The following is a 57,671-nucleotide window of genomic DNA, read 5'->3' as shown; positions in this document are numbered from 1 at the left end:
GATCGAACCAGTAAAAGTATCTGATGATATTTATGATCTTGTCAAACAAGCATACGATTATAGCGTGAAATCTGATGGTGGATTCAATCTCGTAATTGGAGCAATCACGCAATTATGGCGTATTGGTTTTGATGATGCACGCAAACCTGCGCAATCTGAGATCGATCAAGCACTAAAATTAGTTGATTACCACAAAGTAAAATTAAATGATCAAGATAAGACGGTCTATCTAGAAGAAAAAGGAATGATCATGGATCTTGGTGCAATCGCTAAAGGGTATATTACAGATGAAGTCGTAAAAGTATTAAAAGATAATGGTGTTACGACCGCAATTGTCGATTTAGGTGGAAATGTTTTCGTGCTAGGAAATAGTCCTAGAGGAGAAGACGAGCCTTGGACGATCGGTATCCAAGATCCTAATACGGCACGTGGTAATGTCTTAGGAACAGTAAAAGAATCAAACAAGACGGTAGTCACTTCAGGAATTTATGAACGCTACTTGGATGTAGATGGTCAACGTTACCACCATATTTTTGATACTAAAACGGGTTATCCTTATGATAATGACGTAGCTAGTGTGTCGGTAATCACGGATAAATCGATCGACGGCGATGGATTAACGACTGTAGCTTTTGATAAAGGTGTCAAAGAAGGATTGAAGTATATCGAAGAACAGACCCCGAAAGGTACTGACGCGATCTTCGTCACTAAAGAAGGTGTCGTCTATATTACAGATGGGATCAAAGGTAATTTTGAATTAGGCGGCGATTCTGGTTTTACGATGGGGAATCGAGCAGATCTAAAATAGGAGGAGAGAGATGCGACCGTTAACGTTACGCACCTTTTTAGAAGTCGTAGAAATCCAAACAAAAATCGCAAGTTTTTTCCCATTTATTATTGGTGTATTATTCGCTAGTACGTATTTCAAACAGTTCCATTTTGGATACACGTTATTCTTTTTTATTGGGATGTTGCTATTTGATATGACTACGACAGCAATCAACAATTACATGGATTATACGAAAGCGAAGTCTACTAGTTATAAATACGAACAAAATGTCATCGGCAAAGAGCAACTCGATCCGACTACGATTCGCCATTTGATTTTTTTTATGATGGGATTATCAGCGATTGTTGGGTTTAGTTTGAGTATTTTGACAGGATGGTTTGTGTTTGTTTTTGGTGGATTGATGTGCTTGGTAGGTATTTTTTATACATTCGGACCACTTCCCTTATCGCGAATGCCTTTAGGAGAACTATTTAGTGGAGTGACGATGGGGCTAGGGATTTTTGCCATCGTTGTGTATTTAAATACGTTTACAGACCAGGTCTTTTTCTTATCTTTTCAATTTTCAACAGGAATGTTCTTATTGAATGGAAATGTCTGGCAAATTTTAGCGATGATTTGGGCAGCGTTACCGTTGATGTTCACGATTGCCGATATCATGTTAGCTAATAACTTACGCGATTTTGAGACGGATATCGAAAACCAACGTTACACATTGGTCTATCATATCCAAAAAAAACCAGCGTTGCGCTTGTTTCAGCTTTTGATGTATAGCTGTTATCTAGTTATTTTGATCGGTTGGCCATTTGGCATTTTTTCATGGGAACAACTTTTGGTCTTTTTGACCTTGCCGATTGTACACAAGCATTTGATGAACCATAAAAAACAAGTTGATCAATCGCAAAGCTTTGGTTATGCTATCAAAAATATGATTTTATTCAATAGCGCATATGCATTAACGTTTGTACTAACATTGATCTTACGTTAAAAAAAGGCTGTGACAGAAGTGGGCAGCTCTAAGAAATAAGCCGTATCATTCCTATGATAGATTCATCTATTTGGGTCATGATGCGGCTTATTTTTCGAAGGAGCTACTTCTGGAACACCGTTTATTCGATCTTTAGAGGCTGTGACAGCATTTTGTCACAGCTTCTTTTTCTTTAAAAATATTTTTCAATATGGGTCAGACTGATCTCACCTGAAGACAACTTGAATTGTTTAGTCGGTGTATCGACTACTAATTCTCCCGTTTCAGTGATTTCTCTTGCAATACCTGTATATTGAGTTTGTTGTTTAGTAAATGAAACTTCGCGATTTAAAACCAGCGATTTTTGACGATAGATTTTCATGTAACTTTGATCTGAAAGACTATCAAGTAACTCGAAAAAGTTTTTCCAAACCAGTTGGATCAACTGATTACGAGTAGTTGTGGCTGTTTGATTGTTAAAGATTGAACGCGCTTTTTGCGCGATTTCTTTGGGAAAATCAGCTGGATCGATCGAAAAATTGATGCCGATCCCAATTGTGACACTACTGATTTGTCCAGTCTCAATGTCGCTAGTAGCTTCGGATAAAATCCCACAAATTTTTTTGCCATCTAGATAAATATCGTTGACCCACTTGATTTCACAAGACACTCCAGCTAATTCATCGATGGCCAGTGCTAAAGCTACAGCCGCAATTAACGTATACTGAGGCAATTCTTCAAATGTTTGATGCGGCTCGATTAATAGGCTCATATAAATTTGGCCTTCAGGAGAAAAGAAGGGACGATTAAAGCGTCCGTGACCACCATCTTGAGCTTCTGAAACAAATAGCGCTGGTGTTTGAACATGTGAAAGTAAGCCGTTTTTGGCATCGTTCATCGTGGAATCAGTCGATTTTTTCAAGTAGATTTGTGTACTAGGCAATGCCTCACAGCTCATTTCATTTGGCTCTAAAACATCCGACTGTCTATAAAGGTAGCCGGTTTTTAAATGTTCAAAGCGATAGCCTTCTTTTTCTAGCTCACGAATTGCTTTCCAAATCGAAGTGCGTGATAGATCAAGTAACTGGGCAAGCTTTTCTCCCGAAAAGACAGTATCGGGTGCTTGTTTCATCACTTCTAAGATTTTGGTTTTTGTACTCACATGACTCATCCTTTTTTGTATAGTTGTTTCATAGTATAAAGAAGTCTGGAGTGGCTGTCTATTGTAGGAAATAATCAAGATGAAAAGACAATAGTTTTTCCTTGACTTTTTCTGAAAATATCTGTATAGTTAATAGAGCAAAAACTATCGCAAGTGCAGGGAGCAGAAACGATCTATTGTCCGTTTCGGCCGTAGGATAAGGAGCAAAAGTAGAAAACTTCATTTAACGAAGGGAATCTATTTTTGGTTTTTTTTTGTCCTAAACCCGTAAAAAATGTTCTTTGTCACTAAATTTTAATTTTTGTAATAAAAATGTAAAATTTATGATAGCTATTTTGAAAGAAATTTTAGAGGGGTGAAGAGCTTGGCTGGACACGTAGTAAAATACGGAAAGCACCGCGAACGTAGAAGTTTCGCACGGATCAGTGAAGTATTGGAATTACCGAATTTGATTGAGATTCAAACTGACTCTTATCAATGGTTTTTAGATGAAGGATTAAGAGAAATGTTTGAAGACATTTTGCCGATTGATGATTTTAATGGAAACTTATCACTTGAATTTGTCGACTATGAATTGAAAACACCGAAATATACGGTGGAAGAAGCACGCGCACATGATGCAAACTACTCTGCACCTTTACACGTAACGTTACGTTTAACAAACCGTGAAACAGGCGAGATCAAAGCTCAAGAAGTATTCTTTGGCGATTTCCCATTAATGACAGAGCAAGGAACATTCATCATCAATGGTGCGGAACGTGTTATCGTTTCTCAATTGGTTCGTTCTCCGGGAGTTTATTTCCACGGAAAAGTAGATAAAAATGGTAAAGAAGGTTTTGGATCAACTGTGATCCCTAACCGTGGCGCATGGTTAGAGATGGAAACTGATGCCAAAGATATTTCATATGTACGTATCGACCGTACACGTAAAATTCCTTTGACGGTATTGGTTCGTGCATTAGGTTTTGGTTCTGACGATACGATTTTTGAGATTTTTGGTGAAAGTGAGTCTTTACGTAACACGATCGAAAAAGATTTACACAAAAATGCAAGTGATTCTCGTACTGAAGAAGGACTAAAAGATGTTTATGAACGTCTACGTCCAGGTGAGCCAAAAACTGCGGATAGTTCTCGTAACTTGCTAAATGCTCGTTTCTTTGACCCACGTCGTTATGATTTAGCAGCTGTTGGTCGTTATAAAGTGAACAAGAAACTAGATCTACGCACACGCTTGCTAAACTTAACTTTAGCAGAAACCTTAGTTGATCCTGAAACAGGTGAGATCTTAGTTGAAAAAGGAACTGTGATCACACATCAAATCATGGATGAATTTTTAGGTGAGCAATTAGTCAATGGTTTAAACTCAGTAACATACTATCCTTCAGAAGATGGTGTTGTGACTGATCCAATGACAGTTCAAGTCATCAAAGTCTTTTCACCACTAGATCCTGAGCGTGAAGTGACAGTGATCGGTAATGGTTATCCAACAGACGAAGTACGCACAGTACGTCCTGCAGATATCATTGCCTCAATGAGCTATTTCTTCAACTTAATGGAAAATATCGGAAACGTAGATGATATCGATCATCTAGGAAACCGTCGTATCCGTTCAGTTGGTGAATTATTGCAAAACCAATTTAGAATCGGTTTAGCCCGTATGGAACGTGTAGTACGTGAACGTATGTCGATCCAAGACACGGAAACACTAACACCACAACAATTGATCAATATTCGTCCAGTAGTGGCAAGTATCAAAGAATTCTTTGGTTCTTCTCAGTTGTCACAGTTCATGGATCAAACCAATCCGTTAGGTGAGCTGACACACAAACGTCGTCTATCAGCCTTAGGACCTGGTGGATTGACTCGTGACCGCGCTGGTTATGAAGTCCGAGACGTACATTATTCTCACTATGGGCGTATGTGTCCGATTGAAACACCTGAGGGACCAAATATCGGGTTAATCAATAGTTTGGCTTCATACGCGAAAGTTAATAAATACGGATTTATCGAAACACCTTACCGTCGTGTAGACCGTGAAACAGGTCGTGTAACTGATCAAATCGATTATTTAACAGCAGACATCGAGGATCATTATGTTGTAGCCCAAGCGAACAGTCTTTTAAATGAAGATGGTACGTTTACAAACGATGTCGTAATGGCTCGTGCAACAAGTGAAAACTTAGAGATCTCAATTGATAAAATCGATTATATGGACGTATCACCTAAACAAGTAGTTGCCGTTGCGACAGCATGTATTCCTTTCTTGGAAAACGATGACTCCAACCGTGCCCTGATGGGTGCCAACATGCAGCGTCAAGCTGTTCCATTGATCAATCCTAAATCTCCATGGGTCGGAACTGGTATGGAATACAAATCAGCGCATGACTCAGGTGCTGCTTTACTATGTAAACATGATGGAATCGTCGAATACGTGGATGCGAAAGAAATTCGTGTTCGTCGTGACAATGGTACTTTAGATACGTACTCAGTAACAAAATTCCGTCGTTCAAACTCAGGTACAAGTTATAACCAACGTCCACTTGTTTTTTTACATGAAAAAGTAGAAGCTGGGGATACATTAGCTGATGGACCATCGATGGAAAACGGTGAAATGGCATTAGGTCAAAACGTTCTTGTAGCCTTCATGACTTGGGAAGGGTATAACTACGAGGATGCGGTTATCATGAGTCGTCGTCTTGTGAAAGATGATGTCTATACTTCAGTCCACATTGAAGAATATGAATCAGAAGCACGTGATACAAAATTAGGACCTGAAGAAATCACTCGCGAGATTCCAAACGTTGGTGAAGACGCATTGAAACACTTAGACGAAATGGGGATTATCCGCATTGGTGCTGAAGTAAAAGATGGCGATTTATTAGTTGGGAAAGTCACTCCTAAAGGGGTAACTGAACTTTCAGCTGAAGAACGCTTGTTGCATGCGATCTTTGGTGAAAAAGCGCGTGAAGTACGCGATACATCATTACGTGTTCCTCACGGTGGTGGCGGGATCATCCATGATGTGAAGATCTTTACCCGTGAAGCTGGCGATGAATTATCACCAGGTGTCAATATGTTAGTTCGTGTTTATATCGTTCAAAAACGTAAAATTCACGAAGGAGATAAAATGGCCGGACGTCACGGAAATAAAGGGGTAGTTTCACGCATCATGCCTGAAGAAGATATGCCTTTCTTACCAGACGGTACACCAGTCGATATCATGTTGAACCCACTTGGGGTACCATCACGGATGAATATCGGACAAGTATTAGAATTGCATTTAGGAATGGCTGCCCGTCAATTAGGTATCCACGTAGCAACTCCAGTATTTGATGGTGCATCAGATGAGGACGTATGGGAAACTGTACGTGAAGCGGGTATGGCTCGTGACGCGAAAACAGTTCTTTATGATGGACGCTCAGGTGAACCATTCGATGGACGTATTTCAGTCGGCGTCATGTATATGATCAAATTGGCCCACATGGTTGATGACAAATTACATGCTCGTTCGATCGGACCTTACTCATTAGTAACGCAACAACCACTTGGAGGGAAAGCTCAATTTGGTGGACAACGTTTTGGTGAGATGGAGGTATGGGCACTTGAAGCTTACGGTGCGGCATATACTTTACAAGAAATCTTAACGTACAAATCCGATGACGTGGTTGGTCGTGTGAAAACATACGAAGCGATCGTTAAAGGTGAACCAATTCCAAAACCTGGTGTTCCAGAATCATTCCGCGTATTAGTAAAAGAATTACAATCATTAGGACTTGATATGCGTGTATTAGATATCGAAGATCAAGAAATCGAATTGCGTGACATGGACGATGAAGATGATGATTTACTAACTGTGGATGCGTTGACAAAATACGCTGAACAACAAAGTGCAAAAGATGCACAACATCAAAAACCAACTGTCTTACCTCGTGATGAAGAAGCAGTAAAAAACCCGTTAGATTAAAAAGTAGTCACTTTGCTTAGCAAAGTGACCTACTTGTTTGATTCAGCCGTGAAATGAAATGGAGGGAACCCCTTTTGATCGATGTAAATAAATTCGAAAGTATGCAAATCGGTTTAGCTTCTCCAGAAAAAATCAGAAGCTGGTCTTATGGTGAAGTAAAAAAACCTGAGACTATTAACTATCGTACTTTAAAACCTGAACGTGAAGGTCTATTCGACGAGCGTATTTTTGGTCCTACAAAAGATTGGGAATGTGCTTGTGGAAAATACAAACGTATCCGTTATAAAGGAATCGTTTGTGACCGTTGTGGCGTAGAAGTCACTCGTTCAAAAGTTCGTCGTGAACGTATGGGTCACATCGAACTAGCAGCACCTGTTTCACATATCTGGTACTTTAAAGGAATTCCTTCACGCATGGGTCTTGTATTAGACATGAGCCCTCGTGCCTTAGAAGAAGTCATTTATTTTGCCTCATATGTTGTAATCGATGCTGGAAATACTAGCTTAGAGAAAAAACAATTATTGACTGAACGCGAATACCGCGAAAAACGTGCACAATATGGTCAAGAATTCAATGCTGCGATGGGTGCTGAAGCAATCCGTCAATTGTTGGAAACTGTTGATCTTGATGGTGAAGTTGTTGAATTAAAAGAAGAATTGAAAACTGCTTCAGGTCAAAAACGGACACGTGCGATTCGTCGTCTAGATATTTTAGAAGCTTTCCGTGCTTCTGGCAACAAACCAAGTTGGATGGTAATGGATGTTATTCCTGTTATTCCTCCAGATCTACGTCCGATGGTTCAATTAGAAGGTGGTCGTTTTGCGACTTCTGATTTAAATGATCTATACCGTCGTGTGATCAACCGTAACAATCGTTTGAAACGTTTATTAGACTTAAACGCGCCAAATATCATTGTTCAAAATGAAAAACGCATGTTGCAAGAAGCTGTTGACGCGTTGATCGATAATGGTCGTCGTGGCCGTCCAGTGACTGGACCAGGTAACCGTCCATTGAAATCTCTTTCTCATATGTTGAAAGGGAAACAAGGTCGTTTCCGTCAAAACTTACTTGGTAAACGTGTCGATTACTCTGGTCGTTCAGTAATCGTAGTAGGACCATTCTTAAAAATGTATCAATGTGGATTACCTAAAGAAATGGCAATCGAGTTATTTAAACCATTTGTGATGCGCGAGTTAGTTCAACGCGAACTTGCATCAAACATCAAAAATGCAAAACGTAAGATCGAACGCCAAGAAGATGAAGTTTGGGACGTTTTAGAAGACGTCATCAGAGAGCATCCAGTACTGTTGAACCGGGCACCTACGCTTCACCGTTTAGGTATCCAAGCCTTTGAACCAGTTTTAGTTGAAGGTCGTGCGATCCGCTTGCATCCACTTGTTTGTGAAGCGTACAATGCCGATTTCGATGGAGACCAAATGGCTGTTCACGTACCATTAAATGAAGAAGCACAAGCAGAAGCGCGTATGTTGATGCTTGCGGCTCAAAATATCTTGAACCCTAAAGATGGTAAACCAGTTGTAACGCCTTCTCAGGATATGGTATTAGGAAACTATTACTTAACAATGGAAGAATCTGATCGCGAAGGCGAAGGCATGATCTTCCGTGATATGGATGAAGCAGTGACTGCATGGCGCAATGGCTACGTGCATTTACATTCACGTATTGCTGTAAATCCTAAAACTTTAGGTGACAAACCATTTACTGAAGAACAACGCAATAAATTAATGGTAACTACTGTTGGTAAGATTATCTTTAACTCAATCATGCCACCAGAATTCCCTTATTTAAATGAACCTACTGATTTCAACTTGACAGTTCAAACACCTGACAAATACTTTGTCGGTGCTGGAACAGATATCCCAACATTTATCAAAGAACAAGAACTTGTGGGACCATTCAAGAAGAAAAATCTAGGAAATATCATCGCTGAAGTCTTCAAACGTTTTAAAGTAACCGAAACGTCTCACATGCTTGACCGTATGAAAGACTTAGGGTACAAACATTCTACAACTGCTGGGATCACAGTAGGGATTGCGGATATCATGGTCTTACATGAGAAGCAAGAAATTATTGAAGAAGCCCATCATCAAGTAGAAGTGATTACGAAACAATTCCGTCGTGGTTTGATTACAGACGATGAACGTTATGAACGCGTAATTGCGGTTTGGAATGGCGCTAAAGATCAAATCCAACAAAAACTGATGGAATCTTTAGATGCGAAAAATCCAATCTTCATGATGTCAGATTCTGGAGCCCGTGGTAACATCTCCAACTTTACTCAGCTTGCTGGTATGCGTGGATTGATGGCCGCTCCGAATGGTCGAATCATGGAGTTACCGATCATCTCAAACTTCCGTGAAGGACTAACTGTTTTAGAGATGTTTATCTCTACCCATGGAGCACGTAAAGGAATGACCGATACTGCCTTAAAGACTGCCGATTCAGGTTACTTGACTCGTCGTCTAGTAGACGTTGCCCAAGATGTGATCATCCGTGAAGACGATTGTGGAACTGATCGTGGTTTAGATATTCGTGCGATTACTGAAGGTAACGAAATCATCGAATCACTAGAAGAGCGTTTAATTGGTCGTTACACACGTAAAGCTGTTTTAGATCCTGAAACAGGTGCGATTATCGTGGGTACAAACGAATTAATCACTGAAGATCTTGCAAAACAAATCATCGAAGCAGGAATCGAAATGGTATCGATCCGTTCGGTATTTACATGTAATACAAAACACGGTGTATGTAAACATTGCTATGGTCGTAACTTAGCGACTGGTGCTCAAGTTGAAGTTGGTGAAGCAGTTGGAACGATCGCTGCCCAATCAATCGGTGAACCTGGTACACAGTTAACAATGCGTACATTCCATACCGGTGGGGTTGCCGGGGACGATATTACTCAAGGGCTTCCTCGTGTCCAAGAAATCTTTGAAGCACGTAATCCTAAAGGGCAAGCGGTCATCACTGAAGTTACTGGTGACGTAATCGACATCTCTGAAGATTCTGCTACACGTACAAAAGAAGTAACGATCAAAGGTCAAACAGATACTCGTACGTATACTGTACCATTTACAGCACGTATGAAAGTAGTGGAAGGCGACATGATTCATCGTGGTGCACCACTTACTGAAGGTTCGATCGATCCAAAACAATTGTTACAAGTTCGTGATGTATTATCAGTTGAAAATTATCTATTGCGTGAAGTACAACGTGTATACCGTATGCAAGGGGTAGAAATCGGCGATAAACATATCGAAGTAATGGTTCGTCAAATGTTACGTAAAGTTCGCGTGATGGATCCAGGTGATACAGATATCTTACCAGGAACATTATTAGATATCGCTGACTTTAAAGATCGTAACTACGAAACATTAGTAGCAGGTGGCGTACCAGCCACTGCGCGTCCAGTGTTACTAGGAATTACCAAAGCATCATTAGAAACAAATAGTTTCTTATCTGCTGCGTCATTCCAAGAAACAACTCGTGTATTAACAGATGCTGCGATCCGTGGTAAAAAAGATCCATTACTTGGATTGAAAGAAAATGTTATCATCGGGAAAATTATTCCTGCTGGTACTGGTATGGCTCGTTACCGTAACATGGAGCCAAAAGAAGTATCAGTCGTAAGCGAAAATGTCTACAGTATCTCTGATATTGAAGCACAAATGGCTGTCGAAGATGCATTGGCAAACAATCAAGAAGTATAATCAAAAATGAAGCTGTGTCAGAAATGGACAGCTAAATGAAATAAGCCGAATAATTCCGATAATAGCTTTGTCTATTTCGGTTATTATTCGGCTTTTTTTGAAAATACTATTTCGGGAATGCTGTTTATTTGATTTTTCGGTGATGTGACAGATTTTTGTCACATCACCTTTTTTATGTGGAACGAGTCGTAGGGGATTGTTTTGCGATGCGTTTGATCAACGTTTCAAAAGAATCGATAGAGCCTTCAGGTTGATGTACACGTTTACGATAAGTAGTCGGAGCTTCATTAGTATAGCGATGAAAAGCACGACTAAATGAAACCAAACTAGAGAACCCGACAGCTTCACTGATGCTTTCAACACTTTGATCGGTATTGATTAGTAAAAAAGCAGCTTGATTGATCCGAATACTCATCAACCATTGTTGGATCGTCATATTCATCTCTTTTTTGAATTGACGTGAAAGATGACTACGATTGACAGCTAGAGTTGCAGCCAATTGTTGGATTGAGATCGTTTGATACTCTTCCTTGATCAATTGGATCACTTATAAGATCAGAGGAGATACTTTTTGAGCAATATTCGGCTCAGAATTGACCGCATCTTGTACAAAGAGAGCTAAAAAGCGATAGGTCAGTTCGGTGAGCTTCAATTCTTGGATCAAGTCACTATGATCTAATTCTAAACATGCTTGGATCGTACTGATATAGGGTGTGATATTTGTCGTTGAAGCGACATAGTAATCTCGTTCTAAACAGCTTTTCGTGATGATCTGATCTGCAGTCGCACCGCTAAAGGCTAGCCAAATATAGCTCCAAGGATCTTTGATCGAGGAACTGTAGAAAGTAGTGTCATAAGGTCGGATCAGAAAAAAATCGCCTTTTTTAAGACTATATTGTTTATTTTTGACGGTATACATTCCTTCACCATCTAACACTAAATGTAAAATATATAGATCACGTACAGCTGGACCAAATGAATGATGATCTAGTGTTTTGGAAAAACCACAAAATTCAAATTGCAAAGAAGCTTGGATCGTTCGTTGTGGTAAAACTGAAAAAATTGCTTGTTCCATAAAATCACCCCTCTGCTTACTTTAGCATAATATGCAACATTTTGTTAAATAAGTGCGACAAAAACATAAGGAAAACGTTTTATTAACTGCTATACTAGGTTTATGAAAGCGTTAAATATTTTTAAGAGGGATGATGGATTATGGGGAAAAAAGTTCGATGTTTGCCAATACAGATAAAGCTACAGCAGCAAAATTGATTGGGATCGTCACTACTTTGGTCGTGGGTATTCGTTTAGTCGAGATTTTATTTGATCCAATCATTGGAGGAGTCATCGACAATACGAGAACCAAATATGGTAAATTTAAACCATGGCTAGTTGTTGGTGGTGTGATGAGTTCATTATTATTGATTCCATTATTTACGAACTTTTTTGGTTTACCAGAAACGAACCCGGTATTATTTGTAATATTATTTGGTATTTGTTTTATCTTATTAGATTCATTTTATTCATTTAAAGATATCGCGTTTTGGTCAATGATCCCGGCTTTGAGTACAGAAACAAAAGAGCGTGAGAATTTGGCAACATTTGCTCGTTTTGGTTCATCGCTAGGTGCTAATGGAACGACTTTAGTAGTGGTACCGATTACAATTTTCTTTACGTATTTGATGACTGGCCAAAAAGGTGAGCAAGGGGCTTCTGGTTGGTTTTGGTTTGGAATCATCGTTGCCATCGTTGCTGCAGGAAGCGCGATCATTACAGTTTTAAACACTAAAGAAAATGATAGCGTTATCCGTCAACAAACTGAAAAAGTAACGATACGCACAGTATTTAAAGCGATTGCACAAAATGATCAGTTGATGTGGTTATCATTATCATACATTGCGTATGCGATCGCGAATGTCGCGACGACGGCTGTATTGTTATTGTACTTTAAATTTGTTTATGGTGATGCTTCAGCATTTTGGTTAGTAGGATTCGTAGCAGCAGCGCTTGGCATTATCGCAGTACCGCTATTTCCAACCTTAACTCGTTTGATTTCTAGACGATATGTGTATTTGATCGGACTTGCGGTGATGGCATCGTCTTATATTTTCTTTAGTATTGCAGGTCAACACTTAGGTTTGATTCTAGTCGGCTTGATTTTATTTTATTTTCCACAACAATTGATCTTTTTGTCCGCATTGATGACGATTACGGATGCTGTTGAATATGGTCAATGGAAAAATGGGGTACGTAATGAAGCTGTTACCTTATCGATTCGTCCATTATTAGACAAGATCGCTGGTGCATTATCTAACGGGATCGTAGGAATTGTAGCAATCGCAGCCGGTATGACAGGTAATGCTACGTTCCAAGAAATCACGACGAAAGATGTTACCGTATTTAAGATTTATGCGTTTTATTTACCCGCAGCTTTAATGATTCTTTCAGGCTTAGTGTTTGCATTTAAAGTAACGCTAACTGAGAAAAAACATAAAAAAATTGTAGCAGAGCTAGAAGCAGAGTTTACCGCTCAGCAAGTAGTTTCATCTGCAAGCTAAAAAAGAAAGTAGGTAGTGGAATGAATCCATCGATTGAATGGTTAGATCAACCAGAAATATTTCGTGTTGGACGTTTGGATGCACATAGTGATCATATAAACTACAGCTCAAAAGAAATGTATGAGCAAAAGCGATCACGTGTACAAAATTTAGATGGTATTTGGGATTTTTGTTATAGTCAAAATCCTCAAGTTCGTCCTAAAGATTTTTATCAGACGGACTTTGATGGTTCTAGTTTTGATACGATTCGTGTTCCGCAACATATCGAATTTTCTGACTACGATACGTTACACTATATCAATACGATGTATCCGTGGGAAGGGAAACGTTATCGTCGCCCAGATCAAACGCAAGGGATGTTTAGCCAAGATCCAGAAAATCCAGTGGGCTCGTATCGCTTGACCTTTGATCTAGAAGAAGCACTACTTGATCGTCCAGTAAGGATTCGATTTAACGGTGTAGAGCAAGCGATGTATATTTGGTTAAATGGGGAGTTTATTGGTTATGCAGAAGACAGTTTCACACCTTCAGAATTTGATTTGACACCATTTTTAAAAGCGAGTGATAATTTATTAGCTGTCGAAGTATATAAACGAAGCACAGCTGCTTTTTTAGAAGATCAAGATTTCTTTCGTTTTTTTGGGATCTTTCGTTCAGTCGAATTGATTGGTGAAAATCCTATTCATTTGGAAGATATCACAGTAAAGCCTAAGGTGAATAGTCAAGAAAAAACAGGAAAAGTAGCGATCGAATTAAAAGTATTACGCGATGAAGGAGCGTGTTATCGTTATACTGTACAAAAAGATGGGCACGAGTTGTTACAAAAGACGTCGAGTGAGAAAATGATTGAATTCGAACTTTCTGATATTTTATTATGGGATATTACTACACCAGAGTGTTATCAAGTGATTGTTGAGATCTTAAAAGACGATAAAGTCATTTCGTATACACCTGTAACGTTTGGTTTTCGTGAATTGGTCTTAGACGATAAGGTCATGTATTTAAATGGTCGACGTTTGAAATTAAATGGCGTCAATCGTCATGAATGGAATGCAAAAAGTGGTCGCGTCATTACAGATGAAGATGAACAGTTCGATATTGAGTTTATGAAGGAAAATGCTATTAATGCCGTCCGTACATCACACTATCCGAATCGTTTATCGTTTTACGATCGTTGTGATTATGCAGGAATCTATATGATGGCTGAAACTAACTTAGAAACCCATGGTTCTTGGCAAAAAATGGGTGCGATCGAACCTTCTTGGAATGTTCCTGGTGATTATCCAGTATGGCGTGAAGTGACGTTGGATCGAGCGATTTCCAATTATGAATGGTTTAAAAACCATCCATCGATCTTATTTTGGTCACTAGGAAATGAATCTTTCGTCGGCGAAACATTAAAAGAGATGAATGCATATTATAAAAAAGTCGACTCATCTCGTTTGGTTCATTATGAAGGCGTATTTTATGATGAGGCGATGAAACCTTTCATTTCAGATATGGAAAGTCGCATGTATGCTTCGCCTGAAGAAATCCGTACCTATTTTAAACAAGATGGACAAAAACCGTTTATCTTGTGTGAGTTTATGCATAATATGGGAAATTCTTTAGGTGGACTAAAAGAATATATGGAATTGTATGATGAATTTGAATCTTATCAAGGTGGTTTTATTTGGGACTATATCGATCAAGCAATTTTACGTAAAGATCCGTTGACTGGACAAGAAGTATTACGTTATGGTGGCGATTTTGATGATCGTCCATCAGATTATGAATTTTCTGGTAATGGATTATTGTTTGCCACACGTCAGGCTAAACCATCAATTCAGGAGGTAGCTTATTATTATGAAAAATACCGCTAAATTAGCTGTCGTTTATGGCGATGTCGTGTTAGGTGTTCATGGTGAAGAGTTTAGCTATTTATTTTCACATGTAGCCGGTGGATTAGAGTCAGTTAAGGTCAAGCAGCGCGAGTGGCTGTATCGTCCAATCAAGCCGACTTATTGGCGAGCATTAACGGACAACGATCGTGGAAGTCAATTTCATTTGAAATCTGGCATGTGGTTAAGTGCAGATCACTTTACTCAATGTACCGCAATTCATGTTGTTGTGGATCAACAAGATCAAACAGCAGTAGCGATCGCACCCGCGAACAATCAATTTCAAACGATTCAAAAAGCCGAAACAGTAGCAATCACGTATACGTATGAAACGATCACTGTACCAAAAACTACCACGGATATCACATATACTGTAGGCGTGGAAGGTACGATCAAAGTGACTGCGCGATACCACGGACAGGCTGAGCTTCCTGAATTACCTGTTTTTGGAATACGCATGATCATGCCTACTTTGGCTACTGGATTTACGTATGATGGACTTTCTGGTGAGACGTATCCAGATCGCAAACAAGGTGGAAAACCTGGGGAATACCATGTAGAAGGTCTGCTAGTAGCACCGTATCTTGTGCCTCAAGACTCAGGCATGCATATGGAGACCAACTGGGTCAAAGTAACGCGTGATACACAATTAGACAATCGTCACGTACCTTATCATGAAAGTCACTTGCGCGTAAATGCCTTAAATAAACCCTTTCACTTTTCGTGTGTACCTTATACACCGATGGAATTAGAAAGTGCGACCCATCAAGAGGAATTGCCGCTAGCTAGACGTACCGTATTATCTATTTATGGTGCGGTTCGTGGTGTTGGTGGTATCGATAGTTGGGGAAGCGATGTGTTACCGGATTATCGGGTATCCGCACAAGAAGATCATCTGTTAGAAGTCGAACTTTCATTTGAGTGAAGTAGCTTATCTAGACTTTTTAGAGTGTGCATGTTAGACTGGTTTGAGGATTATCCGTGTAAATCAGTGTGAGATGAATCAAATAGCGTCACGCTGTAGACATTTTGTCTACAGCGTTTTTGGTTCTGTACATGAGGAAGGGAAAGAAAAATGCTTAGTTTAATCGATATTACGCAACAATTTGGAGATAAAATTTTATATGAACAACTTAATTTGCAAGTCAATAAAGGAGAACATGTCGGGCTCATCGGACAAAATGGCGCTGGGAAATCGACGTTGATCAAAATCATTACAGGCGAATTATTACCAGATAATGGGCAAGTCACGATGCCTAAAAATTGTCACATGGGCTATTTAGATCAATACGTTGAAGTGGATGAAGCGTTAACGATTTTTGAATTTTTGAAAACAGCTTTTCAAAAAGAATTAGATATGGAAGCGCAAATCACTGCAGCCTATACTGAATATGCTGAAACGATGGAAGATAAATTACTAGAGCGTGCTGGAAAATTGCAAACACAGCTTGACCAAGGTGATTTTTACCAAATGGATACGTTGATCCAAGAGATGGCAAGTGGTTTAGGATTACAAGTTTTAGGACTAGATTCTGTCTTAAAAGATCTAAGTGGAGGTCAACGTTCGAAAGTAATCTTAGCTAAACTACTACTAGAAAAGCCAGATATGTTAGTATTGGATGAACCGACCAACCATTTAGACGATACACATGTAGAGTGGTTAAAAAACTTTTTACAAAACTTTGATGGTACGTTTTTAGTCATCTCACATGATCGGACCTTTTTAGATGAGATCACGACTCATATTGCCGATATCGAATTTGGTCAGTTGACGAAGTATACTGGAAATTTAACCAAAGCCTTAAAACAAAAAGAAGCCAATCGCGAATCTTATTTGCGACAATATGAATCACAAAAGAAACAAATCGAAAAGACAGAAGCGTATATTCGTAAGTATAAAGCTGGATCGCGTTCAACGATGGCGAAAAGTCGTGAGAAGCAATTAGCGAAAGTGGAACGATTAACACCGCCTTCTGATGCGCCAAAACCTAACTTCCAGTTTCCATACCAGCCTATCGTCAGCACGTTAGCCTTGACGACTGATCAATTAGTTATTGGTTATGAACGTCCGCTACTTGATCCAATCCAATTAACGATTCGCTATGGTGAATTGATTGCGATCAGAGGGTTCAATGGAATCGGGAAATCGACTTTGTTAAAAACATTGATTGGACAATTAGAGTCTTTAGGTGGAGATTTTCAATTTCCGGCCAATACTAAAGTCAACTATTTTTCACAAGATCTTGTGTGGGAAGCCCCTTTAGAAACGCCGATCCAATATTTAGGTCGTATGTTTGAAAAAGCGACAGTCAAAGAGATCCGTCGCCACCTATCCCAAGCAGGACTTGTGAGCCAACTTGCACAAGAACCGTTGAATCAGTTAAGTGGTGGAGAACAGACTAAAGTCAAATTGGCACAAATGACGATGACGCCAGGAAACTTCTTGATTTTAGACGAACCAACTAACCATATTGACCAAGAAACAAAAGAAAGTTTGCGAGACAGTCTACGTAACTATCCGGGAACGGTGATTGTCGTATCCCATGAACAAGAATTTTATGAAGATTTCGTTGACCGCATTGTGGATATTGCAGGATAGTAAAAAGAAGTGAGTGAGTAAGTAATCATGATTGAACGTTTTGAAGAGTTACAGTTATCAGTAGTTGAGTTGCCGATCGAGTTTGAAGGAGAGGTTCCGCTATATCGTGCTTATCTACGCGAATTGCCTTTTTTAGCCGGTGAAGGAAACTCGAAACAAGTGATGTATCGTCGCCTAATGGAAAAATATCAAATTTATGTAGAAACACAGCATGAAGCCCAAAAAGAAGAACAAGAAGAGATGACTTCAGCACTTCTTTCCGTTTCTGATTTGATGAAATACTACGATGGAGAAACTTTCGATGGTTTTTCGTATGATTTTAATCAAGATAAATAAGGTATTTGACAAATAAAAAAAGGTCTACTACACTGACACTGTAATCCAAGGTAACTAAAGGAGGAAAATACATGGCAGAAGTTGAAAGTTTTACATTAGATCACACAAAGGTAAAAGCACCGTATGTTCGTTTGATTGCAGAAGAAAACGGGCCTAAAGGTGATGTGATCGCAAACTATGATTTACGTTTCTTACAACCGAATGAAAAAGAAATGCCAACAGGCGCAATCCACACATTGGAGCATTTATTAGCTGATTTGATGCGTGATCGCTTAGATGGGATTATCGACATTTCTCCATTTGGCTGCCGTACTGGTTTCCACTTGATCACTTGGGGCGTACATAGTCCAGCAGAAGTGGCTAAAGCATTAACGGAAGTATTGACGATTATCGCCAACGAAACAGTTTGGGAAGATGTTCAAGGTGTTTCGATTGAAAGTTGTGGAAATTATCGCGATCATTCATTATTTGGAGCCAAAGAATATGCCAAATTAGTGATCGATGAAGGTATCAGTGAAGATGCTTTCGAGCGTCGTATTGTAAAATAAAAAAACGGGTGAGAATACTTTCTCATCCGTTTTTTTTATGCTAAAGCTGCTAAGGAAATCAATGAAATCCCAATGACTAATAACACTAAGCCAACTAATGTAACACATTTTTTCCAAGGGAAAGTCGAAGTTTTCTTTTTATTGCGTTTTTTTGGTAAAGCACTCAACGGATCAGTCTGTACTTCAGGTTTAGTGATAACATTTCTTGGTAAAATAAGTGCAATCAGTAAAAATAAAACGCCGTTTAATACTGCGCCAATACCATAAATCAAATTATAATTAATCGTAACTGTTGATAAAATATCTCGTCCAATATCTAAAATAGTGCCTACTTCTAATAGTTGAAATCCGATCGTATCTGCTGCTACAGGTTGAGTGCCTAAAGCATAGACTACGAAGAGCGCAACAACACTTAATGCAATTTGTCGAAATCGAGTCAAAATGATCGCTCCTTCAATGATTTAGTCAATGACTCAATCATTCTAGCATATTTGTTTCTTTTTCCACAAGTTCTGATCGATAACTGTAGTCTAATTGAAATATATTATGAGTTATTCTTAGGACTTTCTTCAATATTACGTTGAATTAATAATTCTACACGACGGTTTGCTTGGCGACCTTCGGATGTAGCATTACTTTTTTTAGGATGGGTATCAGCGTATGCTTGAATCGACACGTCATTTGGATCAAAAACACGGTTGCTAATAAAATAATTCATAACAGAAATCGCTCGCGATGAGCTTAGTTCCCAATTAGTAGGATAACGTGCATCTCCTGATTGTGGAACGTTGTCTGTATGTCCGGCGATGACAACTGGATGTTTATCAAGCTTTTTTAGAGTATTTGCTAAAATAGCTAAGGTTTGATCCATGTCCGCCGATAGTTCTGCTTTGCCAGAACGAAATAAAATGTTTCCATCTAAAGTAATATGGATACCGTCATTTTTTAATTCGACTTGGGCAGTGTCTTTTAAAGAAGTTTTTGATAATTCATTATTGAGTGTATCGCTTATTTTTTTTAACTGTTGCGTTTCCATTGAGGCTTTAAGCGCAGACTCACTTTTTTGTGCTTCAAATTTATCAGAAGTTTTTCGTTCGGTTCCTGTGTTTTTCATGTCTACAAAAGGAGCTAAAACAGATTGGCTTTGCCCTGCATGACTGGATAATAAAGAACCGAATTCATTTTTGATTTCTTCAAATTTCTTGTCGTCTACTTTGGCTGTAGCAAACATTACGATGAACAATGCTAAAAGTAATGTCAACATATCCGAATAAGGAAGTAGCCAAGCTTCATCGACATGTTCTTCTTTTTTTTTTTTACGTTTCACCTATTTCTCCTCCTGTTCTTTGTTTAAAAGTTTAGGATCTAATAGACTATAGAGTTTTGTTTCAATTGTTTTTGGAGAACCTCCTGATTGAATTGCAAGGACACCTTCCATGATAAGCATCATTTGTGTCACTTCAGCTTGCGATTTTAAAGATAGGCGATTGCTAAAGGGAATAAATAATACATAACCAAAAAAGATTCCATAAAGAGTTGCTACAAAAGCTGCTGAAATCATATGGCCTAAAGCTTCTACATCTTCTAAATTTCCTAAAGCGCCAATCAGACCAATAACAGCTCCTAAAACTCCTAGCGTAGGTGAGCTTGTTCCAGCGGTTTTAAATAAATTAATTCCAACAGCATGACGATCTTCTAAGCTTGCGATACGATTTTCCATAATCTCTTGGACTTGATCTGCAGGTAAACCATCGACAATCATTTCCAAACCAGATTTTAAAAAGGGATTATCTAAATCTTGGACAGGTCCCTCTAATGCTAATAGTCCTTTACTACGAGCGATACCAGCTAATTCTACTATTTTTTGAACAGTTTCTATGCTAGTATCAGATTTTTTTTTGAACAATATCCCAAATAATTTAGGTATTTTTTTTATCGCTTCACTAGGAAATGAATTTACAACAGCTGCAATGATTCCTACAAAAATAATAATAGCAGCTGCTGGATTAAGAAGTACGAGAACATTCGCACCTTTTACAATCATTCCGACAATTACAGAAACAAACCCCAACATGATTCCCAATAATAAAAAAATATCCATAATACGTTTTTCCTCCCAAAGTTGTTTCCCTTATATCATAATATCGGTTAGATCCTCAAATAGTTAATACAAAATCAATTTTGCATTCTACTAAGAATCTCTGTAATTAATTCTTCTTGTGCATCGATAATCCAGTCATATTGATATTTGAACTGACTGTAAATATATGATAACTCGGTACAACCAAGTATAACGATACAATCTGTATATTCTTGGTTGATTTCAGCTAAAATTTCTTTGAAAATTTTGAAATTCAAATAATTTTTTTCTTTGATGTCTTTATAAATCAAATGGGTGACCTTTTCTTGAATTACTTGAGTCGGAACAATATAGTCTAGCTTATTTTTTTTCAAAAGTCTTTGATAGATCTGCTGATTTAAAGTACCTTTTGTAGCTAAGATAATGATTTTTTTGTCGTTGACAGCTTGTGTTTTTTTCTTCAACGCTGAAACGGTAATTTCAGGCATATGAAGTATTGGGATTGAAGTAGATTGTTGTAACTGATTGAAAAAAACATGAGCAGTGTTACATGTCAATACAAAAAACATTGGATTTAACTTAGAAAATTGATGGATATCTTCTTGTAAGTAATCAAGAGGATTTTGTTTTGTAGAATCCAGTAAATAATCTGTTCGGTCTGGAATAGTTGCATGGTTGACTAACACATAGTCCAAGTACTCTTGGTCACAATTAGCATCAGTACGTAGATTTAATCGATGTACAAAATGTTCAGATGCAATAGTCCCCATTCCACCTAATATTGTAAAAAATTTTTGCATAAAATTGTCCTTTATTCTTCTTTAAAATGTTTTTTTAATTTCTTAGCGTACCGTAAAAAGCTATATGATTGGAGAATAAATCGTTTAATAGAAATATCACGACGATAAAACAAAGTCGTTCCTAGTTGTCGATGATAAAAATATTGTCTCATTTTTTTCCTGATACTTGGATCACTAACATAATGATAGACCAATGAGAACGGCGCACCTAACCAAAGTTTATTTTGATTGTTATAGACTATTTTAGAAAATGGTTTATTTAAAACTAAGTCTTCTGTAATATATTGAGCTAGATTGATTCCATTTAGTACTGAAAAAAAACTACTTCGTCCCTGTCTTAGATTCATTTCGAAGACTTTATAACATCCATCTCTTTTATCAAATTTAAAATCAAAGTTGGCAAATCCTTGATAATTGATAGCTTCTAAGAAAGTAGTAATTTGTTGATAGAGTAACTTATTCTCAGTAGGTAGTATAGCTAAATAATTTCCAATACTTTCAGGACTAGGATCTTCTAATAGTGGTTGACCAAATGCCATCGCACGTACTTTATGATGTTGATCGACATATACATTCATGACTCTCATATGGCTATCATCGCCTGGGATGTACTCTTGTAAAATTAAGGGTTTTACATAACTAGAAGCATAAATTGACTGAATTATTTCTTTTAATTCGTTTAGTGAATTTAATTTATACGCTTTTTTTTTATTTTTAATATTAGCTGCTACATAACTGATACTGTCACTCGCCTTTAGAACAATTGGAAATTGGATTTGTTTTTGATTAGTTACTAATGTATGTTCCCAAGTACTAGGTTCAAGATAGATTGTATTTGGATAAGCTAGTTGATGAAAATCACACTGCTTATAAAAATGTGCTTTCTCTTCAAAATTTGTATAATCAGAAAAAGGAATAGTTGCGAATAAAAACAAATCTTTTAAGTCTTCTTGGAATTTTGAAAGTAATTTAGCATAACGATCACCACATGCAATCAGTAAATAACGCGTATTGTTTTGTAATTGATTCTTATGAAATTCTTTCAATGTTTCTACAAACGTCGACTCCTTTTCAAGCTTACTTAGAGAGTAGACTGTTATGATTTTAGAATCTTTTGTAGGGGAGAGTTTTGATGAGCAAAGTGCAATTGACTTGATTCGATACTGTTCATAAAAAGATCTAGCCATACCATAAACGTTAATATCGCTCCCTAAAAGAATGGGTTGAAAATGAATTTTTGATGAGTGCAAATGATTATTCCTCCTTGATCAAATAAAAAAAAGCTTGTTTAAAACAAGTGAAAAAAGTGATAAAACGTAAGTTATATTGTATAAAATATATTATGTTCGTTATTTACATTTATTTATACGTTTTCTTTTTTTTCGTTGAAAAATATATGTAGCGGCTAATAAATAAAAAAATTAAGGAAAAAACGCAAAAAAATTCATTTTTTTCTCATAAAAAAGAAAAAATCAATATAATTTATGTTATAATTCGCTAGTTATTATAACTTTTTTTATATTTTAAATCAAAAAAATTCTTATTCATCGAATAAAAGGAGAATTATGGAAACGTATGATTTATTGAAGCAGACTATGAGAGTAGCTGATAAACGTTCGCAGCTGATTTCATCAAATATTGCGAACGTGAATACACCAAATTACAAAGCAAAACGCTTAGCATTTGAAAGTTTATTAGATAAAGCGGCATCATCTCAACAGTTAACCACTACGAATAAAAAGCACATCCAGATAAATCAAAATCAAATTGGAAAAGTTTATGAGAAAAATGGCTTAAGTATAGATGAGAATGGAAATAACGTTAATTTAGAGCTAGAACTTTTAGATCAGTCTGCTAATGGCTTGTACTACAGCGCATTGACTGCTCAATTAAATGGTCGTTTATCTATGTTTAATGCTGTCACTTCAACTTAATACAGAAAAGAGGTAGTTTATGTCAATTTTCAACGCATTAAATATTAATTCAAGCGGCTTATCTTTGGAGCGCTTTAAATTAGATACGATTTCATCCAATATTGCAAATGTGAATACGAATAAAACTGAGCAAGGTGGTCCATATAGACAAAAAACGGTATTATTTTCTGAAAATTTAAAACAGTCACTAGGAAATACTAGACCTTCAAAAACTTATGGTGTAAGAACAACTGGGATCAGAGAGAATACTGAAATAAAGCAAACTTATGATCCTAGAAATCCAGAAGCAGATGAAAATGGCTATGTTCAGCAATCTAATGTAAATATTGCTGACGAAATGATTGCGATGTTAAAGGCTTCAAGAACGTATGAAGCAAATGCTAGTGCAGCTGAGACCAATAAGATGATACTCAAACGAGCATTAGAAATTTCGAAAAACTAGGAGAACGAACTTATGCCAGAAATCTCAACAATCAATCAGAATTATCAATCAATCATCAATCAATTGAATAAACCAATGAACACGGATACATCAACATCATCTACTGATTCCTTTTCAACAATCCTTAGTCAGACAATGAATACGTTAAATCAAAATATCTCAGTTATTGATCAAGATACAAAAAATATTATTTCTGGAAAAGAAACAGATTTAGGAAGTGTTATGACACGAATGACTGAAGCGCAATTAACGGTTCAAACTGCTGTACAAATTCGCAATAAATGTTTAGAAGCATACAACGATCTAAAAAATATGCAATTTTAATAAAATGACGGGGAAACACTGGAGGAAATTAGAAACATGATGGAACAATTCGGTGAATGGGGAAGTCCACTGAAAGATCGCTGGAAAAACTGGGGAATAGTTAAGCGTATTACTTTAATTCTTGTGATTGCCAGTTTGATTGGTATTGGTGTATTTAGTTACTATGCTTTGAATGCCGTAGAATACAGTACACTATTTTCAAATATCAGTGAACAAGATGCGGGAACAATTACACAAGATTTACAAAAACAAGGAATCAAATACAAGTTAGAAGATAACGGTAAAACCATTTTGATTGAAAAAGAAAAAGTGGATGAATACCGGATCAATTTGGCAGTGGACAATAAACTACCAAATAGTACTCAAGGTTTTGAGTTGTTTGATAATGCTAGCATGATGACAACAGATGAAGATCGAAAAATAATGTATCAGCGTGCAGTAACAGGTGAGTTACAACGAGCAATTGAGACATTGAGTGGCGTTCAAAAAGCGAAAGTTCTTTTAGTGATGCCTGATAAAAGTGTTTTTCAAGATACTGCACAGCCAGCTACTGCTTCAGTGGTGCTTACCTTAAAAAATAATACAATGTCTACAAGTTCTGTTCAAGGAATTGTAAATTTAGTAGCTGGTGGTGTTGAAAATTTAAGTCCAGACAACGTGAAAATCGTAGACAGTAATGGACGTACATTAACAACAGAAACTGCTCAAGACGGAACAGCGGCAGGAATGAGTGATCGTTATGTCGAAATTCAGCAATCCTATGAACAAAGTTTAAAAGAAAAATTACAAAATCTTTTAGAGCCAGTATATGGTGCTGTAGGTTTTCAAACTTCAGTCAATCTAGATTTAAATTTTGATGCTACTGAAAGAACTACTGTAACATATGGCGATACAGCAATTCGTAGCGAAAATGTGCAAGCAAGTGGAACACAAGCAGATGTAGAAGAAGCACAAACCGGAACTTTAGATGATAATGTCTCAAACGTTACAGGTGAAGATGGAGAAGAGGGAACAAAGTCTTACGAACGAAGCGTGAATAATGAAATCGATTCTGAAACAACAAAAACCGTTACCGCTCCTTCAACTATCCGAAAAATGACTAGTTCGATTGTGGTAAATAAAAGTTTGAGTGCAATTGAACAACAAAATTTACAAGAATTAGTAGCCTCAGCTATTGGGTATGATGCGGCACGTGGAGATGTATTGTCGATTCAAGGGATGAATTTTGTAAAAGTACAAACTGAATCAGAAACAGAAAAACCAGTAGAAACTAAAACATTTCTTCAAAAATGGCTTATATACATAGTTATTCTAGGAATTGTGTTTTTAATTACCATCTTTGTAATTTCCGCATTTTTATTGTTTAGAAAACGTGCAGAACCTGAAGAAGAAGATGTTTTTGATTTTGATAATGAAAGTAGTCGTTTTGATATGTCCTTAGAAGCGAAATTAGCGGAACAAGGAAATATAAAAGAGGATACACAAAGCGAAGTGTTGAAAACGACAGTTCAAGATCAAGCGAAGAGTTTAGCCGAAGAGAATCCAGAACTTGCTGCAGATTTGATCAAAGCCTGGATGAAAGAAAAATAAGTGGGAGAAATAGAGATGGATTCATTAGAGGGGATAAAAAAAGCAGCAATTTTAATGATTTCTTTGGGTTCAGATACTTCAGCGAAAATCATGAAGTTGTTGCCTGAGAGCTATATTCAAAAAATTAGCTATGAAATCGCAAATACGGAGTTTGTTAGTTCTGATGAACGCGAAACGGTCTTGGAGGAATTTGCAACGATGGTCGTTGCTAGAGATTACGTCTTAGATGGTGGTTTAGATTATGCAAAAGGACTATTGAATCAGGCACTTGGTCCACAAAAAGCTAAAGAAGTCATCGATGTACTTACTCAAATTCAATTACGAGAACGTCCATTCAATATCGCTAGAAAAGCTGATGTTCAACAGTTAACCAGTGTTTTATTAAATGAGCATCCACAAACCGTTTCACTCGTATTGTGCTACATGCAACCAGATAAAGCAGCAAACGTTCTATCACAATTCCCAAGTGAATTACAAGTAGAAATTGCTGAGCGCATCGGAAAGATTTCAAGCACCTCACCTAGTGTAATCGAAAAAATCGAACAAGTAATCGAGAATAAATTCTCAAATTACGTGGAGAATGATTCGGAAAATGTAGGTGGGGTACATACGTTAGTTGAAATTTTGAATTCTGCAAGCCGTAGTACAGAGAAAAATATCTTATCCGATTTAGAAAAACGACAGCCGGAATTATCAAATGAAGTAAAAGCTAGTTTATTTACGTTTGAAGATATCATTACTTTGGATAATGTGGATGTCCAAAAAGTCTTACGCGATGTAGAGACACCTGTTTTAGTATTAGCACTTAAAGGTTCTGGAGATTCGATCAAAGAGTTTATCTTTTCTAATTTATCTAGTCGAGCGGTTGAAAACTTAAAAGAAGATATTGAATTTATGGGACCTACTCGATTATCAGCTGTAGAAGAAGCACAACAGTCGATCGTGGCGATTATTCGTCGCTTAGATGAATCGGGTGAAATCTTTATAGGTAGGGGCGATCAAGATGCAGTCATTAAATAGTCAGGTACTTAAAAAAAATGTGATATTAGCTAATGAACACCTTCGTAAAATCGTCACGAAAGTAGAAGAAAAGGCGCCGGAACAATACTTAGGTACTCATGATGAAGCGGAAAAATTAGCGAAATTAGCACGTAATATCACATTAAAAGCCGAAAAAGAACGAGAAGATATCATTAAGGATGCATTGCAATCAGCTGAATCAATTCAAGAAAAAGCCCGTCAAGATGGTTACGTAAAAGGTAAGGAACAAGGGCATGAAAGTGGCTTTTTAGCCGGTATGAAACAAGCAGAAATCGAAGCAGAAAAAATGAAGCGATCGATCGAAGAAGAAAGACAAAATGCTCGAACTGAAATTGAGTACTGGCAACAAGATGCCAAACGACAAATGATCAATTTTGGTATTCGATTTGCTGAGCAGTTAGTTCATCAACAAATTAATCAAGATGAATCGATCCTTGCTAAAATGATACATGATTCGGTTGAAACGCTTGAACTAATCTCTGAACGAGTTACTGTAAAAGTTCATCCTGACAACGTTGAAACACTTCAGACTTATTTTGCTGATAGTCAGATTTTTTCAAAACAAATCACATTGCAAGTGCTTCCAGATCAACAGCTAGAAAAATTCGATTATATCATTGATACTGAGAACCAAAAAATCGTCTTCGATCTAAAAAACGTATTAGAAAAATTGAAAAAAGCTTTACTCGAAGCAGAAAGAGTTAGTGCATGAACTGGATAGATTTTGATGAAAATTGGATTGAACGTTATCCTGAAAAATCATTGACTGAAATTTATGGGAAAGTGACAGAAGTTGTTGGACTGACAATTAGAGTGGAAGGATTAACGGTATCGATTGGCGAGATCTGCGTGATTTTTCTATCGGAAACCAAACAGACATTGGCTGAAGTAGTAGGATTCGTAAAAAACGAAATTCTTTTAATGCCACTCGATTATTTAGATGGTATTCGACCAGGATGTTTAGTTCAAGCAACAGGTAAGGCACTAACGATTGAAATCAGTGAAGAGCTATTTGGCCATACACTAGATGGATTAGGTCGACCATTAGATGGGTTGGTTTTAAGTGACAGTGAAACGTATCCAGTATTAAATTTACCTCCAGACCCTTTTAAACGTAGGAAAATTGAGAATATTTTAGAAACAGGTATTCGAGCCATTGATGGTATCAATACAGTAGGTAGAGGGCAAAGAATCGGCATTTTTGCAGGTAGCGGTGTTGGAAAAAGTACTTTACTAGGTATGATTGCGAGGCATAGTGAAGCTGATGTTATCGTGATTGGGTTAATAGGAGAACGTGGTCGAGAAGTCAAAGAATTTATTGAGAATGATTTAGGCGAAGGATACGGTAAATCAATAGTCGTCTGTGCGACTTCAGATATGCCGCCACTAGTTCGATTGAAAGGAGCACACGTTGCGACTGCAATCGCAGAGTATTTTCGTGATCAAGGAAAGAATGTAGTCTTGATGATGGACTCGATTACGCGTTTTGCGATGGCGCAACGTGAAATTGGTCTATCAATCGGAGAGCCTCCGACTACTAGAGGGTACACACCCTCTGTGTTTACAGCGCTACCATTATTGCTTGAACGCAGTGGTATGTCTGATAAAGGTTCGATTACAGCTTTTTATACCGTTTTAGTTGAAGGTGATGATATGAACGAACCGATTGCCGATGCAGTTCGTGGTATTTTAGATGGTCATCTGGTCTTATCGAGAAAAATCGCTTCCCAAAATCATTATCCTGCAATTGATATTCAAAATAGTTTAAGTCGCTTAATGAATCAACTAGTCGATGCCGAGCATAAACAAACAGCGAGCCAGTTAAAAGAAAATTTAGCGATTTATCAAGAAGTAAAAGATCTGATCGACATTGGGGCATATAAGTCTGGGAATAATCACCTCACTGATGAAGCCATCCGCATGCAACAGCCGATTAATCTATTCTTAAGGCAAGATGTGAATGAATCGAGTGATTACAAACGTACTCGTACTCAATTGATCGGATTGTTTCACTAGAGCGATAGATGAATGTCTATAGATTGTGATGTGACGTATGAAACCATTTAAATTCAGATTAGAAAATATTTATCAAATCAGAAAAAAAGAAGAGCAACTTGCACAACAATTGTATCTTTTTAAACAGCAACAGGTACTTGAAAAACAGCAAGAGATCCAAAAACTCGATTACGAGAAGCAACAGATCTTGGCAGAAAAAAATAGTTCTATCGAGTATATGAAATTATCGTATCAGTATGCAGCAAAAATAGAAGAAGTTATTTTTGAAGAATATGCACGTTTGTCCTTGCTCCAAGATGCTGTAGATGAAGCATTAGCAAGTCTTTCTCAAACTCGTAAAAAAGGTAAAATTTTAGAAAAGTTAAGAGAGAGACAAGAAAGTTCATTTTTAGAAGAAATGAAGAAACACGAGCAAAGAGAACTAGATGAATTTAAGTACTATCCTTTATTTATATCAAAGAAGGGAGATCACTAGATGAAAATCGATCAAGCTACTGTAAATGAAAGAAGTCAATTTACACTTAATGAATCAACTATCGAGCAACAATTTTTATTTAAAACGATAATCAGTGAAATGACGAACACAATGCAAAAACAAGAACCGATCGATTCTGTTCCTTCTCAAGTTTTAGAACCTATAGTACTGCTACCAAATGATTCATTAGACTTATCTAAAAAAACTAAAAAAGAAGAGTCTAGACAGTTTGACGGGAATTCATCTTTAACCCAATCAGTAGAGTATTCATTGATAGACGAAATGAGTCGTTATCAAGATGATCAAAATCCCGAATCAGTGATCCAGACAGAAGATAGACAAAATGACGATACTGATATAAATGCAAAGAAACCTATTGAAGGAAATTTATTACAGGAACCAGCATCTCAAATACAAATAACAAATAATCATTTGATAGTAACTAACAATCGCGATCCAGAATCACAGAAGACCCCTGAACTGGTTGCTCCTACAACTGACAGACCTTCTCAAAAAATACTTAACAGCAAAGAAGAGCCAGTTGTATCTTCACAGTTAATCAATCAAACGCATGTTTTATCCCCAGTCAATGAGCTAGATCAAGTAGTTCATGATCCAAGCGAGCAAGTAGGAAATGATTTAGTTAATCGACATCAAACAAATATTGCGAGTGAACAAGTGAGTGAAGCAACTGAACACACGCCACTCTTTTTTAAACATACAACTAAAGAACCAAATAGGATTGTCGCTCAAACGAACTTGAAAACAGAGGATATCGATTTTGATCAGGTTTCTCTCAAAGCTTCGCTAACTGAAGGAACTAAACAAGAAGAGCCTAAACAAAGAGATTCTGTTGTACCTTCACAACTAATCAATCAAACTCATGTTTTACTACCAGTCCGTGCGTCAAAACAAGTGGTTGAAAATGTGAGTGAACTTAGACAATCGTTAAATAGAGTAGCTGTTTATCCATATCAAAATCAAATTGAGCAAATAGCGGTGAATACTGCTGGAAATTTGATATCGATGCAAGAGAATATCAAGGATTATTCTATTGAACAGAATGTAACAAATACTTTATCAAAAGAACCACCATTAGCTGATAGTCAACAAGGTACCATAAAAGAAGTGGCTGGCTCAGACATCTTCGTAAAACAAAACGATTCATCCAAGAAGCAATTACCAGTAGAAGATGCAGAAATGAAACAAACGATCCCAACATCTTTACTAGTATCTAGTGATTTTTCGACTAAAAGGCTATCAAAAATCGACCGAGTAGTATCAGAAAAAAGTATAGTATCTAGTGTCGCAAATACAGTTTATGATGAAACAACAGATCAAAGATTGATGACTAATATCCAAACAATGGGTACCAGTCCATTAATCCCTACGCAATCAAGCGAAAATACTATAACGATACCGATAGTGACTAAAGATGGCTTATCAATGATGGATCAAAAAAGTGAGAAAGCTTTGTTTCAAACATTGAACGAAGGAATGCAAAAGTTAAAGCATAATGGTGATAAACAACAAATTACTATCCAGTTGTTTCCAGATTCTTTAGGTAAAGTAGAAGTGAAATTGAGTATGAAGCAAGATACGATCGATTTGCAGTTTAAAATGGATAACTTGCATACAAAAACGCTGTTTGAATCCGTGACGCATAAGTTTCAAGAAATTTTAACCAAAGTCGACCATGTAGAGCATATATCCAATCAACCTATTTCAAAGGTGGATTCTCAACTTGTGGTCCACGATCTCAATGATATTAAACCACAAGCACAACTAGATAGTGGAGGGGCATTTCAGCAAAATCAAGAAAAAACAGCTTATAAAAAAAGAACTTTTCAACCTAGTTCAGAAATCGGACAAAGTGATTTTGATGTGAAAGAGTCAATCAGAGAAGGGAATATCAGTATATTAGTATAAGGAGGGAGTAGGTATGGATACAAATTTAACTCAAGCAGTAGCAGCTGGTAGTCAACTTCAACAAGCAAATCAGATTAAAAAAACTTCCGACATTTCTATGGATGATTTTTTAAAGATTTTAGCAGCATCGATGAGCAATCCATCGATGGGAGGATCGGATAGTTCATCTAGTTCTAGCGGTACAGATTATATTTCACAACTTGTTCAGTTTACAACGCTAGAGCAGCTGAATACATTAGGTGATACGTTAAATTCTTCTACAATGATTGCGCAACAACAACAAGCTTTTGGTTTAATCGGTAAAGAAGTAAAAGTAATAGGAGACACTAGCGAAGTTACAGGAAAAGTTGAAAAAGTCCGCTTCGCAAATGGGTATGCTACTTTAGTCATACAAGGTAAAGAGTATGCTATGGGAGCATTACAAGAAGTAGCGGAATAAAAAGGAAACAATAAAAAATAGGGGGAATTATTTATGTTGAAATCACTTTACTCAGGCGTTAGCGGAATGAAAAATCTACAAGTTAAAATGGATGTTGTTTCAAATAATATTGCCAATGTCAATACAGCGGGATTTAAAGCAAGTCGAGTTGTTTTTGAAGATATGATCAATCAAACGACAGCAACAGCAACTGCTCCAGATGGAAATGCTGGTGGAGTAAATGGAAAACAAATTGGATTGGGAGTCCAAGTCGGTTCGATTGACACTATGACAGGTGCAGGTGCACCACAAACAACTGGAAGACTGCTGGATTTTTATATACAGGGTTCAGGTTATTTTATGGTTCAAGGTTCAGGTGCAAATCCTGAAACATATTATACACGTGATGGCGCTTTTTTACGCGATAGCAATGGCACGCTAACGAATAGTGCTGGAATGAAAGTATTAGGTCAAAAAGTAACTGCAGCAAATGGAGCAGTCGAATATACAGATGGATTTAAAGAAGATGGGAATCTAACTCCAGCAACAAGTACGGCTGATTTAGCGCCAATCGATATTCCAGCAACAATTCAAGTTGGGAACCAAACAGTATCTTTTAGCACAATGAATATTGATGCAAATGGATTGGTTACTGCTAAATATGGGGATAAAACCTACGTTATGGGGAAAATGAATATTGCAACGTTTAACAATCCTGAAGGTTTAGAACATGTAGGTGGAAATAATTATACTGCCTCTGCTAACTCAGGTACTGCTATTGTTTCTGGAGCAGGAAATAACGGCTCTGGTAAATTGCAGTCAGGTGCTTTAGAAATGTCGAATGTGGATCTATCAAATGAATTTACTGAAATGATTATCGCTAGTCGTGCCTATCAAGCAAACTCCAGAAGTATCACGACTTCAGATGAAATGTTACAAGAATTAATTAATTTGAAACGTTAATAGGGGAAATAGATGATAAAACTATCTGATTTAGCTCATCATTCTTTTTATCTCAATCCAGAATTGATTTATCGGATTGATGAGTTACCAGATACGATCATAACTATGACAACCGGTGAACGAGTAATTGTATCAGAGTCTGCTCGAGAAGTTGTCCATCGTATCTTGAATTACCGTCGTCATATCAGCTTTCCAATACTCAGTAAAGAAGAGGATGAACAACTTGAATAAAGAAAAGAATCGTATGCCTATTATTTGGATCGTGATCGTAGTTGTATTAGCTATTGTTGGAAGCGTAGGAGGCACTTATCTAACAAATAAATTTTTAGCACATCCGTCTGATAATAAAGCACAAGCAGCAGAAACAACTAGAGTATCCAAGGATGAAGTATTAGTTGCGATGGATGAATTTTTAGTTAATTTAGCTAAAAATGGAAAAGACGATCCACAATATATCCGGATAAAATTATCCTTATTGACAGAAGATAAAAGTTCTAGTGAAGAATTGACACAAAATATTGCTGTCGTACGCGACAGTGTAGTTAATCTTTTAAGACAAAAAAAGGCAGACGAAATTTTGAGTACTGCCGATAGTGTTGCAAATTTGAAAAAACAAATTTTAGATGCTGTTAATAAAGAATATGGTTCGCCAATCGTTAAAGAAGTTTTTGTAACTGATTTAGTCGTTCAATAAAGAAAGTAGCGTAAATATGAATACAGTCTTATCTATTATCAAAATGATTTTTTTCTTAGGTATTATTTTATATCTAATCAGTTTAGCAATGAAATTTTTAAATCGGTATACTACGCAACAGCATTCTGATTTTCAAGTAGTAAAAAAAATTGCCACTACTAAAAACTCAGCTATTGGTATCGTCAAAATTATCGATACTTTTTATGTGATGAGTTTTTCAGAACAACAAAATACAATTTTAAGAGAACTAACAGTAACAGAAGCGAAAAATTTAGAAGAAAATCTAGTAACATATACTGCTCAAAAAAATGAAGAATTAGAAAAATTAGTGTTTATTGCTAAGGAGCGATTTAAGAAAGGTTTTAAAAAATCATGAAAAAAAAACTTTCTAGAGTATATGGTCTACTCCTATTTATCAGTTGTTTCTTGCCACAACAAGTATCAGCTGTGACCGTAGATGAGGCTACACCAATTATCAAAAATTTATTTTCTTCAGATTTTAGTTCAAATCAAACGATCAGTACTTTTTTGATTTTAACTATTATTTCGATTGTTCCTATCTTGTTGATCATGACGACTGCATTTACACGGATCATCATGGTACTTTCATTCGTTCGTAGTGCATTAGGGACACAACAAAATCCACCGAATCAAGTTTTACTTGGGTTGGCCTTATTTTTAACATTTTTTATCATGAAACCCGTATATATGGATATCAATCAACAAGCTTTGCAACCTTACATAAATCAAGAAATCACACAAACAGAATTTTTGAATAAATCAGAAAATCGTATTAAGCAATTTATGTATAAACAAACTAGAGAAAAAGATATTCGCCTATTTAGTGAACTTTCGGAAAACAAAGAGGTTAGGTATAAAAATTCTGATGAAGTACCTCTAACGATTATGACACCAGCATTTATTATTAGTGAACTTAGAACAGCATTTAGTATTGGATTTTTATTGTTTTTACCATTTTTGATTATCGACTTAGTCGTCTCGAGTATCTTGATGTCAATGGGAATGATGATGTTATCGCCGATTATGATTTCATTACCATTTAAATTACTATTATTTGTTTTAGTAGATGGTTGGTATCTCGTTGTAGAGTCATTAGTGAAAAGTTTTTATTAAGGAGTAAATCATGACAGTAGAAATCGTATTAGATGTTGTGAAAGGTGCACTCATTCGGACTTTGTTGATTGCAGGACCGACTTTAGTGATTAGCATGATCGTAGGACTGATCATTAGTATTATTCAGGCAACTACACAGATCCAAGAACAAACACTAAGTTTTGTTCCTAAGCTCGTGGCGATTTTCGTGACGTTGATTTTAGCTGGAAATTTTATGCTAAATATTTTGATCGAATTTACAAGACACCTATTTGAGCTCATTGCGAAGATGTAAGGAGCGAAAAAATGCTTGAAGCGAGTTTATTGATTTTTGTACGTATTTTATTTTTTATTTTATTATGTCCAGTATTTAGTTCAAAAACAGTTCCTAATTTAGTAAAAATATCGTTTAGTGTGATATTGACAATTGTCGTTATCCAAGTATTGCCAATTGAACAACTTCAAGGCTATTCATGGAATATATTATTGATTGTCTACATTATCAAAGAAATTTTATTTGGTTTTGCCTTAGGTTTTTTAAGTCAATTAGTTTTTGTAGGAATCGAGATGGCTGGACAACTCATTGACTTTCAAGTGGGATTCTCAATGGCACAAGTCTATGATCCTACTTTTCAAATGAGTGCTTCGCCATATGGAAAACTATATTACTGGCTTGGGATCAGCTTATTTTTTATTTTAGATTTACATCAGCTAGTAATCAAAGGCTTAGTGGAATCATTTCAATTAGTGCCGATCGGAACTGTTTCATTTAATGGAGTCAAAATTGAAGGGATAATCCAATTATTTTTAAAAGTAGTTGAAATCGGTTTGAATTTAGCAGCTCCAATTGTGATTGCTTTACTTGTGATCGATTTGATTTTAGGGATCTTATCTCGAGCTGTTCCCCAAATCAATTTATTGATGTTAAGTTTATCGATTAAAACAGGGATTAGTTTTTGTTTCTTTTTATATCTTATTCCTAATATTTTTCATTACTTGAGCAAAGTATTGCCATTGTCTTATCAATATGTCGAACAATTGATCCAATCTTTTTAAGTGGAGGAATCATCATATGGAAAAGGATGGAAAAACAGAAAAACCCACCCCGAAACGGTTGCGCGATTCCCGAAAAAAAGGTGAAGTTGGAAAATCACAAGATTTACCGATTGCATTATCTGTATTGGGCTTTGCTTTTTTACTTAGTCCATTTGTACTATATCTTTTCAAGCAATTTATTCCTTATTTGAAAGGATATTTGGAAAATATAGGAGATTATCAGGTTCGCTTTGCAAGCTTACCAAATATACTGATTCATAGTATATTGCTCTTTTTTATCCTTGGAATTCCATTTTTTTTGCTTGCCATGGCTTTAGGTTTTTTAACAAATATTGTTCAAGTAGGCTTTTTAATTTCACCTAAGGCATTGAAACCTTCATTTAAACGTCTTAATCCGTTTACAAATTTTAAGCAATTGATTGGCCCACAAGCGTTTATGAACACTGGAAAAACGATCGCGAAACTATTGATAGTCGTTTTATTTTGCTATCAAGAATTTATCAATTCATTAGCAGAGTTGATCAATACAAGTACATTTGGTATCCAAAAACTGGTTTTATTTTTTTTAGATGTAATCCATCGTTTGTTTCTTAAAGTAGCGATTTTACTTGTTGTATTAGGAATATTGGATTATATCTTTCAAAAATATCAGTATAAAAAACGCTTGAAGATGTCAAAACAAGAAGTGAAAGAAGAATACAAACAAATGGAAGGTGATCCCAAAGTCAAAGCACAGCGTCGAGCACAATATCAAGCGATGGTCCGTAATTCAGTGGCTAATGTAAAACAAGCAACCGTCGTTGTGACAAATCCAACACATTTTGCGATTGCGATTAGATACGATGAGCAAAAAGATGCTGTTCCTGTCGTTTTAGCAAAGGGGATGGACCGTGTGGCGCAGAAAATGAAACAAGAAGCCGAAAAACAAAACATACCAATGATTGAAAATCGGCCTGTAGCAAGAGCATTGTATGACAAAGTTGAACCGGGTCAGGCAATTCCGTTAGAATTTTATGAATCCCTAGCAGAAATCATTGCGCTTGTATATCAACTTGAACATAAAGCGAAAAAAGAATAGATAGCTGGAGGAATATCGTGAATAATACTGCAACAAAGAAGAAATCTGCACTAAGTATGGCAGACATATTGATCTCATTACTGGTAGTTGGAATCATCACTTTGATCATTATTCCGTTACCTGCTTTTTTACTAGATATTTTAATTATTGTGAACTTGACTTTAGCTATCAATATTTTATTGATCACATTTTTTACGCGTTCAGTTTTGGAGTTCGCCACATTTCCTACTTTGCTATTGATCACAACGATGTTTCGTTTAGGGTTGAATCTTTCTTCGACTCGTTTGATCTTGACTTCTGGAAATGGAGGTCATGTAATCGATGCGTTTGCTAATGTTGTAGCTGGGAAGAACTATATCGTAGGAATCATTTTATTTGTGATCATCATGATTGTGCAACTTGTTGTCATTACAAATGGATCAGGTCGAGTATCTGAAGTTTCCGCACGATTCACACTAGACGCGATGCCAGGAAAACAGATGGCGATCGATTCAGATTTAAATAGTGGATTGATTACTGAAGAAGAAGCTAGAAAACGTCGAAAAGATTTGCAACGAGAGGCAGATTTTTATGGTTCGATGGATGGAGCGAGTAAATTTGTTAAAGGAGATGCTATTGCTAGCCTTTTGATCACTATGATCAATCTAATTGGTGGAGCGATTATCTTTTCAGTAAATGGTGAACTCTCAATTACAGAAGCATTATCACAATTTGGTAAACTAGCAATTGGTGATGGTCTAGTCAGTTCGATTCCCTCATTACTGATTTCTATTGCATCTGGTGTTATCGTTACACGTTCTGATAATAATAGTTCCTTTGGTTTAGATATCGTAAAAGATATGACACGTAATCCATCTCTCTTTAGGATGATCAGTGGAATATTAGTTCTATTAGGGTTAGTACCAGGCTTCCCCACGATTCCTTTTTTAGCGATGGGTGCGATCGTATTTTTATTAAGTACAGTAATTACAAAGCAAGAAGAACAGCAAGAAGCAGAAAAAATCAAACAAGAACAGACCTTAGCATTGCAACGTAAAAAAGAATTATTAGAAGAAGATGATTCTGTAGCCTCCTTTCAAGTTGAACCGATCGCTATCGAAATTGGTTACGGTCTGATTCAATTAGTCGATTAAGCAAATGAACATAGTCTGATGAATCGTATCGTGTCGATCAGAAAGCAAAGCGCTAAAGAGCTAGGGATTTTAGTTAGTCCAGTGCGTATCCGCGATAATCTTTATTTAGATGCAAATGATTATTCAATCAAAATCAGAGGGAATGAAGTAGGAAAAGGCGATATTTACCCGAGTAAATGGATGGTGATCAGTCCCACAGATGATGTCATTCCTTTTCACGGTATTGCAACCAAAGAGCCGGCGTTTCATCTAGATGCGATGTGGGTAGACGAAGCTGAAAAAGAACAAGCTGAACTACAGGGATACACCGTGATCGAACCTTTAACTGTGATTGCGACACATCTTAAAGAAATTATTTATCAGCATGCACCAGAGTTATTAGGACGACAAGAAGTACAAAAACTACTCGATGGTATTAAAGATCAATACAATGTCGTAATCGATGAATTGATTCCAGATATCTTGAGACTAGGTGAAGTTCAAAAAGTATTGCAAAATTTATTAGAAGAGCAAATACCGATCAATGATCTAGCTAGCATCCTCGAAACTCTAGCTGACTATGGATCGACGACGAGAGATACCGAGATCTTAACTGAATATGTTCGTCAGTCCCTAAAACGCACAATCGCTGCTCGTTACATGGCAGAAAATCAGCTGAATGTTGCGATCATTCAACCACAAATCGAAGAAATCGTATTGCAAAGTATCCAAAAAACAACAACAGGTTCATATCCTGTATTAAAGCCTGATGTAGTGACACAAATTTTTGATGCAGTAGCAAATATGCAAATGCAAGTCGAAGCGAATCAACCATTTGTTATTTTAGCTTCTCCTAAAATTCGATTAGCATTTCGTAAATTGATTGCATTTAATTTTCCAAATCTTGCTGTTTTGTCGCTAAATGAAATTCCAAATGAAATTACGATCGAGACGATCGGAAACATTGTAATTTAAGAGAAATGAGGTGAGTATGTTTGTATGAACGAACATTAGAGCAAGAAATTCTCCAACATTTACCGTTGATCCATCAAGTGATCTATCGGATGTCGATCAATAATTCTGAATATGAATATGATGATTTGTTCAATATCGGTGTTATTGGATTGATGGATGCTGTAAAACGTTATGATAAGTCAAAGAATGTCCCATTTGAAGTTTACGCACGTTTACGGATCAAAGGTACGATCATTGATGAGGTTCGTAAGCATGCTAAAATCTCTCGTTATAAAGTGAGTGCGTTAAATCAATTTTATGAAGCTAGAAGAACACTCGAACAACGCTATAAACGTAATGTTTCTGATCAAGAAGTCGCAGATTTTTTACATTTAACACCGCAAAAATTATCTGAATTGTATGAAAGTATGCATTATTTATCGCAAATTTCTTTAGAAGATACGTTGTTACAACACCCCTTACCAGAACGATATATCTATGAATCTAATGCAACGATCGATGCAACAGAGCAATTGATAAAATCCGAACAAGAAACGCAACTTACTTCTGTCATCAAACAACTTTCTAAGCGAGATCAGTTGATTTTGAGTTTATATTATGAGTAAGAATTAACGCTAAAAGAAATCGCCGAAGTACTCGATCTTTCAACACCTCGAATCTCGCAACTACATGGCAAAATTTTGGTCGAGCTAAGGCAAAAACTATCGGAGGATATGACATGATCAAAGGAATAGATACGATACAACATAATGTGCAGTTAGTTCAAAAACGTCAAGAAATTACAAGCGGGAATCTCGCAAATGCGAACACGTCAGGTTATCAAGCAGCAAGAGCTTTTCAATCTACATTAAAAGAAGTGCAATTTCATAATTATCAAGGTGGTAAAAATGGCGGCAATCGTCTCGAAGTAGGGAGTTTACCATATGGGAACCAACTTGATACAGTTCAGTACGATACCTCTAGAGGAAGTATCACGCAAACAGGTCGTGATACAGATTTTTCAGTCGCACAAGATGGATACTTTACGATTCAATTACCTGATGGTACAAATGCGTATACACGAAATGGTAATTTTAAACTAAACGCCCAAAATCAATATACCACTCAAGAAAATTATCTTGTTTTGAATAACCAAAACCAACCTGTCACAAAAGATCAGTGGCAGACCTTTCAAATCAATCGAATCGATGATCAAGCTGTGCTACAAAGTCAAGGTTACACGTATAAACAGACAGCAAACGTACAAAGAATCACTGCAGATATTCGCCAAGGAAGTTTAGAAAATTCAAATGTTTCGATGACAGATGAAATGATCGCCATGTTGCAACAATCACGCGAATATGAAGGGAACCAAAAAGTACTTAGCACGTTAAATGAAACACTAAAAAAAGCCACATCTGAATTTGCCAGAATGTAGAGGTGAGAGAAAATGAATATGAGTCAACTATTTTCGATTGGTCAATCTAATTTAAATGCGATTCAAAAGGGATTGGATACGACATCGAATAATATTGCAAATGCAAACACAACAGGATATCAAACACAAGAGATGTCTTTTCATGAATTGATACATAATGAAATCACAAACGATGAAGTGATAACGAACAATCCTGGATTTTCAGTAACAAGAGGAAATGCTTCAAGTGTCCAAAGTCAAAAGATTGAACAAGGAGGACTACAAGCTACGGGTAGATCGCTAGATTTAGCCATTGAAGGAAATAGCTTTTTTGCAGCTACTGCTCCAGATGGAAATATTTACTACACTAGAGCAGGCGATTTTCATCAAGATAGCGATCAACGACTTGTGACAAAAGAAGGCTGGCCGGTGATGATGAACTCTATCATTCCGAATGCACAGTGGCCTAAAGGAACGATTGAGATTGACCAATCAGGGAATATAACAATCTCGTCTAATAATCAACAAACAACTGTAGGAAAAATTGGACTATTTCAAATTCCAAATACAGAACAGCTTTCTAAAACTGATCGTGGATATTTTCAAGCAAATGATACACCTGTTTTTTCTTCTTTAACACAAGGTGGAGACTTTGGCCGGATCCGCAGTGGCTACTTGGAAAATTCGACCGTGGATCTAGCAAAAGAAATGACAGATCTGATTGTGTTACAACGGATATATGGAATGAATACAAAAGCTGTTCAAACCGCAGATGAATTATGGCAAGTTGCGAATCGTTTTACAGAGTAAAGGAAAATAAAATGATTAATTTTAAAGAGGTTACGAAGCTTGCACAAAGAGGGCAAGTGATTTTAGATCAAGTATCATTTACTGTTAGGGAAGGCGAATTTATTTATTTAGTTGGCGCTAGTGGTTCAGGAAAAACGTCGATTTTCAAATTGATGACTCGTGAGTGGGAATTGGATTCAGGTTCGATCAAAATCGGGACATATCCAATCGAAAAAATCAAAGAACAACAATTATATATTTTAAGAAGAAAAATTGGTTTGATTCCACAAGAAGACTTTTTTTTACCAAGTCAGACAGTTTACGCTAATTTAGCCTATGTATTATCCGCTTTAGATGTGAAAAAACGTGAGTGGAGCCAAAGAATCGATAGTGTACTAGCGCAAGTAGGCATGCAAGCATATAGCCACGCATTGCCAGAAGAACTTTCTGTAGGACAGTCTAAGCGTATAGCGATCGCTAGAGCCTTGATCACCAACCCTCCCATCATCGTAGCCGATGAACCCACAGCTAATCTAGATGCGAAGTCTGCTGTTGAGATTATGAAGTTGTTCTATCGTTTCCATCAAAGAGGAACAACAGTCTTAGTTTCAACTCATGATAGTACGATGGTGAATACTTTTCGGAATCGAGTGTTGGAATTATCTCACGGGCGATTGATCCGTGACGAACAGCTAGGAAGCTACACTCGCTTTGCTGATCCTAAAGATGTATACGTATTTTAATAATGAAAAACACTTAAGATTTTAGATAAATGGTCGATATCCTTACTGTAACAATATATTTTTACTCGTATCAAAAATATGCTTGTTATCAACCAAAAATGGAGGGTAGGGATTTTCGTGAATCAAAAACAAAAGTTAGGTAGTGTCTACGCACTAAGTATTATCATTTTAGCATTGATCGTGTATTTGTTTTTTAAGAGTGCGACACTTTCATTGCTAGGATATATAATCTTTTTTGTCCTATTAATCATCATACAAGGACTGACCTATTTTGGTCTAATGGCAATCAAGAAAACACCAACAGATGTCAAGCTTTTAAAAGAAGTGGATCAAGCATCAAAGGGAGATTTTTCATTTTTCAATGACCAGATAGACAAAAAACAATCACCATTGAAAGAAGCCTTTGTACGTTTATTAAATACATTTAAAGCGATGATCATTGGTATGAAAGACGAAAGCCAAAGAATGAGTACCTTAGTGACGAGTTTATCAAAAGATGCGAGTGATACCCGTCAAACAGTCGCAACAATCAAAGAAACGATGGCTACAATCACAGAAGATGCGTATAATCAAGCAACTGAAGCAGCACAAACAGTAGAACAAATGGAAGCTTTAGCAACTAGTATTGAATCAGTCAATGAGCAGATCGAGCAAATGACATCATCAGTAGACAACTCACGTAGATCAAATGAGATCAATACTAAAGTAGTTAAACAAGTAGCGGATACGTGGGAAGAAGAACGTGAAACGCAAGCTCGTTTAGTTCAAGAAATGACAGAAATGAATACAGATATTCAAAGTATCGGTAAGATTGTAGCTTTGATAAATGATATTTCTGAACAAACGAATTTACTTGCGCTAAATGCTTCGATCGAAGCCGCGCGTGCAGGAGAAGCAGGTAGAGGATTTGCTATCGTAGCCGAAGAAGTTCGGAATTTAGCTGAACAAAGTAGTGATTCTACTAAAAATATCAAAGAGATTATTGAACTGATTCGCAATAAATCGGAACACATTGTATCACAAGCAGACCGTTCATATAAAAATGGTGAAGAACAATCACAATCCATCGAACATGCGCTAAGTTCAGCTAGTGATATTTCAAATAGTGTTTTGCAATTTGTTACAAGTATCGAACAGGTCAAACAACATATGCTTGATATCTTAGATAAAAAAGAAACGGTTAGTCTTTCTGTGGATCGAGTTTCTTTAACAGCAACGAATACTTCTGCTAGTACTCAGGAAATTTCAGCAAACTTGGATGATTTCTATCAAGTAATTGAAGGACTAGAAGAGAGTGTTCAGGAAATGGAAACAATGGCCTCGATTATGGAATTCCAAGTATCAAGCTTCAAAATATAATTAAAAGGACACGAATGCAATGGAACAGTATGTTATTTTTCAATCACACCAGCAATATTTTGCACTGTCTGTACTAGATGTTGTACGTGTTATCGAAGTAGAAGCAATCACTTCACTTCCTGAGGTTCCTCAATTTGTGCTTGGAGTATATGATTTTCAGGGGGAAATGATCCCAATCATCGATGTTGGGCAAAAACTATTTTTAAAAGAAACCGATCAAACAAGTGAATCTAAAATCATTTTATGCACTTGGAAAAGTCATACAATCGGGCTAGTAGTAGAAACAATCCAATCAATCGGCACGCTAACTAAAGCTTCTTATGAAGAAAATGAGCTTAATAATACGATCAAACAACACTATATCGCAGAATTTTTAAAATTAGATACACAATTAGTTTTATTACTCGACTTAGCTTACTTTTTTACATTACAGCAAGAAGAAATGATGCTTGAGCAGTTTGATCATTTAGAGGGTAATCTCGATGGATATGAGCAATGAAGTAAAAGTCAAGATTTCGGACTATCGAATTAGTCAAGGACCAGGTCGCTTGATTACTGTTGGCCTAGGATCTTGCGTTGGTACATTGATTTATGATGAACGACAAAAAATAGCAGGTTTGAGCCACATCATGTTACCGGAAAGTTTGCCCTTTTCACATAAAGAACCACTAAAAAGCGCGAAATTTGCTGATTTAGCACTTCCGGAAATGGTAGCAGAAATAAAGAAGATTGTTCCTAAAGCACGGTTGAAAGCTAAGATCGTCGGCGGAGCAACAATGTTTGATTTACCTCTACAAGCCAATCAATTATCAATTGGTGAACGAAATATACAAGCAGTTGAGAAAACATTACAGAAATTAGGTATCCCGATTATTGCCCGCGAAATTGGTGGAAATTCTGGTCGTACGATGATTGTCGATTTAGAGACATTTGCTACTACTGTACGAGTAGTCAACCATCCAATCGTGAACATTTAATGAAAGTAGGACGAACTCATGATCAATTTGATGATTGTAGATGATTCTGCATTCATGCGTAAAGTATTACACGATGCATTGACCCTACCCGATATCAAAGTTAGTGTAGTCGCTAGACAAGGACAACATGCACTACAATTGTTAGAAAAAGAAGTGGTTGATCTGATTTTGTTGGATGTTGAAATGCCCATTATGAACGGTTTAGAGGCACTCACTAAAATCAAGGAACAATACGATATTCCGGTGATCATGGTAAGTTCGACGGATGCGCAACGAATGACTATCGAGGCTTTAGCTTTAGGAGCATCTGATTTTGTGGAAAAACCAACTAATTTATTGAATTTTTCTTCTAAATGGGTGGATGAATTAGCAAATAAGATTCGCTCGCTTGTAACAAAACCGATGGGTTCAGTATCAGAAAAAACGGTTCACTACATCCCAAAACAGCTAACTGTTCCCAAAAGACCTCAAGCACTCGTGATCGGTGCTTCTACGGGAGGACCAAGAGCAATTTTACAAATCATCCAAGCTTTACCAGAAAAAATCCGTATTCCGATTTTTATCGTACAGCATATGCCAAAAGGTTTTACTACGTCATTTGCGCAACGATTGAACAGTGAAACTTCGGTCAGTGTTAAAGAAGCTGAACATTTAGAAACGATTCGGCCTATCGTTTATCTTTGTCCTGGAGACTATCATTTGACGATCCAACGCGATCGGTTGTTACTTGATCAAGAAGCAAAAAAACACGGCACTAGACCTGCTGTGGATTATTTGTTTAGTTCTGCTTCAAAAGTCTATCAAGAACAACTACATGCTTTCTTATTGACTGGTATGGGGAAAGACGGTGCTTTAGGTATGGAAGCGATCAAAACAGAAAATGGTTACACCTATGCTCAAGACAAAGAAAGTTGTGTAGTATTTGGGATGCCAAGAGTGGCGATCGAAAGACAAGTAGTAGATGAAGTTTTAAGTTTGACAAAAATCGCTCAAAAAATCAGTGAATTGGCTAGGTGAGTAGATGACAAATGAAATGAACGATTTCAACGCCTTCAATCAATGGGTTGCATCAGAGTTGAATATTCAATTATCTGATTATAAAGAAAATCAAATGCAGCGTCGGATTTTATCCTTGATGACAACTAAAGGAGTACACACGCTTAATGAATATCAGCAAAAGATTTTAGCTGATCGCGAAATAAGGCAAGAATTTATCGAGCACTTGACTATCAACGTGACAGAATTTTATCGTAATCGTGAGTTATTTGAAATTTTCGAAAAAAATCTTTTAAAAGAGATCGTACCTAATTTTTCAACGATTAAAATATGGAGCGCTGCTTGTTCAAATGGATCGGAACCTTATACACTAGCGATGATTGTAGATAAACATCGCTTGAAAAAAATAACGATTTTAGCAACTGACCTTGACGATAAGATTCTAGCACGTGCAAAAGAAGGGATTTATCGTGAGAACGAGGTGAAAAATCTTTCATTTAAAGATAAACAAGCATATTTTCAGCTAATTGAAACGAAACGTGGTCCGCATTATCAGGTTAATCCTGCTGTTCGTCAAAATATCACATTTAAAAAGCATGATTTATTACTCGATCCATACCCTCGACAATGCCAAGTCATCGTATGTCGCAATGTTACGATTTACTTCAAAGTAGAGGCTAGAGATAAAGTATATCAACGTTTTAGTCAAGCGTTAGTTCCTGGAGGCTTATTGTTCACTGGCGCAACAGAAACAATCAATTTTCCAGAGCGGATCGGATTAAAAAAAATCGATTCATTTATTTATCAAAAAACAAAGGAGTGAGAGTGGATGGACGACAATAGTGTATACCGAACACTCTTTTTTGAAGAAACCGATGACCATCTTCAACAGCTAAATGATCATATCTTAGAATTAGAAAGCCATCCTGAGGATCGTGAGCGATTAAATGATATTTTTCGTTCGGCACATACATTAAAAGGAATGGCTGCAACAATGGGGTATGACGTCATGACGCAGTTGACTCATAAAATGGAGAATCTTTTTGATTTATTCAAGACGGGAACGATCCCAGTGACACATGAACATATTTCATTAATTTTTCGTTGTCTCGATCGACTTGGAGATCTAGTCGAACAGCTACGTGAAGAAGAAGAATTGGAAATCAAGCAAATTAGTGATTTATTGAGTGAATTAGATGTCATCGAAAACCAAAATGGGGGAACATTACAACAAGCAGTCGAACAAATCCAAACGACTAAATTACTGACACATTTTTCTTCATTTGATACTTCTGATCAGTTTGTCGTGGAAGAAGCAAAAAATCAAGGGTACGAAGCTTTCTATATTGGTGTACGTATCGATAAAGAATCGATGCTGAAAGGACCTAGAGCTTTTTTGATCATGGAAAAATTAGGAAAATCAGGAGACATATTACATACTGAACCAAGTATCGAGACTATTGAAGCAGGTGAATTTGAACAAGATATCTACTTGTTATATTTAACAAAAGAAGCTGAACACCTTGTCAAAGAATCTATTGAAGCCAATAGTGAAATCGAAGAAGTATTAGTATTACCTTTTCAAGAAAGTTTAGTCCAAGAAGATCGTGATCAAAAACGACTAGCAACACTCGTACTACCGAATGATCATCAAACAGATACAAAAAAATCAGGAACAGAACTAAAAAAAGCAAAAGCTGCGACAAATCAATCGATTCGCGTCGACTTAACTCGTTTAGATCAATTTTTGAATCTTGTTTCAGAATTAGTCGTCTATCGTAATCAACTAGAAGATGCGAATGGGCGACAAGAAGCAACTGAGGTTAAAGATTCTCTTGAGCAAGTGTCCCGATTGACATCTGAATTACAAGAATTAGTATTAAAAATTCGAATGCAACAGGTCAATGTCGTATTTAGTCGTTTTCCTAGAATGGTACGTGATTTATCGAATGAACTAAATAAGGAAATGGAATTGATCGTTCATGGAGAAGAAACAGAATTAGATAAAACGGTCGTCTCCGAATTAAGTGAGCCACTCGTTCATCTATTACGTAATTCAGCTGATCATGGCATCGAAGCTCCAGCTACACGAATCGCACTAGGCAAACCAGAAAAAGGAACGATCAAGTTAGCGGCTACTCAAGAAGGTAACCGTGTTTTGATCACTTTATCTGATGATGGTAAAGGTATCGATCCACTAGTCATCGCCAAAAGTGCTGCTAAAAAGGGCATCGATACGACGAATATGTCAGATGAACAAATCCAACATCTGATTTTCCATCCTGGTTTTTCTACTGCAAAAGAAGTAACTAATATTTCCGGTCGTGGAGTAGGGATGGATGCAGTTCAATCCAAAATCAATCAATTAGGTGGAACCATTGAGTTGAAAAGTATCGTCGATCAGGGAACGAGCTTCATTATCAAATTGCCATTGACTTTATCGATTATCCAAGCTTTGATGATTCGTGTAGAGCAAGAACATTTTGCTTTGCCATTAGACACAGTAGAGCGTGTTGTACGTATCAAAGAGTCCGAAATCGTAAAGACTGCGGGAAAAGAAGTATATCGTTATCAAAGCGAGTTGATTCCGATTATTCGTACAAATGAATTATTAAAATTGTCAGAAGTGAAAAAAGAAAAAACATTCGTTATTATAGTTTCTATCGATCAAAAAAATTATGGTATATTAGCAGATGAGTTGATTGGTCAACAAGAGATCGTAATCAAAAAAATCGATAGTTTCTTACAAAGTTTGAATACTTATCAAGGAGCCACCATCTTGGGTAATGGAACGGTTGCACTGATTTTAGATATCGATGCGATTTGTCAGGAAGTTCAGGCAAGTATATGACCAAACAAACGATGCGCTTTGATGCACTAAAAGAAATTATCAATATTGGTGGAGGACATGTCGCGACGAGTTTATCACAACTGACTAAACAACGGGTGGATATGCATGTACCAGAGGTCGCGGTCTATTCATATGATGAGCTTTATGAACAAAGTTTTTCTGAAGAAGATTCCTTATATACGTTGACGTGTCCAATCATAGGCGAGCTAGAGGGAATCTTTCTATTTGTACTAACAGATGAGGCAGTCGATAAGATGACGCACTGGCTACTAGATGATTTTGAACAGATCAATGAGACATTACGTTATTCTGCAATGAGTGAACTGATGAATATCGTTACTAATTCTTTTTTAAACGCCATTGCTCATTTACTATCGATCGAGGTCAAAAGTCAGTTTCCTAACGTGATGTATGATTATTTTGGTTCGATTATAGGCAGTATTTATGTTGCGTATGAGCAATACGATGACCAAGTATTGTTTATGAAGAATGAATTTCAATACGAGGGACAATCATTAGATACATCATTATTCTTTATTCCCAAAACGGGAGAACTAGAAAAATTATTCCAAGCGATTGGATTATAAAAAGGAGAAATCATTATGAAAAAAGTATTAATCGTAGACGATGCAGTATTTATGCGTATGAAATTAAAAGACATTTTAGAAAAAAATGGTTACGAAGTAGTCGGTGAAGCCCAAAATGGACAAGAAGCTTTTGAAAAATATCAAGCTACAACACCAGATTTAGTAACGATGGACATCACGATGCCAGATGTTGATGGGTTAGAAGCATTAAAAATGATTCGTGAAATCGATAGTTCAGCTAAGGTGATCATGTGTAGTGCTATGGGACAACAAGGCATGGTAATGGATGCGATCCGTGCTGGAGCAGCTGATTTTATCGTAAAACCGTTTGATACCGATCGTGTGATTAAAGCCATCGATAAGGTACTTTCCTAAGAAGGAGGCTAAATCATGCAGATGATTCTATTTACGATGAATCAGCACTATTATGTCATCGCTGCCCAACACGTTGAAGAAGTAATCGACGCACCTGTAATTACGAAAGTACCATTGGCAGATGCTTGGGTAGAAGGGTTGATCAATTTGCGCGGTACAGTACTGACTGTCGTCAATTTAGCCGAACTGATCGAGCTAGACCACCCTGAGAAAAATCGCAATATTTTGATTATGAAAAAAAACGATGAGAAAAAAGGACTATTGATTGAAGAAGTGATTGAAGTGATCACAATCGATGAAGCTGCGATCCAACTACCAAATACGGACGAGGCTGATTATTATACAGGTGTTCTTTCGATAGGAGAAAAGATCGCCAGTATTATCGATGTGACCCATTTGATTTTTTAGTAAGTGAGGGAAAAAAATGGACCAAGTGTTGACGCAACAAGAAATTGATTTATTATTGCACGCTATGAATAATGGAGAGATCGATCAAGCAGCAAGTAAAATCGAACCAGAAAAACCAAAAGTAAAAAGTTATGATTTCAGAAGGCCAACAAAGCTTTCAAAAGAGTATATCAACACATTGCATATGATCTTTGAAGATTTCTCTAAAGTTTCAAGTAGTGCATTGTCGACACTTTTAAGAACAAATGTTACGTTCCAATTAGCTGCTATCGAACAGATCAGTTATGAAGAATTTATCCATTCGATTCCTAAATTTACGCTATTAGGTCTATTTCGATCGGCACCTTTAAATGGACTACAAATGATCGAGATGAATCCCCAATTGAGCATGTTGCTCGTCGAATTGCTTTGTGGAGGACTAGAGATTCGTCAAGTGACAAAGGAACCTTTTTCGGATGTGGAGAAAAAAAGCTTCACGGATATCGAGTTGGCAATCCTGGAAGAAGTGATGACACGTTTTGCGACGATTTTTCAAACTGCTTGGAAAGAGATCGTTGATCTACAAACTACGGTGGAAGGTCTTGATACCAATCCACAGTTGATGCAAAACATGTCACCTAATGAACCGGTGGTCTTGACTACATTTACTGTACGAATGTTCGAAACAAATTCATTTATCAACCTTTGTATTCCATATGTATTTTTTGAAGGATTGACAGATAAGCTAAGTTTTCGCAATTGGTTTGACTCTAATCAAGCTCCTTCACTAGAAGATCAAGAAGAATTACAGCGCAGTATGGATCATGTTGCTTTTGATTTAGAAGTAATTTTAGGAAATGCGCATATGACACTCGCCGATTTTTTAAATCTAGAAGAAGGTGATGTCTTAAAGTTAGATCAGCGCATCTCTAGTCCGCTAGCTTCTTATGTCGAAAACAAACCGTACTATTTTGCAAAACCCGGTCAACATAATAAGCAACTTGCAGTTGAGTTGCTTGACCCGATGGAAGGAGAGATGTTCATATGAGTGAAAGCTTGACGCAAGAAGAAATCGACGCGATGTTACACGCTGCTAGCACGCCAGAACCTGAAGCACAAAAAAATACATTATTTGATGAACAAACAATCAAAGATATTATTGGGGAAGTCGGGAATATCTCGATGTCACAAGCTGCCACGACGCTGTCTTCTATTTTAGATCGTCGGGTAACGATCACGACACCCAAAGTAAAACGTGTGATTTTTAAAGAAGTTTTAGAAGGACTAGTTGCACCAAAAGTGGCTACTTCTGTCGAATTTAAAGAAGGACTATATGGAACGAATTTAATGCTATTAAAGGTAAAAGATGCGATTATTATCGCTGATTTGATGATGGGCGGTGACGGCCATACTGAAAATCAAAGATTTACTGAATTAGAGCTTAGTGCTGTTTCTGAAGCGATGAATCAAATGATTGGATCAGCTTCAACTTCTATGGCGACGATGATCAAGCGTAAAGTCGATATCTTACCACCAGTTGTCAATGTTTGGGAAGAACCCGATAGTGTTAATTATGACTATTTAGAACTTGAAGAAGAAATCTATCGTATTTCATTTTCTTTGACAGTGGAGGGTTTGATCGAAAGTGAGATCATGCAAGTGTTTAACGGTCCAGTGGTCGATGATATCGTAAAAGCGATGATGGCTGACGAAGCAACGGTGGTCGAGCGTCAATTAGCACCTGAGCCAAAGCCAGAGCCAAAGTCAGAGCCAAAAAAAGTCGAACGACCAGAACCAGTTCAGACACAGCCGACTGTTGAGATACAACAACCAGAATTTCAACAACTGGACACTAAGGAGACACTAGAAGGAAATAATTTAGACTTGATCTTAGATGTTCCATTAGAGCTTAGCGTCGTCTTAGGAAAAACAAAGCGATCGATTAAAGATATTTTAAGTATGAGTACAGGATCTGTCATTGAGCTAGACAAACTGACCGATGAACCATTAGAGATCTTATTGAATGGTAAATTGATTGCTAAAGGTGAAGTCGTTGTGATCAATGAGAGTTTTGGGGTACGAATCACGAATATTTTGTCACAAAAACAACGTATCTTCAATTTGCACGAATGATGTTACGATGAAAAAGTTAAACATTTTGTTTAACTTTTTTTCTTTTTAGCCGATAATCAAAGTGAGCGCAAAAAGAGTGTAAAATGAAAGGAGCACGAAAATATGAAAATCGAAAAAGGCTATGCTGCTTATGAAGCAACTAAAGTCACCAAACAACCGTTGCCCCCGACAAGTCAAGAAGCCAAAACAGCGAAGAAGTCGATTGAAACGACAAAAAGCGTGGATGTCGATCTATCCCAAGCATCTAAAGCAATCAAACAGCAAGTTACTAGTTTAGAAGCTTCTCCCGTTAGAGCAGACAAAGTTGCAGCAATCAAAGCAGCCATCAAACAAGGAACGTATGAAATCTCTCCTGAAAAAATCGCTAAAAGTATGCTAGAGGAGTAGGATAGATGGAAGAAAGAGAAATGATTCGTGTACTCCATCAGTTTTATCGTCTCTTACAAAAAGAGAATCGGGCATTGATCCGTGATGAAGGAGCAAAATTAGAAGCGATCGTCCAACAAAAAGAGCTCTACGTGGAGCGCTTAGCATATTCTGGAAATGTGACAACAGAGATCAAAGAATGGATCCAAAAAATCCAATTTCTACAAGAAGAAAATTTACTACTGACACAACAAGCAATCAGTTATCAACAAGCATTTATGGATGCGATCCAACACGAGTTAAAAAAAGAGCGTGCAGCATATCAACGTACAGCGTATACGAAGACAGCAGGATCAGCTGCGATCATCGACCAACGAATATAGAAATGGAGTAAGTTATGAGTGGATTATTTGGAACATTGGGGACAGCAACGAGCGGCTTAAATACGAATCAGACAGCTCTACAAACGACCAGTCACAATTTGGCCAATACGAATACAGATGGATATAGTCGTCAACGTGTTCAGATGCAGACGACGTTTCCTTACCAAATCGCTGGGACGGGTCTGATTGGAACAGGGGTCAAAGCGGCAGCAGTTGAGCGTGTAACGGATCAGTTCATTACAGGACAAGTCCAAAAAGCAAATAGTACATATCAAGCACAAGCGCAAGTAGCAGATGTTTTAGGCCAATTAGAAGCGATCTATAACGAACCTTCAGATACAGGTTTATTGAAACAAATGGATACATTGACTGATGCTTGGAGCCAATTGGCTAACCATCCAGAGCTAGAGACCGCTAAAACACTGGTTGTCGAACAGGCTAAAACATTTTTAGATACTTTACATACAATTAGCAATCAAACTCAACAATTAGGTTCAGATACGATGAGTTCGATCGCAAAGTCGACACTTGATCTAAATCAAAAACTAGCATCACTACAAACGGTCAATGAACAAATCTTTACCTTAGCCGATCAACAAAGTACACCAAATGATCTATTAGATATGCGGGATAGTTTATTAAAAGATATCTCGTCACTCGTACCGATCGATACGAGTTTTGATGCATCTGGTCGTGTGAATGTTATGATCGGAGGGCAAGTCGTACTTGATCAAAAAAATCGTCAACAAATCGATGTCGTGATCACCAATGATCAAGGGACGGCAAGTTTAGCAAAAGGTGGGAATCAAACCCAACAAGAAACGATCACTGATCCTGATTTTAAAGTAGGAACATTAGTGATCAACCAGAAACAAGTAACGATTTCAAGTGGTACGATTGGTGGATTGCAACAAGCTCAAACAGCAATTGATCAACGCTTGAGTGAATTAGATCAAACCGCAGCAGCGATTGGACGCTCGACGAACTTAGTGTATACAAACGGTCAAAGTGAGACCGATGGATTTTATACATTAGGAGATGGGCAACATTTAAGTCAAACGATGGCTGTCAATGGTGAACTAAGTCGCACTCCGAGTAAATTACAAAGTGGGAAAACTGGCGATGCACCAGCTGGCGATGTATCAAAGGCTTTGGCGATGGTGAAACTAGCGAGTACAAAGTTGACTGAAACCAGTCAGTTAAAACAAAGTTTCGATACGCAAACAATGAGTTTTACTACAGATGCTACAGGATTGACTCATGCTGGACGATACAATACGCTCGTGACGAAAAATGGGATCGAGACCCAACAAGCAAGCCAACGTGCCCAAGCACAATTATCTGTATTGAATCAACTAGAATACAAACAACAATCGATCTCTGGGGTATCGATGAATGAAGAAATGTCTGACGTCATTAGATTCCAACAAGGATTCCAAGCGAATGCAAAATTGATCTCAGTCGTATCAGAGATGCTCGATACATTGATCAATAGGACAGGAGTGTAAAATATGCGTATTACAAATAATATGGCGTATCATGATTTTTTAAATAATCTGACGACCAATACCAATCAAGTTCAAAAATCCTTAAATCAGCTGTCTTCACTCAAAAAAATCAATCGTACATCAGATGATCCGCTAAATGCATCACGCGTGATGAATTTAACGAGTACAGTCGCACAAAATAAATCTTATAACCAAACGATCACAGAAGCGACTTCTTTTGTGAACACACAAGATAGCGCGTTAGGTGCGGTAAACGATTCTTTATTGCGGATTCGTTCATTGATTCAATCAAGTGCCAACAGCACCCAAGGAGCAGATGAGTTAGCAGCAAATAAAGCAGAGATCAGTCAAAGTATTGGAGCGATCGTAGACAGTTTGAATACCAACTTTGATGGACGCTATATTTTTGGAGGAAGTCAAACGACTACTCGTCCTTTTGAAACGGTCGAAGAAAATGGAGTCGTGGTCGGTCTAAGCTATAAAGGAAATGCCGATCCATTACCGCGTGAGATTGCAAATGGCGTAACGATCGATCTCCCTACTGATGGTAGTAAATTAATAGGTAACCAAACTACAGGTGATTTGAATGGTTTTTTCCATCAAGTGATGACGGCACTAGACGCAGAGGATCATCAAACACTAGGCAATGAATCTTTGACTCAAATCGATCAGTTCCGAGATACAATTTCTAATCAACGCACCACGATCGGAGCCGTGAGTACACGTTTGCAATCAGCAGGAGCCCGTAACGATACGGAAAAAAATCAACTCCAAGAAACACTCTCCTTGACACAAGATGTCGATGTAGCTGAAACGTATATGACTTATCAAAATCAAATGACTGCTTATCGCGCAACCCTTGCGATGGGAACGAAGATCATGCAAACATCGATTTTAGATTATATTCGCTAGATACTACTTTTGATGAAGTAGTATTTTTTTATTTTATTTACAAAAAAGACTTAACCTTTTTTTAGGTTATCCGATAATTAATACAGAGAGGAAAAATCTCAAAAAAATATTAGGTATTATATGGAGGGAACTATTATGAGAATCAATACAAACAATGCAGCAATGAATACATACTCACGTTTGTCAGCTGCCAATACATCAAAAACAAACTCTTTAGCAAAATTATCTTCAGGTCTACGTATCAACAAAGCCGGAGACGATGCAGCTGGATTAGCAATCTCTGAAAAAATGAAAAGCCAAATCGGTGGATTGAAACAAGCGAAAAGTAACGCTCAAGATGGCATCTCATTGATCCAAACTGCTGAAGGAGCTTTAAACGAAACTCATTCAATTTTAGGTCGTATGCGTGACTTAGCCGTTCAAGGATCAAATGATACTTTAACAAACGATGATCGTGAGCAATTGAATAAAGAATTTTCAGCATTAAGTGATGAAATCACCCGTATTTCTGGAACTACAGAATTCAATACGAAAAAATTATTAAAAGGAGATGCAGATGATTCTACAAAAGCAGCTTCTTTTAAATTTCAAATCGGAGCAAATGCAGGACAAAACATCGAAGTGAAAATCAAAGATATGAGTGCTACAGGTTTAGGTGTAGATGGGGACACAACTGCAGCAGATGGAACAAAAACAGATGGGAATTTCAAATTAAATGCAACGAGTGATCTAGTTAAGGCTGTTAGTGACGCCCAGGGTGAAGTAGACAAATTAACTTCATCTTCTACTGCAACGGAGATTAAAACTGCTAATGATGGATTAGCTCAAGCTCAAAAAGCAGCTAATGATAATGGTATTGAGAACTCTCAAAAAGCAATTAAAGCTATCGATAAAGCTGTAAAACAAGTTTCTGACCAACGTTCAGATCTTGGTGCGGCGCAAAACCGTATGGAACACACAATCAACAACTTGACTTCATCAAATGAAAACTTATCAGAAGCGAACTCTCGCATCCGTGACGTGGACATGGCTGAAGAAATGATGAGCTTTACAAAGAGCAATATCTTATCTCAAGCAGCAACTTCAATGTTGGCACAAGCAAATTCAATGCCAAACAGCGTATTGAGCTTGTTACAAGGATAATATATAAGGCCGTGGAATTTCCCACGGTCTTTACTACATAACGCAAGTTGAAACTTCGTGAAAGGAATAAAGGACGATGGCCAGTATTACCAGTTCATCAGGTATCAGTACGACACTAGGGAGTTATTCGGGAGTAACGTCTGATGATATCGAAAAATTACTAGCAGCTGATTCTGCAAAGAAAACATTAGCTCAAAATAAGATTACGACCTTCAAAGATCAACAGACTGCTTGGAATGACATTCGGACACGCTTGAATAGTCTGTCTAATCGCATCAGTGATCTACAAAAGGACGATACCTTTGCGACAAAAAAAGTGACAAACTCAAATGAGACAGTAGTAAGTATAACCGCAACAGCTGAAGCTCCAGCACAAACCTATCAACTGAAGGTCACTCAACTTGCGACAGCAACAAAATTAGTCGGTGCACGTATTGCAGAAAGTACCACTACAGCACTCAATCAAACAGGAACGTTGACCTTGAGTGCGGCACAAAAAAGTGGTGAAGAAGCGCAAAGGATCGATATCGACGTGACCGCTGACGATACATTAAAGACTCTAGTCGAAAAAATAAATGGAAAAGCGGATAAAACTAATCTCACTGCATCGATCATGGACAATCGCTTAGTACTAACGGCCAAAAAATCAGGAGAACAAGAGTTTACGGTTTCTGGTGACTTAAGTGAAAGTCTAGGGCTGACTGGGGAAAATACGGCCTATACGGCTGGAAAAGTGGCTGAGTTTGAATTAGATGGATTGAAACTAACTAGAGATACGAACACAATCACTGATGCGGTCGAAGGTATGACCTTTACTTTAAAAAAACCGAGTGACGAGGCAGCAAAAGTCGACATCACCGTTGATCAAAGCAAGACGATTCAAGCTGTGAAAGATCTAGTGGCACAATACAACAGCACTATGAGTTTTATCAATGACAATCTAAGTGTCGGTGATCCTTCACAAACAGATAACAAAACTGGAAAACTTAGTGGAGATTCTACTTTACGTCGCTTACAAGAGACATTAAGCAATCTCTTTACCTCAAATTTTGTTGGTGGAACAGCGTTAAAAGCCAATGACCTAGGGATCTCACTGATCGATCGTAATGGCACTTTGGGCTTGAATGAAGAGACGTTGACTAAAAAGTTGACTGAAGATCCACAGGGCGTCAAACAATTTTTCGTCCAACAAGATCCCGACGCTAAAGGAACGATTTCTGATAAAAATGGCTATACAGCACAGTTAAAAAAAGTCGTAGATGGATATTTAGTCGACAGTACCAGTTCAAAAGGGATCTTGACGACAAAAACGACGAGCATCGATGCCTCAATCAAGGAATTGAACAAACAGATCACACGTTTTGATGATATTTTGACGATGAAACGTGATCGTTATGTCACGATGTTTACTCGCTTAGATCAAGCGATGATGCAAGCTCAGGAACAATTGAATTATTTTACTAGCCAAACCTCAAATAATAATAATTAGGAGTTTTGTAAATGACGACTAAACAAGACCGTGAGGTTTTACAACAAGTAGCGACTACACTAGCCAGTTGGGATGGCTCTTTAGATCAAGCTGAATACTTTCTCACGCTGATCGAGGGTCAACTAGGTGAGTATCCGATGATGGTTGTCGATGACGAGGAGTCACAAGAGCGATTGTTTTCGATTATTCGTATCTATGAACAAATGATTACAACATTGAAAACAAAAAAAGAAAAAGTAAAACAAGAGATGCAAAAAGTACAACAAAGCAATACTGCTGCAAAACTCTATTTTAGACCAGAACAGACGGCTAGTTTTATCGACATACAACTATAGGGAGTACATTATGGATTATAAAAAAGCAAACGCGAATTATTTGGCGGCACAAGTATTAGGTGCTTCACCTAATCGATTGATCGAGATGCTGTTAGAAGGGGCAATCAAGCAAACGAAGATGGCCATCTACTCGATTACCAACAAGCAAATCGATCGAGCGCACCAACAATTGATCAACGCACAAGAGATCGTTAGTGAACTAGAAAGTGTATTGGATGTAGAAACCGGTGGTGAGATTGCAACTCAATTGAAATCTTTATATGTTTTTATTTATGAACAGTTGGTTACTGCTAATATTAAAAAAGAAATCGCGCCGATTGAAAAAGCACAACAATTACTGAATGAACTACTAGTGACTTGGCAAGAATTA

General features: G+C 37.2%; 58 protein-coding genes and 3 pseudogenes (2 of these 61 cut by a window edge). 53 read left to right on the top strand and 8 right to left on the bottom strand.

The features are described from left to right. Together ACWOEC_RS00610 and menA are read left to right on the top strand one after the other, a co-directional pair. Positions 1-808, top strand: partial view of an FAD:protein FMN transferase gene (locus ACWOEC_RS00610; RefSeq protein WP_455305386.1) — the 3' portion only. Its footprint begins 296 nt before the window's first position; 808 of the gene's 1,104 nt are visible here — the last part of the coding sequence; the start codon falls outside the window, past its left edge; it ends in the stop codon at positions 806-808. A gap of 10 nt (positions 809-818) precedes the next feature. Continuing rightward, positions 819-1,775 carry a 1,4-dihydroxy-2-naphthoate polyprenyltransferase gene (gene menA / locus ACWOEC_RS00605; protein WP_455305385.1) on the top strand — a complete coding sequence of 319 codons (957 nt, stop codon included), beginning with the start codon at positions 819-821 and terminating at the stop codon, positions 1,773-1,775. Positions 1,776-1,947: 172 nt separating this feature from the next. Here the strand turns inward: menA and ACWOEC_RS00600 are convergent, their stop codons facing one another. Continuing rightward, complete coding sequence (locus tag ACWOEC_RS00600) at positions 1,948-2,916, bottom strand: biotin--[acetyl-CoA-carboxylase] ligase (RefSeq protein WP_455305384.1); 969 nt, start codon at positions 2,914-2,916, stop codon at positions 1,948-1,950. Between the two features lie 364 nt (positions 2,917-3,280). Between ACWOEC_RS00600 and rpoB the strand changes: the two genes are divergently transcribed. Both rpoB and rpoC read left to right on the top strand, forming a co-directional pair. Continuing rightward, entirely contained in the window at positions 3,281-6,880 is a 3,600-nt protein-coding gene (gene rpoB, locus ACWOEC_RS00595; protein ID WP_455305383.1) for a DNA-directed RNA polymerase subunit beta, read from the top strand. A 74-nt stretch (positions 6,881-6,954) separates the two neighbouring features. After that, on the top strand, positions 6,955-10,611 hold the full coding sequence (rpoC, locus tag ACWOEC_RS00590) for a DNA-directed RNA polymerase subunit beta' (protein WP_455305382.1): 3,657 nt from the start codon (positions 6,955-6,957) through the stop codon (positions 10,609-10,611). A gap of 172 nt (positions 10,612-10,783) precedes the next feature. Here the strand turns inward: rpoC and ACWOEC_RS00585 are convergent, their stop codons facing one another. Beyond that, a complete protein-coding gene (locus ACWOEC_RS00585; RefSeq protein ID WP_455305381.1) occupies positions 10,784-11,158 on the bottom strand; it encodes a helix-turn-helix domain-containing protein in 375 nt (124 codons plus the stop codon). Then, positions 11,159-11,686, bottom strand: coding sequence for an AraC family ligand binding domain-containing protein (locus ACWOEC_RS00580; RefSeq protein ID WP_455305380.1), 528 nt, complete (start codon positions 11,684-11,686; stop codon positions 11,159-11,161). A 151-nt stretch (positions 11,687-11,837) separates the two neighbouring features. On the opposite strand from ACWOEC_RS00580, the pseudogene ACWOEC_RS00575 reads away from it, so the two are divergent. The 6 genes and pseudogenes from ACWOEC_RS00575 to ACWOEC_RS00550 all read left to right on the top strand — a co-directional run. Next, positions 11,838-13,169: pseudogene (locus ACWOEC_RS00575) on the top strand (glycoside-pentoside-hexuronide (GPH):cation symporter); the annotation flags it as partial. Between the two features lie 20 nt (positions 13,170-13,189). Further along, complete coding sequence (locus ACWOEC_RS00570; RefSeq protein WP_455305379.1) at positions 13,190-15,031, top strand: glycoside hydrolase family 2 TIM barrel-domain containing protein; 1,842 nt, start codon at positions 13,190-13,192, stop codon at positions 15,029-15,031. Continuing rightward, a complete protein-coding gene (locus ACWOEC_RS00565) occupies positions 15,015-15,974 on the top strand; it encodes a beta-galactosidase small subunit (RefSeq protein ID WP_455305378.1) in 960 nt (319 codons plus the stop codon). The genes ACWOEC_RS00570 and ACWOEC_RS00565 overlap by 17 nt, the downstream gene beginning before the upstream one ends. Before the next feature lie 150 nt (positions 15,975-16,124). After that, positions 16,125-17,648 carry an ABC-F family ATP-binding cassette domain-containing protein gene (locus ACWOEC_RS00560; RefSeq protein ID WP_455305377.1) on the top strand — a complete coding sequence of 508 codons (1,524 nt, stop codon included), beginning with the start codon at positions 16,125-16,127 and terminating at the stop codon, positions 17,646-17,648. Positions 17,649-17,675: 27 nt separating this feature from the next. After that, the gene (locus tag ACWOEC_RS00555) at positions 17,676-17,984 is read left to right on the top strand and encodes a hypothetical protein (RefSeq protein ID WP_455305376.1); all 309 of its coding nucleotides are present in this window, start codon (positions 17,676-17,678) and stop codon (positions 17,982-17,984) included. Positions 17,985-18,055: 71 nt separating this feature from the next. Beyond that, positions 18,056-18,532, top strand: coding sequence for an S-ribosylhomocysteine lyase (locus ACWOEC_RS00550; protein ID WP_297076534.1), 477 nt, complete (start codon positions 18,056-18,058; stop codon positions 18,530-18,532). Between the two features lie 35 nt (positions 18,533-18,567). Here ACWOEC_RS00550 and ACWOEC_RS00545 read toward each other — a convergent pair whose 3' ends face one another. From ACWOEC_RS00545 to ACWOEC_RS00525, 5 genes are all read right to left on the bottom strand, one after another. Next, complete coding sequence (locus ACWOEC_RS00545; RefSeq protein ID WP_455305375.1) at positions 18,568-18,972, bottom strand: hypothetical protein; 405 nt, start codon at positions 18,970-18,972, stop codon at positions 18,568-18,570. Between the two features lie 104 nt (positions 18,973-19,076). Then, complete coding sequence (locus ACWOEC_RS00540; protein ID WP_455305374.1) at positions 19,077-19,859, bottom strand: flagellar motor protein MotB; 783 nt, start codon at positions 19,857-19,859, stop codon at positions 19,077-19,079. Beyond that, positions 19,860-20,633, bottom strand: a complete 774-nt coding sequence (gene motA, locus ACWOEC_RS00535) for a flagellar motor stator protein MotA (RefSeq protein WP_455305373.1) — start codon at positions 20,631-20,633, stop codon at positions 19,860-19,862. It abuts the gene before it with no gap. Positions 20,634-20,707: 74 nt separating this feature from the next. Further along, positions 20,708-21,412: an aspartate/glutamate racemase family protein gene (locus ACWOEC_RS00530; protein ID WP_455305372.1), complete on the bottom strand. Its 705-nt coding sequence runs from the start codon at positions 21,410-21,412 to the stop codon at positions 20,708-20,710. A gap of 11 nt (positions 21,413-21,423) precedes the next feature. After that, on the bottom strand, positions 21,424-22,662 hold the full coding sequence (locus ACWOEC_RS00525; RefSeq protein WP_455305371.1) for a carboxylate--amine ligase: 1,239 nt from the start codon (positions 22,660-22,662) through the stop codon (positions 21,424-21,426). A 315-nt stretch (positions 22,663-22,977) separates the two neighbouring features. Here ACWOEC_RS00525 and flgB point away from each other — a divergent pair, with 315 nt between their 5' ends. From flgB to fliS, 43 genes and pseudogenes are all read left to right on the top strand, one after another. After that, a complete protein-coding gene (flgB, locus tag ACWOEC_RS00520; protein ID WP_455305370.1) occupies positions 22,978-23,346 on the top strand; it encodes a flagellar basal body rod protein FlgB in 369 nt (122 codons plus the stop codon). Positions 23,347-23,365: 19 nt separating this feature from the next. Further along, positions 23,366-23,788: a flagellar basal body rod protein FlgC gene (flgC, locus tag ACWOEC_RS00515; protein ID WP_455305369.1), complete on the top strand. Its 423-nt coding sequence runs from the start codon at positions 23,366-23,368 to the stop codon at positions 23,786-23,788. A 12-nt stretch (positions 23,789-23,800) separates the two neighbouring features. Next, entirely contained in the window at positions 23,801-24,112 is a 312-nt protein-coding gene (gene fliE, locus ACWOEC_RS00510) for a flagellar hook-basal body complex protein FliE (protein ID WP_455305368.1), read from the top strand. Positions 24,113-24,148: 36 nt separating this feature from the next. Beyond that, complete coding sequence (gene fliF, locus ACWOEC_RS00505) at positions 24,149-25,702, top strand: flagellar basal-body MS-ring/collar protein FliF (RefSeq protein WP_455305367.1); 1,554 nt, start codon at positions 24,149-24,151, stop codon at positions 25,700-25,702. 15 nt (positions 25,703-25,717) lie between these two features. Beyond that, positions 25,718-26,722: a flagellar motor switch protein FliG gene (fliG, locus tag ACWOEC_RS00500; protein ID WP_455305366.1), complete on the top strand. Its 1,005-nt coding sequence runs from the start codon at positions 25,718-25,720 to the stop codon at positions 26,720-26,722. After that, a complete protein-coding gene (locus tag ACWOEC_RS00495; RefSeq protein WP_455305365.1) occupies positions 26,706-27,455 on the top strand; it encodes a FliH/SctL family protein in 750 nt (249 codons plus the stop codon). Before fliG ends, ACWOEC_RS00495 begins: the two co-directional genes overlap by 17 nt. Beyond that, positions 27,452-28,759, top strand: a complete 1,308-nt coding sequence (locus ACWOEC_RS00490) for a FliI/YscN family ATPase (protein WP_455305364.1) — start codon at positions 27,452-27,454, stop codon at positions 28,757-28,759. The genes ACWOEC_RS00495 and ACWOEC_RS00490 overlap by 4 nt, the downstream gene beginning before the upstream one ends. 37 nt (positions 28,760-28,796) lie before the next feature. Next, entirely contained in the window at positions 28,797-29,234 is a 438-nt protein-coding gene (locus tag ACWOEC_RS00485; RefSeq protein WP_455305363.1) for a flagellar export protein FliJ, read from the top strand. Then, positions 29,235-31,163: a flagellar hook-length control protein FliK gene (locus ACWOEC_RS00480; protein WP_455305362.1), complete on the top strand. Its 1,929-nt coding sequence runs from the start codon at positions 29,235-29,237 to the stop codon at positions 31,161-31,163. Positions 31,164-31,176: 13 nt separating this feature from the next. Next, positions 31,177-31,602, top strand: coding sequence for a flagellar hook capping FlgD N-terminal domain-containing protein (locus ACWOEC_RS00475; RefSeq protein ID WP_455305361.1), 426 nt, complete (start codon positions 31,177-31,179; stop codon positions 31,600-31,602). A 33-nt stretch (positions 31,603-31,635) separates the two neighbouring features. After that, a complete protein-coding gene (locus tag ACWOEC_RS00470; RefSeq protein ID WP_455305360.1) occupies positions 31,636-32,544 on the top strand; it encodes a flagellar hook-basal body complex protein in 909 nt (302 codons plus the stop codon). 12 nt (positions 32,545-32,556) lie between these two features. Then, positions 32,557-32,775, top strand: a complete 219-nt coding sequence (locus tag ACWOEC_RS00465; protein ID WP_455305359.1) for a flagellar FlbD family protein — start codon at positions 32,557-32,559, stop codon at positions 32,773-32,775. Continuing rightward, positions 32,768-33,238, top strand: a complete 471-nt coding sequence (locus ACWOEC_RS00460) for a flagellar basal body-associated FliL family protein (RefSeq protein WP_455305358.1) — start codon at positions 32,768-32,770, stop codon at positions 33,236-33,238. The genes ACWOEC_RS00465 and ACWOEC_RS00460 overlap by 8 nt, the downstream gene beginning before the upstream one ends. A 16-nt stretch (positions 33,239-33,254) precedes the next feature. Continuing rightward, complete coding sequence (locus ACWOEC_RS00455) at positions 33,255-33,614, top strand: flagellar biosynthetic protein FliO (RefSeq protein WP_455305357.1); 360 nt, start codon at positions 33,255-33,257, stop codon at positions 33,612-33,614. Next, positions 33,611-34,372, top strand: coding sequence for a flagellar type III secretion system pore protein FliP (gene fliP / locus ACWOEC_RS00450; protein WP_455305356.1), 762 nt, complete (start codon positions 33,611-33,613; stop codon positions 34,370-34,372). Before ACWOEC_RS00455 ends, fliP begins: the two co-directional genes overlap by 4 nt. Positions 34,373-34,382: 10 nt before the next feature. Beyond that, on the top strand, positions 34,383-34,646 hold the full coding sequence (fliQ, locus tag ACWOEC_RS00445; protein WP_455305355.1) for a flagellar biosynthesis protein FliQ: 264 nt from the start codon (positions 34,383-34,385) through the stop codon (positions 34,644-34,646). A gap of 11 nt (positions 34,647-34,657) precedes the next feature. Then, positions 34,658-35,407, top strand: a complete 750-nt coding sequence (gene fliR / locus ACWOEC_RS00440; protein ID WP_455305354.1) for a flagellar biosynthetic protein FliR — start codon at positions 34,658-34,660, stop codon at positions 35,405-35,407. Positions 35,408-35,423: 16 nt separating this feature from the next. Beyond that, a complete protein-coding gene (gene flhB, locus ACWOEC_RS00435) occupies positions 35,424-36,485 on the top strand; it encodes a flagellar biosynthesis protein FlhB (RefSeq protein WP_455305353.1) in 1,062 nt (353 codons plus the stop codon). A 17-nt stretch (positions 36,486-36,502) separates the two neighbouring features. Further along, positions 36,503-38,572, top strand: a pseudogene (gene flhA, locus ACWOEC_RS00430) (flagellar biosynthesis protein FlhA). Between the two features lie 20 nt (positions 38,573-38,592). Continuing rightward, positions 38,593-39,177: a sigma-70 family RNA polymerase sigma factor gene (locus tag ACWOEC_RS00425; RefSeq protein ID WP_455305352.1), complete on the top strand. Its 585-nt coding sequence runs from the start codon at positions 38,593-38,595 to the stop codon at positions 39,175-39,177. 12 nt (positions 39,178-39,189) lie between these two features. Beyond that, positions 39,190-39,294: pseudogene (locus ACWOEC_RS00420) on the top strand (sigma-70 family RNA polymerase sigma factor); the annotation flags it as partial. Beyond that, positions 39,291-39,989, top strand: a complete 699-nt coding sequence (locus tag ACWOEC_RS00415; protein WP_455305351.1) for a flagellar hook-basal body protein — start codon at positions 39,291-39,293, stop codon at positions 39,987-39,989. The pseudogene ACWOEC_RS00420 and the gene ACWOEC_RS00415, both read left to right, overlap by 4 nt. Positions 39,990-40,001: 12 nt before the next feature. Continuing rightward, positions 40,002-40,778, top strand: coding sequence for a flagellar hook-basal body protein (locus ACWOEC_RS00410; RefSeq protein WP_455305350.1), 777 nt, complete (start codon positions 40,002-40,004; stop codon positions 40,776-40,778). Between the two features lie 11 nt (positions 40,779-40,789). Beyond that, positions 40,790-41,500: a cell division ATP-binding protein FtsE gene (locus ACWOEC_RS00405; RefSeq protein ID WP_455305349.1), complete on the top strand. Its 711-nt coding sequence runs from the start codon at positions 40,790-40,792 to the stop codon at positions 41,498-41,500. 117 nt (positions 41,501-41,617) lie between these two features. After that, entirely contained in the window at positions 41,618-42,859 is a 1,242-nt protein-coding gene (locus ACWOEC_RS00400) for a methyl-accepting chemotaxis protein (RefSeq protein ID WP_455305348.1), read from the top strand. A 19-nt stretch (positions 42,860-42,878) separates the two neighbouring features. Further along, positions 42,879-43,358, top strand: a complete 480-nt coding sequence (locus ACWOEC_RS00395) for a chemotaxis protein CheW (protein ID WP_455305347.1) — start codon at positions 42,879-42,881, stop codon at positions 43,356-43,358. Further along, a complete protein-coding gene (locus tag ACWOEC_RS00390) occupies positions 43,342-43,836 on the top strand; it encodes a chemotaxis protein CheD (RefSeq protein ID WP_455305346.1) in 495 nt (164 codons plus the stop codon). The genes ACWOEC_RS00395 and ACWOEC_RS00390 overlap by 17 nt, the downstream gene beginning before the upstream one ends. A gap of 18 nt (positions 43,837-43,854) precedes the next feature. Further along, on the top strand, positions 43,855-44,853 hold the full coding sequence (gene cheB, locus ACWOEC_RS00385; protein WP_455305345.1) for a chemotaxis-specific protein-glutamate methyltransferase CheB: 999 nt from the start codon (positions 43,855-43,857) through the stop codon (positions 44,851-44,853). Positions 44,854-44,857: 4 nt separating this feature from the next. After that, a complete protein-coding gene (locus ACWOEC_RS00380) occupies positions 44,858-45,655 on the top strand; it encodes a CheR family methyltransferase (protein ID WP_455305344.1) in 798 nt (265 codons plus the stop codon). A 6-nt stretch (positions 45,656-45,661) separates the two neighbouring features. Beyond that, positions 45,662-47,683, top strand: coding sequence for a chemotaxis protein CheA (locus ACWOEC_RS00375; RefSeq protein WP_455305343.1), 2,022 nt, complete (start codon positions 45,662-45,664; stop codon positions 47,681-47,683). Further along, positions 47,680-48,270 carry a chemotaxis protein CheC gene (locus ACWOEC_RS00370; protein WP_455305342.1) on the top strand — a complete coding sequence of 197 codons (591 nt, stop codon included), beginning with the start codon at positions 47,680-47,682 and terminating at the stop codon, positions 48,268-48,270. The genes ACWOEC_RS00375 and ACWOEC_RS00370 overlap by 4 nt, the downstream gene beginning before the upstream one ends. Before the next feature lie 12 nt (positions 48,271-48,282). Continuing rightward, on the top strand, positions 48,283-48,645 hold the full coding sequence (locus ACWOEC_RS00365) for a response regulator (RefSeq protein ID WP_455305486.1): 363 nt from the start codon (positions 48,283-48,285) through the stop codon (positions 48,643-48,645). Positions 48,646-48,660: 15 nt separating this feature from the next. Next, a complete protein-coding gene (locus ACWOEC_RS00360; protein ID WP_455305341.1) occupies positions 48,661-49,053 on the top strand; it encodes a chemotaxis protein CheW in 393 nt (130 codons plus the stop codon). A gap of 16 nt (positions 49,054-49,069) precedes the next feature. Beyond that, positions 49,070-50,080, top strand: coding sequence for a flagellar motor switch protein FliM (gene fliM, locus ACWOEC_RS00355; RefSeq protein WP_455305340.1), 1,011 nt, complete (start codon positions 49,070-49,072; stop codon positions 50,078-50,080). Next, positions 50,077-51,165 (top strand): flagellar motor switch phosphatase FliY, encoded by a 1,089-nt coding sequence (fliY, locus tag ACWOEC_RS00350; RefSeq protein WP_455305339.1) that lies wholly within the window; start codon positions 50,077-50,079, stop codon positions 51,163-51,165. Before fliM ends, fliY begins: the two co-directional genes overlap by 4 nt. Positions 51,166-51,267: 102 nt before the next feature. Then, positions 51,268-51,552 (top strand): flagellar biosynthesis anti-sigma factor FlgM, encoded by a 285-nt coding sequence (flgM, locus tag ACWOEC_RS00345; RefSeq protein WP_455305338.1) that lies wholly within the window; start codon positions 51,268-51,270, stop codon positions 51,550-51,552. Positions 51,553-51,557: 5 nt separating this feature from the next. Continuing rightward, positions 51,558-51,914 carry a hypothetical protein gene (locus tag ACWOEC_RS00340; protein WP_455305337.1) on the top strand — a complete coding sequence of 119 codons (357 nt, stop codon included), beginning with the start codon at positions 51,558-51,560 and terminating at the stop codon, positions 51,912-51,914. A 14-nt stretch (positions 51,915-51,928) separates the two neighbouring features. Beyond that, positions 51,929-53,422 carry a flagellar hook-associated protein FlgK gene (gene flgK, locus ACWOEC_RS00335; protein WP_455305336.1) on the top strand — a complete coding sequence of 498 codons (1,494 nt, stop codon included), beginning with the start codon at positions 51,929-51,931 and terminating at the stop codon, positions 53,420-53,422. 3 nt (positions 53,423-53,425) lie between these two features. Next, positions 53,426-54,334, top strand: a complete 909-nt coding sequence (flgL, locus tag ACWOEC_RS00330; RefSeq protein WP_455305335.1) for a flagellar hook-associated protein FlgL — start codon at positions 53,426-53,428, stop codon at positions 54,332-54,334. A 135-nt stretch (positions 54,335-54,469) separates the two neighbouring features. Further along, complete coding sequence (locus ACWOEC_RS00325) at positions 54,470-55,477, top strand: flagellin N-terminal helical domain-containing protein (protein WP_455305334.1); 1,008 nt, start codon at positions 54,470-54,472, stop codon at positions 55,475-55,477. Between the two features lie 76 nt (positions 55,478-55,553). Then, a complete protein-coding gene (gene fliD, locus ACWOEC_RS00320; RefSeq protein ID WP_455305333.1) occupies positions 55,554-56,966 on the top strand; it encodes a flagellar filament capping protein FliD in 1,413 nt (470 codons plus the stop codon). Between the two features lie 11 nt (positions 56,967-56,977). Continuing rightward, complete coding sequence (locus ACWOEC_RS00315; RefSeq protein WP_455305332.1) at positions 56,978-57,301, top strand: hypothetical protein; 324 nt, start codon at positions 56,978-56,980, stop codon at positions 57,299-57,301. A gap of 10 nt (positions 57,302-57,311) precedes the next feature. Continuing rightward, a protein-coding gene (gene fliS, locus ACWOEC_RS00310; RefSeq protein WP_455305331.1) for a flagellar export chaperone FliS crosses the window boundary here: on the top strand, positions 57,312-57,671 show its 5' portion. It continues 18 nt past the right edge of the window; only the first 360 of its 378 coding nucleotides appear in the window; the start codon lies at positions 57,312-57,314; its stop codon lies off the right edge, out of view.

Source organism: Enterococcus bulliens, assembly GCF_053761865.1.
This window is presented reverse-complemented; position numbering and strand designations above follow the sequence as displayed.

Bases quoted from the DNA above. Each gene is read 5' to 3' on its own strand.
- menA (WP_455305385.1), top strand. From the start codon at position 819: ATGCGACCGTTAACGTTACGCACCTTTTTAGAAGTCGTAGAAATCCAA.
- ACWOEC_RS00580 (WP_455305380.1), bottom strand. From the start codon at position 11,686: ATGGAACAAGCAATTTTTTCAGTTTTACCACAACGAACGATCCAAGCT.
- ACWOEC_RS00570 (WP_455305379.1), top strand. From the start codon at position 13,190: ATGAATCCATCGATTGAATGGTTAGATCAACCAGAAATATTTCGTGTT.
- ACWOEC_RS00565 (WP_455305378.1), top strand. From the start codon at position 15,015: ATGAAAAATACCGCTAAATTAGCTGTCGTTTATGGCGATGTCGTGTTA.
- ACWOEC_RS00560 (WP_455305377.1), top strand. From the start codon at position 16,125: ATGCTTAGTTTAATCGATATTACGCAACAATTTGGAGATAAAATTTTA.
- ACWOEC_RS00555 (WP_455305376.1), top strand. From the start codon at position 17,676: ATGATTGAACGTTTTGAAGAGTTACAGTTATCAGTAGTTGAGTTGCCG.
- ACWOEC_RS00550 (WP_297076534.1), top strand. From the start codon at position 18,056: ATGGCAGAAGTTGAAAGTTTTACATTAGATCACACAAAGGTAAAAGCA.
- motA (WP_455305373.1), bottom strand. From the start codon at position 20,633: ATGGATATTTTTTTATTATTGGGAATCATGTTGGGGTTTGTTTCTGTA.
- ACWOEC_RS00530 (WP_455305372.1), bottom strand. From the start codon at position 21,412: ATGCAAAAATTTTTTACAATATTAGGTGGAATGGGGACTATTGCATCT.
- flgB (WP_455305370.1), top strand. From the start codon at position 22,978: ATGGAAACGTATGATTTATTGAAGCAGACTATGAGAGTAGCTGATAAA.
- flgC (WP_455305369.1), top strand. From the start codon at position 23,366: ATGTCAATTTTCAACGCATTAAATATTAATTCAAGCGGCTTATCTTTG.
- fliE (WP_455305368.1), top strand. From the start codon at position 23,801: ATGCCAGAAATCTCAACAATCAATCAGAATTATCAATCAATCATCAAT.
- fliF (WP_455305367.1), top strand. From the start codon at position 24,149: ATGATGGAACAATTCGGTGAATGGGGAAGTCCACTGAAAGATCGCTGG.
- fliG (WP_455305366.1), top strand. From the start codon at position 25,718: ATGGATTCATTAGAGGGGATAAAAAAAGCAGCAATTTTAATGATTTCT.
- ACWOEC_RS00495 (WP_455305365.1), top strand. From the start codon at position 26,706: ATGCAGTCATTAAATAGTCAGGTACTTAAAAAAAATGTGATATTAGCT.
- ACWOEC_RS00490 (WP_455305364.1), top strand. From the start codon at position 27,452: ATGAACTGGATAGATTTTGATGAAAATTGGATTGAACGTTATCCTGAA.
- ACWOEC_RS00485 (WP_455305363.1), top strand. From the start codon at position 28,797: ATGAAACCATTTAAATTCAGATTAGAAAATATTTATCAAATCAGAAAA.
- ACWOEC_RS00480 (WP_455305362.1), top strand. From the start codon at position 29,235: ATGAAAATCGATCAAGCTACTGTAAATGAAAGAAGTCAATTTACACTT.
- ACWOEC_RS00475 (WP_455305361.1), top strand. From the start codon at position 31,177: ATGGATACAAATTTAACTCAAGCAGTAGCAGCTGGTAGTCAACTTCAA.
- ACWOEC_RS00470 (WP_455305360.1), top strand. From the start codon at position 31,636: ATGTTGAAATCACTTTACTCAGGCGTTAGCGGAATGAAAAATCTACAA.
- ACWOEC_RS00465 (WP_455305359.1), top strand. From the start codon at position 32,557: ATGATAAAACTATCTGATTTAGCTCATCATTCTTTTTATCTCAATCCA.
- ACWOEC_RS00455 (WP_455305357.1), top strand. From the start codon at position 33,255: ATGAATACAGTCTTATCTATTATCAAAATGATTTTTTTCTTAGGTATT.
- fliP (WP_455305356.1), top strand. From the start codon at position 33,611: ATGAAAAAAAAACTTTCTAGAGTATATGGTCTACTCCTATTTATCAGT.
- fliQ (WP_455305355.1), top strand. From the start codon at position 34,383: ATGACAGTAGAAATCGTATTAGATGTTGTGAAAGGTGCACTCATTCGG.
- fliR (WP_455305354.1), top strand. From the start codon at position 34,658: ATGCTTGAAGCGAGTTTATTGATTTTTGTACGTATTTTATTTTTTATT.
- flhB (WP_455305353.1), top strand. From the start codon at position 35,424: ATGGAAAAGGATGGAAAAACAGAAAAACCCACCCCGAAACGGTTGCGC.
- ACWOEC_RS00415 (WP_455305351.1), top strand. From the start codon at position 39,291: ATGATCAAAGGAATAGATACGATACAACATAATGTGCAGTTAGTTCAA.
- ACWOEC_RS00410 (WP_455305350.1), top strand. From the start codon at position 40,002: ATGAATATGAGTCAACTATTTTCGATTGGTCAATCTAATTTAAATGCG.
- ACWOEC_RS00405 (WP_455305349.1), top strand. From the start codon at position 40,790: ATGATTAATTTTAAAGAGGTTACGAAGCTTGCACAAAGAGGGCAAGTG.
- ACWOEC_RS00395 (WP_455305347.1), top strand. From the start codon at position 42,879: ATGGAACAGTATGTTATTTTTCAATCACACCAGCAATATTTTGCACTG.
- ACWOEC_RS00390 (WP_455305346.1), top strand. From the start codon at position 43,342: ATGGATATGAGCAATGAAGTAAAAGTCAAGATTTCGGACTATCGAATT.
- cheB (WP_455305345.1), top strand. From the start codon at position 43,855: ATGATCAATTTGATGATTGTAGATGATTCTGCATTCATGCGTAAAGTA.
- ACWOEC_RS00380 (WP_455305344.1), top strand. From the start codon at position 44,858: ATGACAAATGAAATGAACGATTTCAACGCCTTCAATCAATGGGTTGCA.
- ACWOEC_RS00375 (WP_455305343.1), top strand. From the start codon at position 45,662: ATGGACGACAATAGTGTATACCGAACACTCTTTTTTGAAGAAACCGAT.
- ACWOEC_RS00370 (WP_455305342.1), top strand. From the start codon at position 47,680: ATGACCAAACAAACGATGCGCTTTGATGCACTAAAAGAAATTATCAAT.
- ACWOEC_RS00360 (WP_455305341.1), top strand. From the start codon at position 48,661: ATGCAGATGATTCTATTTACGATGAATCAGCACTATTATGTCATCGCT.
- fliM (WP_455305340.1), top strand. From the start codon at position 49,070: ATGGACCAAGTGTTGACGCAACAAGAAATTGATTTATTATTGCACGCT.
- fliY (WP_455305339.1), top strand. From the start codon at position 50,077: ATGAGTGAAAGCTTGACGCAAGAAGAAATCGACGCGATGTTACACGCT.
- flgM (WP_455305338.1), top strand. From the start codon at position 51,268: ATGAAAATCGAAAAAGGCTATGCTGCTTATGAAGCAACTAAAGTCACC.
- ACWOEC_RS00340 (WP_455305337.1), top strand. From the start codon at position 51,558: ATGGAAGAAAGAGAAATGATTCGTGTACTCCATCAGTTTTATCGTCTC.
- flgK (WP_455305336.1), top strand. From the start codon at position 51,929: ATGAGTGGATTATTTGGAACATTGGGGACAGCAACGAGCGGCTTAAAT.
- flgL (WP_455305335.1), top strand. From the start codon at position 53,426: ATGCGTATTACAAATAATATGGCGTATCATGATTTTTTAAATAATCTG.
- ACWOEC_RS00325 (WP_455305334.1), top strand. From the start codon at position 54,470: ATGAGAATCAATACAAACAATGCAGCAATGAATACATACTCACGTTTG.
- fliD (WP_455305333.1), top strand. From the start codon at position 55,554: ATGGCCAGTATTACCAGTTCATCAGGTATCAGTACGACACTAGGGAGT.
- ACWOEC_RS00315 (WP_455305332.1), top strand. From the start codon at position 56,978: ATGACGACTAAACAAGACCGTGAGGTTTTACAACAAGTAGCGACTACA.